This window comes from Silvimonas iriomotensis (assembly GCF_014645535.1).
GTDB classification, from domain to species: Bacteria; Pseudomonadota; Gammaproteobacteria; order Burkholderiales; family Chitinibacteraceae; genus Silvimonas; species Silvimonas iriomotensis.
Map to the genome: position 1 here is coordinate 56,478 of NZ_BMLX01000004.1, position 57,671 is coordinate 114,148.

At 61.5% G+C, this 57,671-nt stretch carries 47 protein-coding genes (2 of these 47 cut by a window edge); 41 read left to right on the forward strand and 6 right to left on the reverse strand.

The genetic code is table 11. The features are described 5' to 3' along the window. From ychF to IEX57_RS14810, 3 genes are all read left to right on the forward strand, one after another. On the forward strand, positions 1 to 961 hold the 3' portion of the coding sequence (gene ychF / locus IEX57_RS14800) for a redox-regulated ATPase YchF (protein ID WP_188705131.1). 131 nt of this gene lie to the left of the window's left edge; only the last 961 of its 1,092 coding nucleotides appear in the window; its start codon lies beyond the left edge, outside the window; its stop codon occupies positions 959 to 961. A gap of 214 nt (positions 962 to 1,175) precedes the next feature. Further along, entirely contained in the window at positions 1,176 to 1,682 is a 507-nt protein-coding gene (locus tag IEX57_RS14805) for a tyrosine-type recombinase/integrase (RefSeq protein ID WP_229709038.1), read from the forward strand. A gap of 5 nt (positions 1,683 to 1,687) precedes the next feature. Beyond that, a complete protein-coding gene (locus IEX57_RS14810; protein WP_229709039.1) occupies positions 1,688 to 2,287 on the forward strand; it encodes an AAA family ATPase in 600 nt (199 codons plus the stop codon). 437 nt (positions 2,288 to 2,724) lie between these two features. Here the strand turns inward: IEX57_RS14810 and IEX57_RS14815 are convergent, their stop codons facing one another. Further along, positions 2,725 to 2,898: a hypothetical protein gene (locus tag IEX57_RS14815; protein ID WP_188705132.1), complete on the reverse strand. Its 174-nt coding sequence runs from the start codon at positions 2,896 to 2,898 to the stop codon at positions 2,725 to 2,727. On the opposite strand from IEX57_RS14815, the gene IEX57_RS14820 reads away from it, so the two are divergent. The 10 genes from IEX57_RS14820 (at position 2,897) to IEX57_RS14865 (ending at position 13,635) form a co-directional block, all read left to right on the forward strand. After that, the gene (locus tag IEX57_RS14820; RefSeq protein ID WP_188705133.1) at positions 2,897 to 4,207 is read left to right on the forward strand and encodes a DUF3300 domain-containing protein; all 1,311 of its coding nucleotides are present in this window, start codon (positions 2,897 to 2,899) and stop codon (positions 4,205 to 4,207) included. The genes IEX57_RS14815 and IEX57_RS14820 overlap by 2 nt on opposite strands. 34 nt (positions 4,208 to 4,241) lie before the next feature. After that, positions 4,242 to 5,114, forward strand: a complete 873-nt coding sequence (locus IEX57_RS14825; protein WP_229709040.1) for a DUF2950 domain-containing protein — start codon at positions 4,242 to 4,244, stop codon at positions 5,112 to 5,114. 384 nt (positions 5,115 to 5,498) lie between these two features. Then, complete coding sequence (locus IEX57_RS14830) at positions 5,499 to 6,248, forward strand: glycosyltransferase family 2 protein (RefSeq protein WP_188705135.1); 750 nt, start codon at positions 5,499 to 5,501, stop codon at positions 6,246 to 6,248. Further along, positions 6,245 to 7,306 (forward strand): glycosyltransferase family 4 protein, encoded by a 1,062-nt coding sequence (locus IEX57_RS14835; protein WP_188705136.1) that lies wholly within the window; start codon positions 6,245 to 6,247, stop codon positions 7,304 to 7,306. Before IEX57_RS14830 ends, IEX57_RS14835 begins: the two co-directional genes overlap by 4 nt. Positions 7,307 to 7,327: 21 nt before the next feature. Next, positions 7,328 to 8,515, forward strand: a complete 1,188-nt coding sequence (locus tag IEX57_RS14840) for a glycosyltransferase (RefSeq protein ID WP_188705137.1) — start codon at positions 7,328 to 7,330, stop codon at positions 8,513 to 8,515. A gap of 65 nt (positions 8,516 to 8,580) precedes the next feature. Beyond that, the gene (locus IEX57_RS14845; protein ID WP_188705138.1) at positions 8,581 to 9,864 is read left to right on the forward strand and encodes an O-antigen ligase family protein; all 1,284 of its coding nucleotides are present in this window, start codon (positions 8,581 to 8,583) and stop codon (positions 9,862 to 9,864) included. A 95-nt stretch (positions 9,865 to 9,959) separates the two neighbouring features. Further along, positions 9,960 to 11,255: a DUF445 domain-containing protein gene (locus IEX57_RS14850; RefSeq protein ID WP_188705139.1), complete on the forward strand. Its 1,296-nt coding sequence runs from the start codon at positions 9,960 to 9,962 to the stop codon at positions 11,253 to 11,255. Positions 11,256 to 11,363: 108 nt separating this feature from the next. Next, positions 11,364 to 11,822 carry a DUF4442 domain-containing protein gene (locus IEX57_RS14855; protein WP_188705140.1) on the forward strand — a complete coding sequence of 153 codons (459 nt, stop codon included), beginning with the start codon at positions 11,364 to 11,366 and terminating at the stop codon, positions 11,820 to 11,822. An 89-nt stretch (positions 11,823 to 11,911) separates the two neighbouring features. Then, positions 11,912 to 13,150 (forward strand): DNA (cytosine-5-)-methyltransferase, encoded by a 1,239-nt coding sequence (dcm, locus tag IEX57_RS14860; protein ID WP_188705141.1) that lies wholly within the window; start codon positions 11,912 to 11,914, stop codon positions 13,148 to 13,150. A 5-nt stretch (positions 13,151 to 13,155) separates the two neighbouring features. After that, the gene (locus IEX57_RS14865) at positions 13,156 to 13,635 is read left to right on the forward strand and encodes a very short patch repair endonuclease (protein ID WP_188705142.1); all 480 of its coding nucleotides are present in this window, start codon (positions 13,156 to 13,158) and stop codon (positions 13,633 to 13,635) included. Between the two features lie 33 nt (positions 13,636 to 13,668). Here the strand turns inward: IEX57_RS14865 and IEX57_RS14870 are convergent, their stop codons facing one another. Continuing rightward, positions 13,669 to 14,244, reverse strand: a complete 576-nt coding sequence (locus tag IEX57_RS14870) for a flavin reductase family protein (RefSeq protein WP_188705143.1) — start codon at positions 14,242 to 14,244, stop codon at positions 13,669 to 13,671. 33 nt (positions 14,245 to 14,277) lie between these two features. After that, entirely contained in the window at positions 14,278 to 15,537 is a 1,260-nt protein-coding gene (locus IEX57_RS14875) for a TIGR03862 family flavoprotein (RefSeq protein WP_188705144.1), read from the reverse strand. 116 nt (positions 15,538 to 15,653) lie between these two features. Here IEX57_RS14875 and IEX57_RS14880 point away from each other — a divergent pair, with 116 nt between their 5' ends. Together IEX57_RS14880 and IEX57_RS14885 are read left to right on the forward strand one after the other, a co-directional pair. Then, positions 15,654 to 16,190, forward strand: coding sequence for a YaeQ family protein (locus tag IEX57_RS14880; protein WP_188705145.1), 537 nt, complete (start codon positions 15,654 to 15,656; stop codon positions 16,188 to 16,190). Positions 16,191 to 16,967: 777 nt separating this feature from the next. Continuing rightward, positions 16,968 to 18,545: an ABC transporter substrate-binding protein gene (locus IEX57_RS14885; RefSeq protein ID WP_188705146.1), complete on the forward strand. Its 1,578-nt coding sequence runs from the start codon at positions 16,968 to 16,970 to the stop codon at positions 18,543 to 18,545. Positions 18,546 to 18,621: 76 nt separating this feature from the next. Here IEX57_RS14885 and IEX57_RS14890 read toward each other — a convergent pair whose 3' ends face one another. Next, the gene (locus IEX57_RS14890) at positions 18,622 to 19,476 is read right to left on the reverse strand and encodes a LysR substrate-binding domain-containing protein (protein ID WP_188705147.1); all 855 of its coding nucleotides are present in this window, start codon (positions 19,474 to 19,476) and stop codon (positions 18,622 to 18,624) included. A gap of 108 nt (positions 19,477 to 19,584) precedes the next feature. On the opposite strand from IEX57_RS14890, the gene IEX57_RS14895 reads away from it, so the two are divergent. The 3 genes from IEX57_RS14895 to IEX57_RS14905 all read left to right on the forward strand — a co-directional run bounded on the left by IEX57_RS14895 (position 19,585) and on the right by IEX57_RS14905 (position 22,726). Continuing rightward, complete coding sequence (locus tag IEX57_RS14895) at positions 19,585 to 20,880, forward strand: MFS transporter (RefSeq protein WP_188705148.1); 1,296 nt, start codon at positions 19,585 to 19,587, stop codon at positions 20,878 to 20,880. Between the two features lie 130 nt (positions 20,881 to 21,010). After that, positions 21,011 to 22,327: an aspartate aminotransferase type Ic gene (locus tag IEX57_RS14900; protein ID WP_188705149.1), complete on the forward strand. Its 1,317-nt coding sequence runs from the start codon at positions 21,011 to 21,013 to the stop codon at positions 22,325 to 22,327. A 51-nt stretch (positions 22,328 to 22,378) separates the two neighbouring features. Next, on the forward strand, positions 22,379 to 22,726 hold the full coding sequence (locus tag IEX57_RS14905) for a GFA family protein (RefSeq protein ID WP_188705150.1): 348 nt from the start codon (positions 22,379 to 22,381) through the stop codon (positions 22,724 to 22,726). 385 nt (positions 22,727 to 23,111) lie between these two features. Here the strand turns inward: IEX57_RS14905 and IEX57_RS14910 are convergent, their stop codons facing one another. After that, complete coding sequence (locus tag IEX57_RS14910) at positions 23,112 to 24,317, reverse strand: MFS transporter (protein ID WP_188705151.1); 1,206 nt, start codon at positions 24,315 to 24,317, stop codon at positions 23,112 to 23,114. A 106-nt stretch (positions 24,318 to 24,423) separates the two neighbouring features. Between IEX57_RS14910 and IEX57_RS14915 the strand changes: the two genes are divergently transcribed. From IEX57_RS14915 to urtE, 9 genes are all read left to right on the forward strand, one after another. Next, positions 24,424 to 25,335 (forward strand): LysR family transcriptional regulator, encoded by a 912-nt coding sequence (locus tag IEX57_RS14915; RefSeq protein ID WP_188705152.1) that lies wholly within the window; start codon positions 24,424 to 24,426, stop codon positions 25,333 to 25,335. A gap of 1,433 nt (positions 25,336 to 26,768) precedes the next feature. Further along, positions 26,769 to 28,595: an allophanate hydrolase gene (gene atzF / locus IEX57_RS14920; protein WP_188705153.1), complete on the forward strand. Its 1,827-nt coding sequence runs from the start codon at positions 26,769 to 26,771 to the stop codon at positions 28,593 to 28,595. 11 nt (positions 28,596 to 28,606) lie between these two features. After that, entirely contained in the window at positions 28,607 to 32,242 is a 3,636-nt protein-coding gene (gene uca, locus IEX57_RS14925) for an urea carboxylase (RefSeq protein ID WP_188705154.1), read from the forward strand. Beyond that, positions 32,239 to 32,979, forward strand: a complete 741-nt coding sequence (locus tag IEX57_RS14930; protein WP_188705155.1) for a GntR family transcriptional regulator — start codon at positions 32,239 to 32,241, stop codon at positions 32,977 to 32,979. The genes uca and IEX57_RS14930 overlap by 4 nt, the downstream gene beginning before the upstream one ends. Positions 32,980 to 33,410: 431 nt before the next feature. Continuing rightward, positions 33,411 to 34,676, forward strand: a complete 1,266-nt coding sequence (gene urtA / locus IEX57_RS14935) for an urea ABC transporter substrate-binding protein (RefSeq protein WP_188705156.1) — start codon at positions 33,411 to 33,413, stop codon at positions 34,674 to 34,676. A 182-nt stretch (positions 34,677 to 34,858) separates the two neighbouring features. Continuing rightward, positions 34,859 to 36,451 (forward strand): urea ABC transporter permease subunit UrtB, encoded by a 1,593-nt coding sequence (urtB, locus tag IEX57_RS14940; protein WP_229709041.1) that lies wholly within the window; start codon positions 34,859 to 34,861, stop codon positions 36,449 to 36,451. Between the two features lie 399 nt (positions 36,452 to 36,850). Beyond that, complete coding sequence (urtC, locus tag IEX57_RS14945) at positions 36,851 to 38,065, forward strand: urea ABC transporter permease subunit UrtC (RefSeq protein WP_188705157.1); 1,215 nt, start codon at positions 36,851 to 36,853, stop codon at positions 38,063 to 38,065. Further along, entirely contained in the window at positions 38,062 to 38,904 is an 843-nt protein-coding gene (gene urtD, locus IEX57_RS14950) for an urea ABC transporter ATP-binding protein UrtD (protein ID WP_188705158.1), read from the forward strand. The genes urtC and urtD overlap by 4 nt, the downstream gene beginning before the upstream one ends. A gap of 20 nt (positions 38,905 to 38,924) precedes the next feature. Beyond that, positions 38,925 to 39,617 carry an urea ABC transporter ATP-binding subunit UrtE gene (gene urtE / locus IEX57_RS14955; protein ID WP_188705159.1) on the forward strand — a complete coding sequence of 231 codons (693 nt, stop codon included), beginning with the start codon at positions 38,925 to 38,927 and terminating at the stop codon, positions 39,615 to 39,617. Between the two features lie 751 nt (positions 39,618 to 40,368). Here urtE and IEX57_RS14960 read toward each other — a convergent pair. Then, the gene (locus IEX57_RS14960; protein WP_188705160.1) at positions 40,369 to 41,091 is read right to left on the reverse strand and encodes a 16S rRNA (uracil(1498)-N(3))-methyltransferase; all 723 of its coding nucleotides are present in this window, start codon (positions 41,089 to 41,091) and stop codon (positions 40,369 to 40,371) included. 181 nt (positions 41,092 to 41,272) lie between these two features. Between IEX57_RS14960 and ilvA the strand changes: the two genes are divergently transcribed. The 14 genes from ilvA to metX all read left to right on the forward strand — a co-directional run. Next, positions 41,273 to 42,793 (forward strand): threonine ammonia-lyase, biosynthetic, encoded by a 1,521-nt coding sequence (gene ilvA, locus IEX57_RS14965; protein WP_188705161.1) that lies wholly within the window; start codon positions 41,273 to 41,275, stop codon positions 42,791 to 42,793. A 109-nt stretch (positions 42,794 to 42,902) separates the two neighbouring features. Further along, positions 42,903 to 44,150 (forward strand): multifunctional CCA addition/repair protein, encoded by a 1,248-nt coding sequence (locus IEX57_RS14970; RefSeq protein ID WP_188705162.1) that lies wholly within the window; start codon positions 42,903 to 42,905, stop codon positions 44,148 to 44,150. Positions 44,151 to 44,233: 83 nt separating this feature from the next. Beyond that, positions 44,234 to 45,568, forward strand: a complete 1,335-nt coding sequence (gene mnmE / locus IEX57_RS14975; RefSeq protein WP_229709042.1) for a tRNA uridine-5-carboxymethylaminomethyl(34) synthesis GTPase MnmE — start codon at positions 44,234 to 44,236, stop codon at positions 45,566 to 45,568. Between the two features lie 174 nt (positions 45,569 to 45,742). Further along, a complete protein-coding gene (locus IEX57_RS14980) occupies positions 45,743 to 46,948 on the forward strand; it encodes an NAD(P)/FAD-dependent oxidoreductase (protein ID WP_188705164.1) in 1,206 nt (401 codons plus the stop codon). Positions 46,949 to 47,263: 315 nt separating this feature from the next. Beyond that, on the forward strand, positions 47,264 to 48,568 hold the full coding sequence (locus IEX57_RS14985) for an Hsp70 family protein (RefSeq protein ID WP_188705165.1): 1,305 nt from the start codon (positions 47,264 to 47,266) through the stop codon (positions 48,566 to 48,568). 145 nt (positions 48,569 to 48,713) lie between these two features. Next, complete coding sequence (locus tag IEX57_RS14990) at positions 48,714 to 49,313, forward strand: glutathione S-transferase family protein (RefSeq protein ID WP_188705166.1); 600 nt, start codon at positions 48,714 to 48,716, stop codon at positions 49,311 to 49,313. Between the two features lie 859 nt (positions 49,314 to 50,172). Next, positions 50,173 to 50,943, forward strand: a complete 771-nt coding sequence (locus IEX57_RS14995) for a sulfite exporter TauE/SafE family protein (protein WP_188705167.1) — start codon at positions 50,173 to 50,175, stop codon at positions 50,941 to 50,943. Continuing rightward, positions 50,940 to 51,404, forward strand: coding sequence for an EVE domain-containing protein (locus IEX57_RS15000; protein ID WP_188705168.1), 465 nt, complete (start codon positions 50,940 to 50,942; stop codon positions 51,402 to 51,404). The genes IEX57_RS14995 and IEX57_RS15000 overlap by 4 nt, the downstream gene beginning before the upstream one ends. Before the next feature lie 263 nt (positions 51,405 to 51,667). Continuing rightward, a complete protein-coding gene (nudC, locus tag IEX57_RS15005) occupies positions 51,668 to 52,537 on the forward strand; it encodes an NAD(+) diphosphatase (protein WP_229709043.1) in 870 nt (289 codons plus the stop codon). Positions 52,538 to 52,739: 202 nt separating this feature from the next. Next, on the forward strand, positions 52,740 to 53,654 hold the full coding sequence (locus IEX57_RS15010) for a DMT family transporter (RefSeq protein WP_188705169.1): 915 nt from the start codon (positions 52,740 to 52,742) through the stop codon (positions 53,652 to 53,654). A gap of 12 nt (positions 53,655 to 53,666) precedes the next feature. Further along, complete coding sequence (locus IEX57_RS15015) at positions 53,667 to 54,821, forward strand: MalY/PatB family protein (protein ID WP_188705170.1); 1,155 nt, start codon at positions 53,667 to 53,669, stop codon at positions 54,819 to 54,821. Positions 54,822 to 54,896: 75 nt separating this feature from the next. Then, a complete protein-coding gene (locus IEX57_RS21350; protein ID WP_188705171.1) occupies positions 54,897 to 55,475 on the forward strand; it encodes a sugar O-acetyltransferase in 579 nt (192 codons plus the stop codon). 320 nt (positions 55,476 to 55,795) lie between these two features. Further along, positions 55,796 to 57,568 (forward strand): lipid A export permease/ATP-binding protein MsbA, encoded by a 1,773-nt coding sequence (msbA, locus tag IEX57_RS15025; protein WP_188705172.1) that lies wholly within the window; start codon positions 55,796 to 55,798, stop codon positions 57,566 to 57,568. A 52-nt stretch (positions 57,569 to 57,620) separates the two neighbouring features. Continuing rightward, positions 57,621 to 57,671 carry the beginning of a homoserine O-succinyltransferase MetX gene (gene metX, locus IEX57_RS15030; protein WP_188705173.1) on the forward strand. Its footprint extends 1,089 nt past the window's final position, so the window shows 51 of its 1,140 coding nt (coding positions 1-51); the start codon lies at positions 57,621 to 57,623; its stop codon lies beyond the right edge, outside the window.

Sequence of the window (57,671 nt, forward strand, 5' to 3'; positions counted from 1 at the left end):
GGAAGTGCCCGATGCCCGCCTGCAGCAACTGGCCGACATCATCAACCCGCAAAAGATCGTGCCTGCGATTGTCGAGTTTGTGGATATCGCCGGCCTTGTGGCGGGTGCCAGCAAGGGCGAAGGTCTGGGTAACCAGTTCCTGGCCAATATCCGTGAAACCGACGCCATCGTGAACGTGGTGCGCTGTTTCAATGACGACAACATCGTGCACGTGGCCGGCAAGGTCGACCCGATCGACGATATCGCTGTCATCGGTACTGAACTGGCGCTGGCCGACCTGGCCACCGTTGAAAAGTCCATCCAGCGTGATGGCAAGAAAGCCAAGAGTGGCGACAAGGAAGCGCAAAAGCTGGTCGCCGTACTGGAAAAACTGGTGCCCGTACTCAACGAAGGCCGCCCGGCCCGCGCCGCCGGCCTGTCTGAAGAAGACAAGCTGGCGATCAAGCCGCTGTGTCTGCTGACCATCAAGCCGGCCATGTATGTGGCCAACGTGGCTGAAGATGGCTTCACCAACAACCCGCTGCTGGACAAGGTCACCGAGTTTGCCAAGGCCGAAGGCGCGCCGGTCGTGGCCGTCTGCGCCGCGATCGAGTCTGAAATTGCCGAACTGCCGGATGAAGACAAGACCGAATTCCTGGCTGAACTGGGCTTGCAAGAGCCGGGCCTGAACCGCCTGATCCGCGCCGGTTTTGATCTGCTGGGCCTGCAAACCTACTTCACCGCTGGCGTGAAGGAAGTCCGTGCCTGGACCATCCACAAGGGCGACACCGCCCCGCAAGCCGCTGGCGTGATCCACACTGACTTCGAACGCGGCTTCATCCGCGCGCAAACCATCGGCTTTGACGACTTCATCAGCTACAAGGGTGAACAAGGCGCCAAGGAAGCCGGCAAGATGCGCGCTGAAGGCAAGGAATACATCGTCAAGGATGGCGACGTGATGAACTTCCTGTTCAACGTCTGATGAGCAGACCATCTTTCCTGGAACATCAGGAAAAACTCTGAAATCAGAAAAACATCAACAAAGCCGCGCACTTACGCGGCTTTGTCGTTTCTGGGCGTTGCTAGAAATCGCGCGAGCAGCCACCTTCTGATTGAGTACAAAGGTGAGTACGCATCTTTGCGTGTCGCGCGACAAGTGAGTACAGTGAGTGCATCGTCTTCATCGAGCACCCACCATGCTGACCGACACCCACTGTCGCAATGCCAAACCTAAGCCCAAGCTCTACCGACTCACTGACCACCGCGGACTGTGTCTGGAGGTCAAGCCCAGCGGCGTGAAGGCTTGGCGCTACCGGTTCACGCTGGAGGGCAAGGCCAGCATGTTCGCCCTGGGCGAGTACCCTGCCGTCAGCCTGGCCGAGGCACGAGACCGGTGCGAGGCAGCACGCCAACTCGTCAAGCAAGGCATCAACCCCGCCCAGCAGCGGCAGATCGACCGCATCAAGCAAGCCAGCGACGCCGAGATCACCTTCGAGAAGGTGGCGCGCGAGTGGCTGCAGACCAAAGACTGGGAAGACATCACCAAGAACAGGCGCCTGGACATGCTGGAGCGCGTGGTCTTTGGCGAGATCGGCCAGATGCCCATCCGAGCGGTCACACCAGCCCATGTGCTGGGCATCCTGCAGCACACGGTCAAGCGCGGCGCCCCTACCGTGGCTGCCGAAGCCTTCCCTTCCGTGTGATCGACATGGCCAGCACACAGTCCAGCTCGCCGCTGGCCGGGTCGGAATCGTTCTGGTCGAACTCGGAGCCTGGGGTGGTGTTCGAGCTACTGGCCTACCAGCCACTGGCCAATCCGGTGATCGTGCTGGACGAGCTCGATAAGACCGACCAGCAACGTCAGTACGACCCACTCGCGGCGCTCTACACCCTGCTGGAGCCTCGCAGCGCACGCGACTTCATCGACCTCTCGATCCGAGACTTCGCCATCGACGCCAGCCACGTGAACTGGATCGCCACGGCCAACAGCATCGAGAGCATCCCTGCACCGCTGCTGTCGCGCATGACGGTGCTGCACGTGCAAGCCCCCACGCCAGAGCAGGTGGCTCATATCGCTCGACAAATGTATGGCCGCATGCGGGCCGAGAGCCCGTGGGGGGCAGGTTTTACGCCGAGGCTGGACGACCGGGTGGTGGACAAGCTGAAGAACTTGCCGCCCAGGACCTTGGGGCTAGCTTTGAAGCGTGCATTGGGGCGGGCGGCGAGGGAGGAGCGGGAGCACATCCGCGTCGGCGACGTGCCAGACCAAGTCTCCTCAACCAGAAAGCCCATGGGGTTCTTGGCGTAGCGGCCCAAGAGTTGAACGCTCCGTACGCCTGTGAGCGTTTCAGCGTACCCTCTGCCGCCGAGTGCAAACTCGCGAGCATGAATCCACAAAGTGCTGGCATCGTTCAAGCCATGCGCGAACGCGCAGTTGATCAGGTCAACGCGCAGCTCGTGCCCGCAGACTGCCCCGGCGTACTCAGCCGCCGCAGGATTGAGTACAAATCGGAGTACATTTTTTGCGGCAAATAAACGAACCAAAGATAAATCAATTGCTTGCCAATGTTCTTCCGCTTTAACGTCTGATATTCAAGCACCCGGCGCACTGCGCCGCTTGCCCGCAAAGCCCCTGGATGTCATGTCCCGGGGCTTTTTGCTGGCCGCGATCAACGCACTGCGCGTGGCGTGGTGGTCTTGCTGGCCTGCTGGATAAAAAAGGTCTGATCTTTGTCGGTTGCCGGACTAATCTGACTCAGGACGTTCGTCGGCGGTGAAGCCGGCGACGGCGATGACCCACCAGTCCAGCCGGCACGGATGCATTGCCACATCCGGCCTGGGAGGCTTAGCAATGATGGCGATGTTCAAAATGTTATGCCGGGGAGCGGCGCGTGCCTGGCTGCTGCCGGTGTTGTTCATGCTGGTCAGCGTAGCGGGCCACGCGGCCGATGATCAGCCGCTGTCCAATGCCCAGCTTGACCAGCTGGTCGCACCGATTGCCTTGTACCCCGATTCCTTGCTCTCGCAATTGCTGATGGCAACCACCTACCCGGACGAATTTGCCAAAGCCTATGAATGGTCCAAGGCGCATCCGGACGCCAAGGGCGATGCTGCGGTCAAGCAGGTCGAAAGCCAGAACTGGGACCCGTCCGTGGCGTCCATGGTGGCCTTTCCTGAAGTATTGATCACGCTGGGCGGCCAGCCCAAGTGGGTCAAGGACATGGGGGATGCGTTCCTCGGCCAGACCTCGGGCGTGATGGATGCCGTGCAGCGCTTGCGGGCCCAGGCGCAAAAGGCCGGTAACCTCAAATCCAATGAACAAGTCACCGTCACCAGCCAGCCGGCCTCGACCAGCAGCAGCCAGCAGGTGATTGTGGTGGAGCCCGCCAAACCGGATGTGGTGTACGTCCCCGCGTACAACCCGACCGTGGTGTACGGCGCCTGGGCCTACCCGACCTATCCGCCGTATTACTATCCGCCACCGCCCGGATACTGGTTCTCTACCGCCGTCATGACCGGGATTGCCTGGGGCGTGGGGATTGCCGTGGGTAACGCGCTGTGGGGGGGCTGCAACTGGGGCTCAAGCAACGTCAATATCAACGTCAACAAGTACAACAACATCAATACGAACCGCAAGATCGAAGGCGGCGGCGACCGGAGTTCATGGAAACACGATCCGGGGCATCGCACGTCTGATTATCGGGGCGGCTCGGCCGAGCGTAACCGTCGCCAGCAAGACTTCAACACCAATCAGCGCGAACAGTTCCGTGGCCGCGACAATGCCGGTACCCGTGATGTGGGCAATCGCGACAACGGCGGTCGCAACAATGGCAACCGTGAGGTGGCCAACCGCGATAACGCGCGTGAAAACAGCCGCCGTCAGGCCGCGCAAACCATGGAGAACCGTGGCATTGGCAGTCCTGATCATCGTGGCGGTGGCTCGGCGGGCCAGATGGACCGCAACCGCGGTGGTGGTCAGGGTGGTGGCTTTGATAACAGCAACCGCGCACGCGGCGATACCGGTGCACGCCAGCAACCCTCGCGGGATAACGCGCTGACCGGGGTGAACGACCGGCAATCCGGCCGTGACTCGGCCCGCGGCCGTGAAAGCATGTCGTCGCAGCGCAGCCAGGGCACCAGCCGTGCGGCCAGCAGCAATCGCAGTGGTGGCGGCGCAGCGCGCAGCACCCACCAGCGCCCCGCACGCAGTGGCGGCCGTGGTCGTTGATTAACGAGGGCAGATCATGCAGGCAAACGTATTTATGAAAATGATGCTGGCGCTCGTCACCTTGTGCGCGTCGATTACCGTTGCAGCGGCCAACGGGCCGCGCAGTTTTGCGACGCCGGATGCCGCCGCAGACGCGCTGGTCGACAGCATTGCCACCCACGATGACGATGCACTCAAAACCATCCTGGGCAGCAATTACCGCGACTTTATCCCGTCCGGGGGCGTGGCGCCGGAAGACATCACCCGGTTCCTTGCCGCATGGGCGCAAGCGCACGAGATCGTGAAGGTGGATGACCGCACCGCCTTGCTGTCTGCCGGTACTGCGGGCTGGACCTTGCCGGTACCGATTGTGGCCGGCAAGGACGGCTGGGCCTTCGATACGCAGGCGGGCGCGCAAGAAATGCGCCACCGCTATATCGGTCGCAATGAACTCGCGGCGATCCAGTCGGTGCTGGCCTATGCCGATGCCCAGCAGGATTACTGGCAATGGTCGCAGGCACAGGGCACGCCGTCGTATGCCTCGCGCTTGTTGTCCAGCCCGGGCAAGAAAGACGGGCTGTACTGGGCCACTGCGCCGGGTGAAGACCCCAGCCCGCTGGGTTCCCGGTTTGCCGAGGCCCGTCCCGGCGAGCCCTATCATGGCTATGTCTACCGCATCCTGACCACGCAAGGCGATGCGGCGCCGGGCGGTGCCAAAAAGTACCTCAAGGATGGCCGTATGGAAGGGGGTTATGCCTTGATTGCCTGGCCGGCCAGTTACGGCAAAACCGGCATCATGAGCTTCATGATCAATCAGGATGGCGTGGTGTACCAGGCCAACCTGGGCCCGGCGACGGACCGCATTGCCAAGGGGATTCGCAGTTTTAATCCGGTAGAGGGCTGGACCCAGGCCGATACCACGCCCTGAGCCATTCATACGTCATGCACCGCTTTGATGCGCCGTACGCAAATGACACACCGGTGCCCCATAAAAAGCCCCGCCGAACGGGGCTTTTTATATTCCTGGCCCGCCGGCATTGGTGGCAAGGCCAGACCTGTTAGAATCTGCGTCCAGATATTTGCCGCAACCTGGTATTTTCAGGAATAGAAAGCTCAACCATGTACAACCGCTTGCCTTGCGCGGGTCAACAGACCGCGCAGCCGTATCGCGGCCCGCTGTGTTTTGACGTTCCGGGCCCGCAACGGTATGACTTTTTGCCCAAGCAGGCGTTAAGTGACTCACTTTCTTTGATCGTTGCTACCGGGGCATTGTTTCCCCCCGGCCGCCTTCACCGTCACTGAGCTTTGATCCATGCGTCTTTCGGTCATCCTGATCACCAAGAATGAGGCCGCCAACCTGCGGGCTTGCCTGGCATCCGTCGCGTTTGCGGATCAGATCGTCGTTGTCGACTCTGGCAGTACCGATGGCACCGTCGCCCTGGCGCACGAGCTGGGCGCCACCGTACTGGAAACCGACTGGCCCGGCTTTGGCCGCCAGAAAAACCGCGCGCTGGACCTGGCCGATGGCGACTGGGTATTGTCGATCGATGCCGACGAACGCGTGACACCAGCGCTGGCGGCAGAAATCCAGCAGATCCTGGCCGCCCCGCAGTTTGACGCCTATGAAATCCCCCGGTTATCCAGCTATTGCGGCCGTTTTATCCGCCACAGCGGCTGGTGGCCCGACCCCGTCCTGCGTCTGTTCAAGCGTGGCGTGGCCCGCTTTACCGATGTCCCGGTGCACGAACGCGTGGACTTTGCGGGCGCCAAAGGCCGGCTGCAGGCCTGGTTCGAGCACTACACCTATCCCGATCTGGATAGCGCGCTCATCAAGATGAACCGCTATTCCACCGACGCTGCGCAAGCCATGCATGCACGCGGCAAAAAAAGCTCGCTGCCCGGCGCGCTGGCACGCGGCTTCTGGACCTTTATCCGTATTTATCTGCTGCGCCGCGGCTTTCTGGACGGGCGGGAAGGGTTCTTGCTCGCCGTGACCGCAGGCGTGGGCAACTTTTACCGGTACGCCAAACTGGCGCAACTGAATCGGCAAACCCGCGCATGAAAATTCTGGAGCTGGATTTCGAAGCAGGCTGGCGCGGTGGCGAACGGCAAACCTTTTTGTCGATGCAGCAGTTTCGCGCGTCCGGGCACGAGGTGCATATCCTGTGCCGGCGTGGCGGCAAGATGGCCGAACGCGCCAGTGCCGAGGGCTTTGTCGTGCATGCCTGCACCAACGTCGCTGGCGTGCTGGCGTTTCTGGCACTGCATGGCGGGCAATACGACGTGTTGCACCCGCAAACCGGCCATATGCTGAGCTGGGCCGTACTTACGCGCTGGTTCCACCGGCGCCCCGTTGTGTATTCGCGACGGGTGGCCTTTGCGCTGAATGGCACTTTCACCCGTTACAAGTACCATCACGCCGACCAGGTAGTGGCGATCAGCCAGGCCTGCGCCGACAGCGTGCGGGCGCTGGGTGTGCATGACATCCTGATCATTCCTTCGGCCGTGCTGCCGGTACGGCCGGATACCGCGCGGATCGAAGCGCTGGCAGCGCAACTGGGCGTGGCCGGCCGGCGCGTGGTGGCGACAACCTCGGCGCTGACGTCAGATAAAGACCCATTGATGCTGGTTGATGCGGTCGCGGCCTTGCATGCGCGACGTAACGATTTTGTATTCGTACATTTCGGTGCCGGCAATATGGCCGAAGTTGCGAAGGAACGCGTCATCGAACAAGGACTCGAACACGTTTTCCTGTTGGCAGGCTACCAGCAGAACGTCGAGTCCCTGTTTGGCCTGTTTGATGTGTTTGTAATGAGCTCGCGCGAAGAGGGCCTGGGCAGCAGCGTGCTTGATGCCTTCAGTGCGCGGGTCCCGGTGGCATCGACTGATGCCGGTGGTTTGAAAGAGTTACTGGCCGAGGGCCGCGGCCTGCTCAGCCCGGTGGGCGACAGTGCTGCCCTGGCGGCGAACATCGACACGTTGCTTGATGCCTCGTCCCGGGTGGTGGGGATGGTTGAACGCGCGCATGAATACGTCGAGCGCGTGCATAGTGTTGAAGCGATGGCGAACGGTTATTTGCGTCTTTTTGAGAGCTTGGTACAGCGGGCACGGCCGCGCTGAACCCGACATACAAACAAATATATGGTCAAACGACGCATCCTTTTTCATCAGACGCACTTCTTGCGGGGCGGGATAGAAACCTCGCTGATTTCGCTGTTGCGGGCGCTGGATCGCCAGCAGTTTGAAATCGGGTTGACGATTACTTACCCGACCGAAGCCCTTGAGACACTTTACCGGGCCCAGATTCCCGCCGATGTCGCCGTGCATGTACTGGCGCCAGAGGGCTGGTTGTCGTATTTCCGCCAGAAAAAAACCCAGGGCAAGCTTGGGCTGCCGGGCAAGATTTATGAAGAAGGCCTGTTGCCGCTGGTGCGCCGGGCCATTGTCAGCCGGCGTTTTCGCAAGATTGCCGCCGGTTACGATGCCGTGGTCGATTACGACATGTCGCTGTCGCGGCTGACCGGCCGGCTGGCCCTGCCCATGCTGGGTTATTCGCACTTCAGCGTGGCGCATCTGCCCAGCCAGAACCCGCGCAAACTGCGCAAACTGCGCAAGCAGACCAGTGAGCACTACGATCGCGTGGTGTTGCTGAACGACACCATGCTGGCGGATATCCAGGCGCTGATCCCGGACCAGGCGGACAAGTTTGTGCGTCTGTACAACTCCATTGATCTGGCGCGCATTCGGGAACAAGGCCAGGCCGGACCGGCGCCGCTGGCCGAGCCTTATATGGTGTCGGTGGGCCGTTTGCAGGAATCGCAGAAAGATTTCACCTCGCTGCTGCGGGCCTACGCGCTGCTGGTCAAAGACGGCATTACCGAGAAACTTGCCATTGTGGGCGAGGGTAAATCCCGCCTGGAACTACAAGCACTGGCCGCCGAACTGGGTATTGCCGATCGCGTGGTCTTTGCCGGATTTCAGACCAATCCGTATGTCTGGATGCAGCACGCCCGGCTTATGGTGTTCAGTTCGAAAATGGAAGGCTTGCCCAACGTCTTGCTGGAAGCCATGGCGCTGGGTCAACTGGTGATCAGTACGGATTGCCCGGTCGGCCCGCGGGAAATCCTGGCCGAGGGCAAAGCCGGCCTGCTGGTGCCGGTGGGGGACGTGGCGGGCCTGGCCCATGCCATGAAGCAAGGTTTGCAGGATGAACCAACCCGCACGGCGCTACTTGATTACGCCGCACAACATATCGAACAAATGGGTTTTGGCCCGACTGCCGCAGCGTTTGCCAGCTGCGTAGATAACCTCATCAAAGCGCATCCATGAAAGATTATGCACAAACTGCGGTCTTGACCGATGCTTACAGCGTCGAGGTCGGCAAGGAGCCGGACATGCCCCGCAAGGAAACCGTGAAACCGCAGCGGTTGATGTCTCCGCCAGGGCAGATGGCTTCCGGTTTTGCCAGTGTTCTGGTGTTTGCATTTCCGTTGCTGATGCTGGCAGTGCCGCGCGGCGCCGGCGTTTTCCTGATTGGCATCGTGTTGCTGCTGATCATGAGTGCAGGCAGCCTGGCTGAACTGCACCGGCAGTATCGCCACGTGCTGCTGCCGGTCTGGCTGAGTGTGGGCGCCATCCTGGCGGTGCAACTGGTCTCCAGATACACCTTCGGGCTGCCGTGGGACGTGCTGGATAACCCCTCACGCGTGCTGGCGATTCCGCTGGTCTGTCTGGTGGTGCTGCGTTATCGGCCCAACCCCATGTTGCTGTGGAAAGGCATTCCGCCAGGCTTGTTGCTGGCGCTGCTGATCGTGGCGTACCAGTTTTTCATCGACAAGGACAGCCGGCCAGGCGCGTGGACCTTCATCATTGCGTTCGCCAATATGGTGGCCACACTGGGCGTCGTCGGGTTTTTCCGGCCTGGCCAGACGCACCGCGATCATGTTGCTGCCTGGCTGTGTCCGGCGCTGGCCATGCTGGTGCTGATCATGAACGGCTCACGCGGGGCCTGGCTGGCGCTGGTGCTGACGGTGGTGGGCTCGATCTACTTCCGTTATCAAAAATTCAACCTCAAGGTGGCGGTGATCTCGCTGTGCTCGCTCGCGCTGATCGGCACTGCGGCGTGGACCTTGCCCAACAGCCCGTTCAAGGAGCGTCTGGAGCAGGCGCGCCACGACATTGCGGAATTTCACAAAGGCAATACCGATACCTCGCTGGGTGAGCGCCTGGTGATTTTCCAGCTGGCAACCAGCGCAGTACGCCAGCACCCGCTGACGGGCGTGGGCTCGGGCCAGTTCGGATCGCTGACGGATGCGCTGCCCGGTTGCCCGGCGGATGAAAAAGAGATCTGTACGCTCAAGCACGCCCACAACGATTTGCTGGATGCCGCGGCAACGACCGGCCTGCCCGGGTTGGCGGCGTTTCTCAGTTTGTTGCTGGTACCGGGTTTCATTTTCTGGCGCGCCTGGATGAGAACCTGTGGCCGTGACGAAATCGCGCCTTATCTTGGCAAGGCCGGGTTTGGCGCGGTGGTGGCTTCGCTGATCTGCGGGTTCAGCCAGGTCACCATGGCGCATCAGGCCAATATTGCGTTCTATGCCAGCCTGATCGGTCTGATGCTGGGCTTGCTTGCCGTGCGCATGCGGGCCTTCACGCAAAATACACAAGATCAGCCTTGATACGCAGATACGGGCCGGGTAAAGCGCGCCGCTTCGGGCTATAGTGGCCAGGACAGAACAAATCTGCCGGGTCCGCGCCCGGCCCTGACTGACGCATGCTTCCTGGCCCTTCTTCCGTCGAATCCATTCTTCAGGCCGACCCGGCCAAAGCCGCGCGCTTGCGGCGTGCCCGCACCTTTGCGACCTCGCTGCTGATCGTGGTCACCGTGCTGTATCTGATCACCTTGCGGCTGGAACATCTGCACCGGGCGTTTGGCTATGTGGCCGCGTTTTCAGAAGCCGCCATGATCGGCGCCCTGGCCGACTGGTTTGCCGTCGTGGCGCTGTTTCGCTACCCGATGGGCGTGCCAATCCCGCATACCGCGATCATTCCGCGCAACAAGAACCGCATTGCCGATAACCTGGGCACGTTTATCGAGACGCACTTTTTGCAGCCAGAACAATTACTGGCGCGCATTGACGCGTTTGATCCGGCCCGGCGCCTGTCCATCTGGCTGGCCCGGCCGGGCGCCAAGCGAGAGTTGACCGAGCAGGCGGCGCATTTTCTGCACTTTGTGCTGGGCACACTGGATGACCGGCGCTTTGCCCATATCGCGCGTGACCTGGTGCTCAAGGCCATAGGCAACGCCGACTTTGCCGGCAGTGCCGCCACGCTGATCCAGGTCCTGCGGGAAGACGGCCGCCACCAGCAAGTGCTCGATGGCGTGCTGCGGGTGTTGCTGGGCAAGCTGGAAGACCCGAAAACCCAGTCGTGGCTGTCTGGCTTGCTGGCCAAAGAATTTGACGTGCTGCGCTGGGTGGCGCTGGATGAGGCCGGCGGCCGTTACCTGGCGCGCAAGCTGGTGACCGCCGCAGTGCTGGAACTGGATCACGCGCTGGTGCAGCCCGATCACATGCTGCGGCAAGCGTTTGACGATCAGTTGCGCCAGCTGGCCAAGGATCTGGCCGAGGACCCGGCCCTGCGCGGCAAAGTGGATGCCTGGCGCGATATGCTGACCGCCTCGCCCATGTTGCATGACAAGCTCGATGACCTGTGGCGCACGCTGCTCGATAGCCTGCAGCGTGATCTGACCAGCGAAAACTCGCAGATTCGCAGCCGCGTGGGCGCCGCCATCAAGCAACTGGGTCTGCGCCTGCATGAAGACCAGGCCTTTGCTGAATGGCTCAACCAGCAAATCCGCGATTTTGCCGCGCGCTCGCTGGTGCGCTACCGCAGCGAGATCGGCCGTTTCATTGCTGACCAGCTCAAAGCCTGGGACAACCGCGTGCTGGTGGCGCGGCTGGAACTCAACGTGGGCGTTGATCTGCAATTCATTCGGGTGAACGGCACACTGGTCGGCGGGGCGGTGGGCCTGCTGATTTACAGCGTCCGCCATGCCGTTGGTTTTTAGGCGACGGTTTTCGTTTCAAACACGCCCATGCAGGGCTTTGCGCATTGACCACCGGGCCGTCGCGCAGGCAGTCTTGCCCACTTCGCTTCCCCACGGTTTTTGCTGCACATGAAGATCATGTTCTGGCGCTGGTTGATCAACATCTGGCCGCCGCTCCTGTTTGCCGGTATCCGCGTCAAGCACGTGGCACCGGATTTCAAACGCATTGTTATCCAGCTGCGCTCGTACAAGATCAACCTCAACATCATGCGCTCGCACTTTGGCGGCAGCCTGTATGCCATGACCGACCCCTGGTACATGGCCATGCTGATGCAGATTCTGGGGCCGGATTACTACGTGTGGGATCGCCGCGCAGAGATCGACTTTCTCAGCCCCGGTTATGGCACGGTCACGGCCATCTTCACGCTGGATGATGACCAGATTGCGGCCATCCGCGCTGCCACCGACAACGGCGACAAACACCTGGCCGAGTTCAAGGTGGAAATCCGTGATCAGGCCGACAAGCTCATCGCCACGGTCGACAAAACGGTTTACGTGCGCAAAAAGCCGCACAAACGCCAGGGCTGACGCGGCGCGCAGTGGTGAACGGGACAATTAGCCCGCATAATGCAACAAAAATTCCCAGTGACTCTCCACGCCACCGCGCACCCGACTTTATGAACGCTCCGGCCGACCTTGTCCGCTCCCTGCTTGAAGCTACCCTGAACAGTTATTCCCGTGCCGAACTGGCCCGGTATCTTGACGTCAACCCGGCCACCATTGCGCGCTGGATCAACGGCCAGTCTGAACCGCGTGCCTATGTGGCGCAGGCCCTGCAACAACTGCTGCAGCCGCAAGCGCCCATCCGCACCACGCCGGCCGACTTCACGTTTATTGATCTTTTTGCCGGCATCGGCGGCATCCGTCGCGCCTTTGAAGATGAAGGTGGCCACTGTGTGTTCACCAGCGAGTGGGACACCTACGCGCAAAAGACCTATCACGCCAATAACCCGGATGGTCAGCGCATTGCCGGCGACATCACCAAAGTGGCCGAAGCCGATATCCCGGCGCATGACGTGTTGCTGGCCGGTTTCCCTTGCCAGCCGTTCTCGATTGCCGGCGTGTCCAAAAAGAACGCGCTGGGCCGCGCGCATGGTTTTGCCGACGCCACCCAGGGCACGCTGTTTTTTGATGTCGCCCGCATCATTGCTGCGCACCGTCCGCGCGCGTTTGTGCTGGAGAACGTGAAGAACCTGCACTCGCACGATCAAGGCCGCACCTTTGCCGTGATCTTGCATACCCTGCGCGAAGAACTGGGTTATGAGGTGCATTACCGCGTGATTGATGGTCAGCACTGGGTGCCGCAACACCGTGAGCGGGTGGTGATTGTCGGTTTCCGGGAGCCAACAGAGTTCAACTGGGATTTGCTGCAACTGCCCGACAGCAAAGTGCCCACCCGCATGGCGCAAGTGCTGCACCGTACCGATGGCAGCGAGCCGCAACTGGCGCATGACGGCGACAAGTTTTTTGATCACGCCAAAGGCGAGGTCAACCCCAAGTACATCCTCACCGACAAACTCTGGGCTTATCTGCAGAACTACGCCGAAAAGCACCGCGCCAAAGGCAACGGTTTTGGCTTCGGGCTGGTTGATGCCAACAGCGTCTCGCGCACCTTGTCGGCCCGGTATTACAAGGATGGCAGCGAGATTCTGGTCAGCCGGGGCGCGGGCAAGAACCCGCGCCGGCTCACCCCGCGTGAATGTGCGCGGTTGATGGGGTATCCGGATGACTTTCGCATTCCGGTATCCGACACCCGCGCCTACAAGCAGTTTGGCAATTCGGTGGTGGTGCCGGTGTTCCGCGAAGTGGCGCGCGCGATCAAGCCGTGGATCGTGCCGGAGCCTTCACAAGGCTGACCGCCATGACCGACGTCGTCGATGCCGCCACCCGCAGCCGCATGATGTCGGGCATTCGTGGCAAGAACACGTCGCCAGAAATCACCCTGCGCAAAGCCTTGTTTGCGCAGGGTTTCCGTTACCGTATCCATGCCCCTCATCTGCCGGGCAAGCCTGATCTGGTATTGCCGCGCTACAAGGCGGTGATTCTGGTGCATGGCTGCTTCTGGCACGGCCACGATTGCCGCTATTTCAAAGTGCCGCAGACGCGCACCGGGTTCTGGATGGGCAAGATCAACGCCAACCGCGCGCGGGACCAGCGCGAATATGCCGCGCTCAAGGCGCTGGGGTGGCGGGTGCTGGTGGTGTGGGAATGCGCCGTGCGGGCGGCCAGGAAAGAAGAGGCCTTCCGGCTGGTGGATTTCGTGGCGGAATGGTTGGTGACTGATGCTGCGGATGCCGAAATCAGCGAGGCCGGTGTGAAGGCGTTGATTGCCGCACCGTAGTGCATCCGGTGTGGCAATCAGCCTGGAGCGCGTTTATTTCTTCGCCACCTCAAACGCCTCACCGGTTGCAAAGAATGTCCCGCCGGCGATGTAGTGGATCGAGCGGTTCAGCGGTTCGTCATCAAACTGCCAGTGGCCGTCCTGGAATACGCGCGGGTCGGCATGGGCGGCGACGACTTCGCCAATGAACATATCGTAGGTCTGCTGGTTGTGCGGTTCCGGGATCACCTTGCATTCCAGCCACGCCAGGCAGCCTTCTACCAGTGGCGCGCCCACTTTGCTGGCGGGAAAGTGTTTCAGCCCGGTGGTGCTGAACTTGTCGCCGTCACGGCCAGAGCTGGAGCCCGCTGCCAGCGTGGCCTGGGCCAGTGCGCGGCTGGGCACATTCAGGACGAACTCGCCGGAGGCTTCGATCAACTCACGCGTGAGCGTGGATTTGTCGATGATCACCAGCATTTTGGGCGGGGCGAAGTCCAGCGGCATGGCCCAGGCGGCGGCCATGACGTTCTGGCGGCCAGCGTGGGCGCTGCTGACCAGCACCGTCGGGCCGTGGTTGAGCAAGCGGTAGGATTTGGCGAGATCGACTTCGATAGGGGCGTGATCAGACATGAGTGGGCACCGGCAAGAGACAAACAATGCCTCTCAGGTGCGGCCAGCGCCCAGCCAATGCAAGACCCCCGCGCCCGCCGCGCGGCCGCTGGCAAAGCAGGCGGTCAACAGGTAGCCGCCGGTGGGCGCTTCCCAGTCCAGCATTTCGCCGGCGCAGAACACGCCGGGCAGGGCGCGCAGCATCAGATTGTGGTCCAGCGCGTCAAACCGCACGCCACCGGCGCTGCTGATGGCTTCATCCAGCGGGCGTGGGGCGATCAACTTGAGCGGCAGGGCCTTGATGGTGCGCGCCAGCCGCGTGGGGTCGGCCATTTCTTCCTTGCTGAGCACCTCACGTAGCAAACCGGCTTTGACCCCGGTCAGCCCCAGTTTGCTTTGCAAATGACTGGCCAGCGACCGCGAACCGCGCGGGATGGCTACTTCTGTCTGCACGCGCTCCAGGCTGCGGCCCGGCAACAGATCAACATAGATGGTGGCGCTGCCTTGCGCGGCAATGCGATCACGGATGGCGGCAGAGAACGCGTAGATCAGGCTGCCTTCCACGCCGGTCGCAGTGACGACAAACTCGCCCGGTTTGACAGTGGTGGCACCGCGCGCATCGGTATACGACACCGCAACAGATTTGAGCGGCGCGCCAGCGTGTTTCTCGGCAAAAAAGGTGCTCCACGGCAAATCAAAACCGCAGTTGCTGGGCTGCAGCGCTGCCACGTGCACGCCTTTTTCTGCCAGTAACGGCACCCAGGCACCGTCTGAACCCAGGCGGGACCAGCTGCCGCCGCCCATGGCCAGCACCACGGCATCGGCGTTGAGGGTGATCTCGCCCGCAGGCGTGGCAAAGCGCAGGCTGCCGGCTTCATCGCCCCAGCCCAGCCAGCGGTGACGGACTTCAACCGTGACGCCGGCGTCTTTCAGCCGGTGCAGCCAGGCGCGCAAGAGCGGCGCAGCTTTCATTTCTTTGGGAAACACCCGGCCAGAGGTGCCGACAAAGGTCTCGATACCCAGGTCATGAATCCAGTTGCGCAGTTGATCTGGCGTAAAGGCATTGATCAACGGCGCCAGGGTTTCCGCACGTGCGCCGTAACGGCCCAGAAACGGGCCGATGGCTTCTGAATGCGTGATGTTCATGCCGCCCACGCCGGCCAGCAAAAACTTGCGTCCGACAGAAGGCATGGCATCGAACACGGTCACTTTGGCGCCGCCCGCGGCCAGCACTTCTGCCGCCATCAGGCCGGCCGGACCCCCGCCAATAATGGCAACAACGGGCGAAGACGGAGAAGAAGGACGGGCAGGCATGGCGGTTCCAGGCAAAAGCTGTGAGACAAAACGTCATTGTACAGGTCGCAGCCGGTGGAGCGCGGGCGGGTGTTTGGGTACACTGCCGCGTCTTTCACTACTGCGGGCATGCCGACGTGGCGCTCAAATCCACCATTTTCAAGGCCGAACTCTCCATTGCAGACATGGATCGCGGTTATTACGCCACGCACGCGCTGACCATTGCCCAGCACCCGTCCGAAACCGACGAACGCATGATGCTGCGCCTGGTGGCTTTTGCCCGCCATGCCAGCGAGACGCTGGAATTTGGCCGCGGCATCAGTGATGAGGAAGACCCGTCTTTGTGGCAGCGCTCGCTGACCGAAGAGATCGAACTGTGGATTGATCTGGGCCTGCCTGATGAAAAGCGCATCAAGCGCGCGGCGCAGCGGGCCAATGAGGCCTGGATTTATGCCTATGGCGGCAGTGCTGCCGATATCTGGTACGGCAAGAACCAGGCGGAAATCCGGCGCTTTGACAATCTGCATGTGGTGTCGGTGAGCCCGGAGATCATGTCTGGTCTGGCGGGGCTGGTGGAGCGGACCATGCAGCTGCAGTGCACGATTCAGGATGGGGAGATGTGGCTCTCGGGTGACAAGGGGAGTTTGCAGGTGGTGGTGAAGGAAATGGGGTAAGGGTTTTTTTGGGTGGGGCGGGGTGGGGTGGGTTTGGCGCCTGGTGACAGTCCACCATTGCTGTGTGTGTGTTAGCGCCTGACGGCGCGGTGTTTTGATACCGGCGGTGGCCGGAGCACGTTACTTTTCTTTGCTTCGCCAAAGAAAAGTAACCAAAAGAAAGGCGACCCCGGCGACTGCGCCCTTCGGGTTCCCTGTGCTTCTCGCAAGGCGCGGCTGGCTCGCGAGTTCGGCCTTTGGCCTACCGCTTCGCCTTGATCGCCGCGCCTTGCTGCGATGCTCGGCGCAGTCAAGGGGGCCCAACGTCAAAAGCAACCCCAACCCCAACCCCAACCCCAACCCCGAAAGTCAACAGCAACCCTGGAAACCGTCTGCTTGCCAGAATGAGCGGTTCCCCTCTCCACATCGTCATTCCTGCGAAGGCAGGAATCCAGTACGCCCGCCGCAGGCGGGCTTTGCCTGGCAAACCAGTTTCAGTGCTTCGGCACACCTGTTTGCGCCTGGATTCCGGCCAAGGGGGCCGCCGAGGTCAGGAATGACGAGGCTGTGGTGTGCGTAAAAGAGCAGTTGCATCTGGCAGACCGGCACTTACACTCTGCACACCTCACACCTCACACCTCACACCTCACACCTCACACCTCGTACCAAATTCCCTAACCCGCAAACCAACCGTTCTTTGGCATCACGCCCCCTCTGCAGTTAAGCTGACAGCGTTGCCACCAGCGGCGTATCTTGCCGTTGCGTAAAAAACCAGAATACCCGCAGGAGAAAAAAACCATGGTTCTGAGGATGCTCGCCGTTGTCGCCGTCGCTGTGCCGGCGCTGGCTTTGGCCAAACCGTTGTCGGTGTGTACCGATGCCAATCCGGATGGCTTTGATGTGGTGCAGTACAACGCCCTTGTCACGACCAATGCCTCGGCGGATGTGTTGTTCAGCCGGCTGGTGGAGTACGACGCGCAGGCGGGCAAGGTGGTGCCGGCGGTGGCGCAGTCCTGGACGGCCAGTGATGATGGTCTGACCTGGACATTCAAACTGCGCAGCGATGTCCAGTTTGGCGCGACGGACTGGTTCAAGCCTACGCGGCCGTTGAATGCTGATGACGTGGTGTTTACCTTCGAGCGCGTGTTCAACACGCAGCATCCCTGGTACAAAACCTCGCCCAGTGGTTATCCCAGCGTGCAGTCGCTGCAGTTGAACAAGCTGGTCAAGGCGGTCAAGAAGGTGGATGACCACACCGTGCAGTTTGAACTCAATTATCCGGATGCCACGTTCCTGCCGACGCTGACCATGGGCTGGGCGTCGATTTATTCGGCGGAGTACGCCAACAAGCTGGGCGTGGCCAAAGCGGGTGACCTCAACACCAAACCGGTCGGCAGCGGGCCGTTTGTGCTCAAGTCGTTCCAGAAAGACGCGGTGATCCGTTACGACGCCAATCCCAACTGGTTTGGCGGCAAGCCCAAGGCGGAAAAGCTGATTTTTGCGATCACGCCAGATGCCACGGTGCGGTTGCAGCGCCTCAAGGCCGGCGAGTGCCAGATTGCGCTGGCGCCCAAGCCGCTGGATATCCAGTCTGCCAAGGCCGACAAGAACCTCAAGGTGGTTGATAACGCGGCATTCATGACGGCGTTTGTGGCTATCAACACGCAGCACAAACCGCTCGATAACGCCCTGGTGCGTCAGGCCATCAATTACGCGTTTGATGCCAAAACCTATCTGAAGACGGTGTTTGATGGCACGGCGCAAGACGCCAGCCGGCCGTTCCCGCCCAATACCTGGAGCTTTGACAAAGACCTGGGGGATTACAGCTACGATCCGGCCAAAGCCAAAGAGCTGTTGAAAAAGGCCGGTTTTCCCAACGGTTTTGAAACCACGATCTGGACGCGCCCGACCGGCAGCGTGCTGAACCCCAACCCCAAGGCCGGCGCAGAGTTGTTGCAGTCTGATCTGGCCAAGGTGGGTATCAAGGCCACTATCAAGACCATTGAATGGGGCGAGTTGATCAAGCGCGGCAAGGCGGGCGAGCATGATCTCCTGTTCATGGGCTGGGCGGGGGATAACGGTGATCCGGATAACTTCTTCACGCCGCAATTCAGTTGCGCCGCCGTGCAGTCGGGCACCAACTTTGCCCGCTATTGCGACTCGCAACTGGACAAGCTGATTGCCGATGGCAAAAAGGTGAGCGATATCAACCAGCGCACCAAGCTTTACCGCAACGCGCAGAAAGTGATTTTTGACCAGGCGCTGTGGGTGCCGCTGGCGTACCCGACAGCCTACGCGCTGACGCGTGCCAATGTGTCCGGGTACAAGGTCAGCCCGTTTGGCCGTCAGGACTTTGCCGGTGTTACGGTGAACTGATCCGGTTCATGCGCGCAAAAAGGCCAACCGCTGCGGTTGGCCTTTTTTCTGGTATCCGGGCGGCCAGGCGGGTTGATCAGAATGCCCGCAGCGCTGCGCTCATCACCCGCAAGGCGCTGCGCGAACGTTCATCGTGCACGCTGCGATACAGCACCACATTGGTCGGTTGCAGCGCGGGCAAGCCCAGTCGCTCCCGTACCGGCACCAGTCCGGGCGGGGCGGCCCGCCGACCCATGGCACCCACGGCCAGACCGGCCAGCACGGCGGCGCTCAGCGCGCTGACGCCGTCGCCCACAAACACTTCCAGCCAGCTGATCCCGGCGCCGTCTAGCGCTTCGATCACATTGGTGCGCAGGCCGCACGGCGGGGCCAGCATGGCCAGGCGCAGGGGCTCGTTGGCTGTCCAGCAGGTGTCGGGCAGGGCAAACCAGTCCATGTCGTCTTCAAACAGGATCTCGCCATCCTGGCGCTCAAACTGGCGATCAGTGTGATGCAACACGTAGGCCGCATCCAGTTGTCCGGCGTCGTAACTGGCCAGCACCTCGGCCGAGGTTGCCACGCGTACTTCAATCACCAGCGCCGGGTCATGGGCCGCCACGCGCGCCAGCAAGCCGGGCAGCGATGCGCCGGCAATATGGCCGCTGAAGCCCACCCGCAAACGGCGCGGCGGGGCGTGCAGTACAGACCATGCCCGGTCGTGCGCGGCCAGCAGTTCGCGCGCGGCGGTCAAAAAGGCCTGGCCTTCCATCGATAACCGTACCTGGCGCGGCGTGCGTTCCAGCAGGCGCCGATCCAGATGGGTCTCCAGTCGCTTCAGTTTCAGGCTGACGGCCGATTGCGTGGTGTCCAGCGCCTCGGCGGCGCGGGTAAAGCTTTGCATGTCGGCCACCAGCACAAAGGCCTGCACGGCATCCAGATCCAGCGTATTCATGGCGGATTCACTATTTCAAATCATCATCACTGAAATATTCAACCATATCTGTTTGTTATGGCAAGCCGGTGCGACGATGGGTACCGTCCATTCAGCCTGGAGCGCGCCATGTCGACGCATCTTGATATCCACCATTTGCCGGCCAATCACCGCTGGAAAATCCTCGGCCTGGGGTTTGCTGCCAACGCGGCGTTCTCGGCCACTTTTGCCGGTATCCCGGCGACGTCGGTCTTGCTGCGCGCCGATTACCACCTTGATACCCACCAGTTGGGCCTGGTGCTGGGCATGATGGGCCTCGGGGTGGCGGTCAGCGAGTTACCCTGGGGCATGCTGACGGATCGCTGGGGTGATCGCCGCGTGTTGTTGCTGGGTCTGTTCAGCATTGCGGCCTGGCTGCTGTTCATGATGCTGCGGGTGTCGCCCGCGCCGGGCTACGTACCAACCATGGCTGCGCTGATGCCGGGTTTGTTGCTGGTGGGTTTGCTGGGCGGCAGCGTGAACGGTTCCAGCGGTCGCGCCATCATGGCCTGGTTTACCGACAAGGAACGCGGCCTGGCCATGAGCATTCGCCAGACTGCCGTGCCGTTTGGTGGGGCGCTGGGCGCCCTGGTGTTGCCGCCGCTGGCCCGCTGGGGCGGCTTTGGCATGGTGTACGGCGCACTGGCGTTGTTCTGCCTGCTCAATGGCGTACTGGCCTGGCGCTGGCTGCATGAACCGCCGCACCATGAAGCAACCACAAAGCGCACCGGCACCACCGCGAACGTGCCGCCACTGCAAGATCCGGTTTTGCTGCGCATGACGCTGGGCATTGGTCTGCTGTGCGTGCCGCAAGTCGCCGTGCTGACCTTTACCCCGGTGTTCCTGCACGACTTTGGCCACTTTGGCACGCTGGTGGCCTCTGTGGCGCTGATTACCGTGCAACTGGGCGGCGGCGCGCTGCGGGTCTGGAGCGGCTACTGGACTGACCGCCATCACAATCGGCAGCGTTACATTGCAGCCTGCGCCTCGATCAGCGTGTTGTTGTTTGCCCTGCTGGCCTTGCTGGTACTGGCGCAGATGCTGGTTGCGCCGCTGGCCAGCGTATTGCGGCTGGCTGTAGTGGTGGCGCTGGTCGCCGCTGGGCTGGGCGTATCGGCATGGCATGGTGTGGCGTATACCGAACTGGCTACCCAGGCGGGCGCCCAGCGGGCTGGCACCGCGCTGGGCATGGGCAACGCGGCGGTGTTTGTGGCGTTCTTCATCACGCCGATGGTCATCCCGGTCCTGAACGGTTTCTCTGGCTGGCCCGCCGTCTGGTTGATGGGCAGCCTGGGGGCATTGCTGGCGCTGTTTGCCTTTCGCCAGGGCAACGCGGCGGTGGTCCGTAACGCGGCCTTGCAGGTGCAACGACGCGGCGCCCGCTAAGCCCGCCGGGGCAGGCTGGCCTGCGACGGGAAAAATTCCGCCGTAATCGACAGTCTGCCCTAGCCGTATCCGCGCAGATGGCGCAAGATGTCGGGCTGTTCGACACAGACACCCGATTAGCGAGGATGCAATGCAAGAAGTAAACAGCGCACTGCCGGCAGGCGAACTGGCAAGCCTGAGCAACGACGACCTGCAACGCTTTTATACCGCCGCGAACGAACGCTATACCGCGTTCCGCGCCCGTGGCCTCAAGCTCGACTCCACCCGCGGCAAACCGTCCGCAGACCAGCTTGATCTGTCCAACGGCCTCCTGGCCGCCGTGGATGAATCCGAAGCCCGTGGCGGTGGCGATCTGCGCAACTACGGCGGCGGCGTCAACGGCCTGCCGCAAGCGCGTGAACTGTTTGCCCCCATGCTGGGCGCACCGGCCGCGCAAGTGGTCGTGGCAGAGAACTCCTCGCTGGCGCTGATGCACGACACCATCGTGTACGCGCTGCTCAAGGGCGTACCGGGCGGCAAGGCCGGCTGGTCGACCGAGCCGGTGACCTTCCTGTGCCCGGCCCCGGGTTACGATCGCCACTTTGCGATCTGTGCCCAGTACGGCATCAAGATGATTGCCGTGCCGATGACCGGTACTGGCCCGGATATGGATATCGTCGAAAAGCTGGTTGCTGAAGACGCGTCCATCAAGGGCATGTGGTGCGTGCCCAAGTACGCCAACCCGACTGGCGATATCTACTCGGACGAAGTGGTTGTGCGCCTGGCGAAGATGAAAACCGCCGCCGCCGATTTCCGCATTTTCTGGGATAACGCCTACGCCGTTCACCACCTGACCGACAAGAAGCACGAGATCGCCAACATTCTGGAAGCCTGCGCGGCAGCCGGTAACGCTGATCGCGCCTTCGTGTTTGCCTCCACCTCCAAGATCACCCTGGCGGGCGCAGGTCTGGCGCTGTTTGCATCGTCCCCGGCCAACGTGGCCTGGATGACCAAAAACATGGGCTTTCGCTCGATTGGTCCGGACAAGATCAACCAGCTGCGCCACGTGAAGTTCCTGAAAGACTTCGCCGGCCTGGAAGCGCTGATGGAAAAACATCGCGCCCTGATCGTGCCAAAGATGAACGCCGTGCTGGACGTGCTCAAGCAAGAACTGGCTGGCCGTGGCGTTGCCACCTGGACCAACCCGGATGGCGGTTACTTCATCAGCTTTGACGTGCGCGAAGGCTGCGCCAAGCGCGTGGTGCAACTGGCAGAAGAAGCCGGTGTCGCCATGGTGCCGGCCGGCAATACCTTCCCCAACGGCAATGATCCGAAAGACAGCAACATCCGTATCGCCCCGACCTTCCCGGCGCTGGATGGTGTGAAACTGGCGGCCGAGGGCATTGCCTTGGCCACGCTGGTCGGCGTTGCCGAAAACGAGTTGAAAAAACGCGGCCTGGCTGCGTAATCAAATAAACGGGCGCTGATCACAGCGCCCGTTTTTCTTTGGAGGCAGGCCATGCAATATCGCGGCGGTTGTCATTGCGGTCAGGTGGCGTTTGAGGTGGAAGGCACGATCGAAGGCGCAGTCACGTGTAATTGTTCGATCTGCCAGCGCAAGGGCATGATGATGTGGTTTGTGCCCAGAGCCAGTTTTCGTCTCATCACGCCGGAAGAAAACAGCCGCGTGTATACCTTCAACAAGCATCGCATCAAGCACCGGTTCTGTCCGCAATGCGGCATCCAGGTGTATGCCGAGAGCACTGACAAGCAGGGCAATCCGATTGCGGCGGTGAATGTGCGTTGTATTGAGGGGATTGATCTGGCGGCGATCCCGGTGAAGGAGTTTGATGGGCGGAGTATGTGAGGCTGTTGCGGTGAGCCACCGTAGCGGTTGTAACAGCGTGTGTTAGCGCCTGACGGCGCGGTGTTTTGATACCGGGGGTGCCCGGACCACGTTACTTTCTTTGCTTCGCCAAAGAAAGTAACCAAAGAAAGGCGACCCCAGCGACTGCGCTCGCTGCGCGAGTTCCCTGCGCTTCTCGCAAGGCGCGGCTGGCTACGGGAACTCGCTTCGCTCAGACACCCCTCCGCCGAAACCCCGCGCCTTGCTGCGATGCTCGGCGCAGTCAAAGGGGCCCAACGTCAAAAGCAACGGCAACCCCAGCCCCAACCCCAACCCCGCAAGCCGTCTGTTTGCAAGAATGGTTGGCCCCCAACGTCGCCGTTCCCGCCAAAGGGCCAAACCGTTCTCAGCCGCGTGCCTGAGCGACTGCCGCGGGCATACCCCCAACCTGGCGCCACAATACCCACGCCAGCAAACCGCACAGACTCAACAGCGCGCCTACGGCCGACACTCCGTTCCAGCCCCAGTGTGCATAGGCGGTGGCAGACAGCAGGGAACCCGTCGAGCCGCCAATGAAGTAGCTCGTCATGTACCCGGCGGTGACGCGGTTGCGGGCATGCGGGAACAGTTTGTAGATCACGTTCTGGTTGGTCACATGCACGCCCTGCACGGCCAGGTCCAGGACCAGAATGCCGATCAGCAAGGCGACGATGGATTCTTTGGCCAGCGCAATTGGCACCCAGGACAACAACAACAGAATCAGTCCGGCCCAGGTGGTGGTATCGGTCTTGCCTTTGTCGGCCAGCCGGCCGGCCAGGTTGGCGGCCAGTGCACCCGCTGCGCCAACCAGCCCGAACAGGCCTATTGCGCCATCAGAGAAGTGGTACGGATCGCTGGCCAGCAAGAACGCCATGGACGTCCACAACACGCTGAAAATGGCGAATGAGAACGCGCCCAGCAATGCCCGCAGGCGCAAGACGGGTTCGTGGGCAAACAGCGTGAATACCGAGGCCAGCAGTTTGTGATACGGCAAACCGGCGTGCTCGTGGTGATGCGGCAGCACGCGGGCCAGCGCGATGGCGGTGATGATCATCACCCCTGCGGCCACCCAGTACACCGTGCGCCAGTCGCCCAGGCTGGATAAACCGCCTGCCACCGTACGCGCCAGCAAGATGCCCAGCAACAGGCCACTCATCAACGTCCCGACCACCTTGCCGCGCTGTTCTGGCGCGGCCAGCGTGGCGCCCAGCGGTACCAGCACTTGCGAGACCACCGCAAACAAGGCGGCAATCGCGGTACCCAGCAATACCAGCGCCAGGCTCGGGGCAGAGGCGGTGATCAGCAAGCCCACGGCGCAGAGCAAGGTCATGCCGACGATCATGCTGCGGCGTTCCAGCAGGTCGCCCAGCGGCACCAGCAGCAACAGGCCGACGGCGTAGCTCAACTGCGCCACGGTAATGATGACGCCCGCGCCGGCTGCGGTCAGGCCAAATTCGCTGGCCAGGGTGTGCAGCAAGGGCTGGGCGTAATAGTTGCTGGCAACCACCAGCCCGGTCGAGAAAGACATCAGCGCCACTTGTGCGCCGCTCAGACGATGTGCAGAGCCGTCCATGAGTATCTCCGTGTGATCTGTTTGTGCTGCGCAGTATCTGACGACGTCATGCATCACACAAATGTATACTTTTCATCACATTGATCTTGTTTTGAGATGATTGAGCATGAACTTGCGCCAGATTGAATTCGCCGTCGCCGTGGCGGAGGAACAAAGCTTCACCCGCGCTGCCGAGCGCTGCCATACCGTGCAATCCGCGCTGAGCCACCAGATCGCCAAACTGGAAGACGAACTGGGCGCCAGGCTGTTTGAGCGCAGCAGCCGTAACGTGCGGCTGACGACCGCTGGCCAGGCGTTCTTGCCGGTAGCGCGGCAAATGCTGGGCGCCGAGTCGCGCATCCGCGACGAAGTCGCCGCCGCCGCCGGCACCGTGCGCGGCACGCTCACCGTGGGCACGATCTCCACCTTCAACCACGCTGATCTGGTTGACGTGCTGGCGCGCTTTCATGAGCGCTACCCGCATGTGGACATCCGCTTTTACCAGGGCATGAGCGAGAACCTGCTGGTGGACGTGCGCGCCGAGCGCACCGATGTGGCGCTGGTCGGCCTGTGGCCCGGCGAGCCGGTAGAGGGGGTCAGCAAGCAGAACATTGCCGATGAAGAACTGATCGCCATCATCCCGCAAGCGCACCCGCTGGCGCAGCGCGACCAGATCTCGCTGCTGGACCTGGTCGGCTCCCGGCTGGTGGATTTCTACGCCAACAGCGGCGCGCGGCGGCAGACCGAACAAGCTTTTGCCCGCGCCGGGATCGAGCACCGGGTGAGTTTTGAGGTAAGCCATATCGACTTGCTGGAGCGCATTGTCCGGCGCGGCCTCGCCATCGGCCTTGTGCCACGGTTTGAGGGGTATACCTGCGACCGGCTGAAAATGGTGCCGGTGTCAGATGGCCCGCAGCGGCGGGTGTGGGCGGTGTGGAATCTGGACCCGACGCCGGCGGCGGTGGCGTTTTTGCGGATGGTGCATGAGGCGTTGATTGAGAATGGGCATGGGTTGCCGGAGCCGCGGGTGATGCCTTGAATGGCTGGTTTTGACTGACCTGGCTGGAGACCCTTTGACTTAGAACTTTGAACTGCTGTTAGCGCCTTGCGGCGCGGTGTTTTGGGTGTCGGGGGTTGCCCGACAGCAAGTGGTTTTCTTTTGGGGCGCTAAGGGTGTTGTGGGGTTGGTTTGGGGTGGATTTGGAGCGTTAGCGATGATCCACCTTGGCTGTCTTTAAAACCTTGAACTGCTGTTAGCGCCTGCGGCGCGGTGTTTTGATACCGGGGGTGCCCGGAGCACGGTACTTTTCTTTGGGTCGCCAAAGAAAAGTACCCAAAAGAAAGGCGACCCCTGCGACGGCGCCCTTCGGGTTCCCTGTGCTTCTCGCGAAGTCCGGCTGGCTCCAGGGAACTCGGGCTTTGCCCTCAAACACCCTTACGCCGAAACCCCGGACTTCGCTGCGATGCTCGGCGCAGTCAAGGGGCCCAAGGTCAAAAGCAACAGCAACCCCTAAAGCCAACGGCAACGGCAACGGCAACCAGTACCAACACCAACACAAGGTCATCCGGGTGCAGGTTTTGTAGGGTGGATTCGGAGCGGGGCGACAATCCACCATCGCAACGGTGGATTGCTTCGCAAATCCACCCTACGCCACTGTTTGCAAGAATGATTGGCTGGTCTACCACTTCGTCATTCCGGACCTCGGCGGCCCCCTTGGCCGGATTCCAGCTGCAATGCATGCAAGTGCCACGGAATCAGCACAAGACAACAGTGGTAGGCCACCGAAAGCAGCCCGTTGGGCTGCGGACTGGATTCCGGCCTTCGCCGGAATGACGAGCCAGTGGGGTGCGTGGTTGGATTTACCGTTACCACTGCCCCGCCATTGCTATTGCCACTGCCACTGCTGTTGCAGTTGCTTTCGTTGTTGATTTTCCAGTTCTAGGTGTAGTTGCAGTTGGTTTGGATTTTGTCGTTGCAGTTGGCTTTTGGGGTTGCAGTTGTCTTTGACTTTCCTCCCCCATTAAAGCCAAGCGCCGATGGAGCGGAGGGAGACCTTAGGCTCCCGACCGACTGAGGGAAGCCCGGAGGGCCGCCAGGCTGGGGTCGCCTTTCTTTGGTTACTTTCTTTGGCGAAGCAAAGAAAGTAACGTGCTCCGGCCACCGCCGGTATCAAACGCCTTTAAAAGCCGCGCCGCAAGGCGCTACCACCTCAGCCGTCTCCACTAATACCACTGCCATTGGCTAATCATCTCCCCCCCGAAAAACCTTTTATGCACCTTGCATTATCACGGTGCAAAAACAACACCCCCTGTAAACATCTGGTGCATCCCACCCTCCTCACATCACCACAAATCCCCCCACCAACCTCCACAAATTCACCACTAAACCAATAAAAATCAACGCATTAAAACCACTGGCACGCCCCTTGCTGTTCCTGTTGCAGTGCGATGTATACAAGACGGGATACAAACATGGGTGCAAAGATCGTTCCGCAAGCAGGCTGGACCTTACCGGAGTGGCGTAGTGCTTACATCAACGGCATGCAAGCACAAGATGCCGTTGAGCACGTGCTGGCGCAGTTGCCAGCTGATGACAACGCGTGGATTTCCCGTGCCACGCCCCAACAGATCACAAAGCAACTGACAGCGCTCAATGCGCGGCTGGATGCCGCCGGTGGCGATCTTTCCCGTTTGCCTTTGTTTGGCGTGCCATTTGCCGCCAAAGACAATATCGATGCCGCCGGCTGGGAGACCACGGCCGCCTGCCCGGCGTTTGCGTATGAACCGGCAGCCAGCGCCACCGTCGTGCAGCGCATGCTGGATGCCGGCGCGATCCTGATCGGCAAGACCAATCTGGATCAGTTCGCCACCGGCCTTAACGGCACGCGTTCGCCGTATGGCCCGGTGCCCAATACCTTTGATGAACGCTATGTCAGCGGCGGTTCCAGCTCTGGGTCGTCGTCGGTGGTGGCGCGCGGGCTGGTGCCGTTTGCGTTTGGTACAGATACCGCGGGCTCTGGCCGCATTCCGGCGGGGTTCAACAATATTGTCGGGCTCAAGCCGACCAAGGGCTGGCTGAGCAACGCGGGCGTGGTGCCGGCTTGCCGCACGCTTGATTGCGTTTCGGTGTTTGCGCTGACGGTCGATGACGCCCAACTCATCGCGCATCTGGCCGGCGGGTTTGATGCGGCTGATCCGTACTCGCGTGAGCCGCAAGCCACCTCGCCATTGATGCGCGCCCGGCCGCGTTTTTGCATGCCGGATCAACTGCAGTGGTTTGGCGATCATGAATCGGCGCGTCTGTTCAGCATTGCGCTGGCACAGTTGAAAGAGGCAGGCGTTGACGTAGAACCGGTGGATTTTGCGCCGTTCCTGGAGCTGGCAGAACTGCTGTACCAGGGCGCGTTTGTGGCCGAGCGCGTGTTTGCGGCAGAACATTTGCTGGCGACCAAAGCCTACGAGATCAACCCGGTGGTGCGCGGCATCATGCAAGGCGCGGCGCAGTACAGCGCGGTGGATACTTTCCGCGCCGAATACCGCCGGGCGGAACTTTCCCGCATCATCAACCAGACCCTTGCCGGGTTTGATGCCCTCGTCGTGCCGACCTCGCCCAGCATCTACTCTATTGAAGACATGCTGGATGACCCGATCACGCTCAATTCGCGTTTCGGCACCTACACCAACTTTGCCAATTTCTCTGACCTGTGCGCGTTGTCTTTGCCCGCCGGGTTCCGTAACGATGGTCTGCCGTTTGGCATCACCCTGCTGGCCCCGGCCTGGCATGACGACAAACTGGCCGCGTTTGGCCGCCGCTGGCAACAAAGCCGTCCGCTGCCACTGGGTGCCACCGGCCGCAGCCTGCCGGCCTTGCCCGCCGTAGCGCCCGCTGCGTCGGCAGATCACCACGTACGCGTGGCAGTGGTCGGCGCGCATCTGACTGGCATGCCGCTCAATGTCCAGCTGCAAGAGCGCAATGCCATCCTGGTCGAACGCACCCACACCGCGCCGAAATACCGCCTTTACGCGCTGGCCAATACCACGCCGCCCAAACCGGGCCTGGTGAAGGTCGATAGCGGCGCGGCCATCGAGATCGAACTGTGGGACGTACCGCTGTCCGCCTTCGGCAGCTTTGTTGCGCTCATCCCCGCGCCGCTGGGCATTGGCACGCTGGAAACCGCAGATGGCCGCAGCGTGAAAGGTTTTATTTGCGAGCCGTGGGCGATTGCTGACGCCACGGATATCACCCATTTCGGCGGCTGGCGCGCGTATATCGCCAGCCTGCAAACCGCCAAAGCTTGAGGATTCGCGCCATGTTCAAGACTGTACTCATTGCCAATCGCGGGGAGATCGCCTGCCGGGCGATCCGCACCCTCAAGCGCCTTGGCGTAAAAAGCGTGGCTGTGTATTCAGATGCCGATCGCAACAGCGCCCACGTGACCGAAGCCGATGTCGCCATTGCCTTGGGTGGTGACAAACCGGCTGACAGCTATCTGTGCATCGACAAGATCATCGCCGCCTGCAAAGAAACCGGCGCAGAGGCCGTGTTCCCCGGCTACGGCTTCTTGTCTGAAAGCGCAGAGTTCGGCGCGGCCTGCGTTGAGAACAACATCGTGTTTGTTGGCCCGACCGCTTTGCAGATGGAAGAGTTCGGCCTCAAGCACCGCGCCCGCGAACTGGCTGCCGCCGCAGGCGTGCCGACCACGCCGGGCAGCGGGCTGCTGGATTCGGCCGACCACGCGCTGGCGGAAGCAGAGAAGATTGGCTATCCGGTCATGCTCAAAAGCACGGCCGGTGGCGGCGGGATTGGTCTGACGCGCTGTGATGACGCGCAGCAACTGGCCGCCGCGTTTGAACGGGTGCAACGGCTGGGCGAGCAGTTTTTCCGCGATGGCGGTTCGTTTATCGAACGGTTTGTCGATCAGGCGCGCCACATCGAAGTGCAGATTTTTGGCGATGGCAACGGCAAGGTGTTTGCCCTGGGCGAGCGTGATTGCTCCATCCAGCGCCGTAACCAGAAAGTGATTGAAGAAACCCCGGCACCCAATCTGCCGGCCGCTACGCGCGCCGCGCTGCTGGCCTCGGCCAGACGGCTGGGCGAGTCGGTGAACTACCGCTCTGCCGGCACGGTGGAATACGTCTACGACAGCAAGCGTGACGAGTTCTATTTCCTGGAAGTGAACACCCGCCTGCAGGTGGAACACCCGGTCACCGAATCCGTCACCGGGCTGGATCTGGTTGAATGCATGTTGCGCGTGGCTGCAGGCGATGCGCTGGATGAAGCCGCCATGGCGCGTGCGCCGCAAGGTGCCGCCATTGAAGTGCGCCTGTACGCCGAAGACCCGGTCAAGCAGTTCCAGCCCTCGCCGGGCGTGCTGACCGAGGTGAGCTACCCCGACAGCGCCATCGTGCCGCTGCGGGTGGATGGCTGGGTCAGCACCGGCACGGACGTGCCTTCGTTTTACGACCCGCTGCTGGCCAAGCTGATTGTGCGTGGCGAGAACCGCGCCGAGGCGCTGGCCAATCTGCAAACTGCGCTCAACCACACCGCCTTGCATGGCATTGCCACCAACCTGGACTACCTGCGCCAGATCATCGCCAGCGCCGCATTCGAGGCCGGCCAGGTCTCCACGCGTTTCCTGGATACCTTTGCGTATCAACCGTCGGTGGTCGAAGTGCTGGAACCGGGCACTTACACCAGCGTGCAGGATTACCCCGGCCGCGTGGGTTACTGGGATATCGGTGTGCCGCCGTCCGGGCCGATGGACGATTACGCGTTTCGCCTGGCCAACCGCATTGTCGGTAACGATGTGGCGGCCGCTGGCCTGGAATGCACGCTGCAAGGCCCGACGCTCAAGTTCCATACCGATGCCGTCATCGCTCTGACCGGTGCCACCTGCCCGATCACGCTGGATGGCCAGGACGTCGCCATGAACGCGCCGTTGACGGTCAAAACCGGCCAGATTCTGGCCGTGGGCCGTGCTGCCAGCGGTTGCCGCACCTATATCGCCATCCGTAACGGTATTGATGTGCCGGTGTACCTGGGCAGCCGTTCAGCCTTTGCGCTGGGCCAGTTTGGCGGCCACGCCGGCCGCACGCTGCGCGCCGCCGACATGCTGCCGGTCAGCCAGATTGATCTGCCGGCCTGCACCACGCCTGCACCTGCGGCCGAACCCGCCGCCGCGCCGGCACAACTGGTGCCGCAATACGGCACGCATTGGGAAATCGGCGTGCTGTACGGCCCGCATGGGGCGCCGGATTTTTTCCAGACCGAGGCCATCGACACCTTCTTTGCCAGCGATTGGGAAGTCCACTACAACTCCAACCGCCTGGGCGTACGCCTGATCGGCCCCAAGCCGACCTGGGCGCGTAGCGATGGTGGCGAGGCCGGCTTGCATCCGTCCAACGTGCACGATTGCGAATACGCCATTGGCAGTATCAACTTCACTGGCGATTCGCCGGTGATCCTGACGCGTGACGGCCCCAGCCTGGGCGGTTTTGTCTGCCCGGCCACCATTGCCAAGGCCGAGTTGTGGAAGGTCGGCCAGGTCAAACCGGGCGACAAGATCCGCTTCAAGTGCATCAGCTACAAAGAGGCCGTGGCGCTGGAACGCGCGCAAGACGCGCAACTGGCCGCGCTGGCCTTTGTGCCGGTTGAGGACATCGCCGCGCCGGAACTGCCCGCTACCTCATCCCCGGCCATTCTGGCTGAACTGCCGGAAAACGGCGTGCGCCCGGCCGTGACCTACCGCCAGGCGGGCGACACCTACATCCTGATGGAGTACGGCCCCAATGTGCTCGACCTGAAACTGCGGCTGCGCATCTATCTGATGATGCAAAAGCTCAAGCAGTTGCAAGTGCCGGGCATTCTGGAACTCTCGCCGGGCGTGCGTTCGCTGCAAATCCGCTTTAACGGTTACGAGATCAGCCAGCAACGGCTGCTGGCCACCTTGCTGGCTGCCGATGCCGAACTGCCGGATGTTTCCACGCTCAAGCTGCCGACCCGCGTGGTCTACATGCCGCTGGCGTTTGAGGACTCCGCCACGCTGGGCGCCGTACAGCGTTATCAGGAAACCGTGCGCCACCAGGCGCCATGGCTGCCCAACAACGTCGATTTCATCCAGCGCATCAATGGTCTGGCAAGCCGCGAACAAGTGCGCGACATCATTTTTGATGCCAGCTACATGGTCATGGGTCTGGGCGACGTGTACCTGGGCGCGCCGTGCGCGGTGCCGGTGGACCCGCGTCACCGGCTGTTGACCAGCAAATACAACCCGGCGCGCACCTTCACCGCCGAAGGCACCGTGGGCATTGGCGGCGTGTACATGTGCATTTACGGCATGGACTCCCCCGGCGGCTATCAACTGGTCGGCCGCACGCTGCCGATCTGGAACAAGTTCCTCAAGAACGCTGTGTTTGCACCGGGCGAGCCGTGGCTGCTGCGCTTTTTTGACCAGGTACGGTTCTACCCGGTGACCGAGGCCGAGCTGGACGGGCTGCGCGAAGACTTCCGCCATGGTCGCACCGGCGTGCGCATTGAAGAAGAAGTGTTCGACTTCGCCGCCTATGAGGCTTTCCTGGCCGACAACAGCGCCAGCATTGCCGACTTCCAGGCGCGCCAGAAAGTGGCCTTTGAAGCCGAAGTGGCCCTGTGGCAAGCCGATGACAGCGCGCACCACCACGCCGCCGTAGAGGAAGAAGACACCGAAGACGCAGTGGACGATGGCCACCACGTCATCAGCGCCGACCTGTGCGGCAGCATCTGGAAAGTGCTGGTGGAAGTGGGCCAGAAAGTGGACGCCGGCTCGCCCCTGATTGTGGTCGAAGCCATGAAGATGGAACTGGCCGTGCACGCGCCGGTATCGGGCACCGTGCGCTCCATCCGCGCCATGCCGGGCAAAGCCGTCACACCGGGCGAACGCTTGCTGGTGCTGGAGCCGCACGCATGAAACCCGAACCGGTCGCCTCGCTGCCGAACGAAGACGCCGCGCCTGGCAAACGGCGCGGTTCCCGTGACAACCTGGCCAACGGCATCTACGCCAGCATCAAGGCGGACATCATGGAGTTCCGCCTGTTGCCCGGTGACCGCTTTACCGAAAGCGAAGTGGCCGAACGCCTGAACGTCAGCCGCACCCCGGTGCGTGAGGCGCTGTACCGCCTGCAGAACGAGCACTTTGTCGAGGTGCAGTTTCGCAATGGCTGGCAGGTGCGACCGTTTGATTTTGCCTATTTCGAAGACCTGTACGACGTGCGCGTGATCCTGGAACTCGCCGCCGCCCGCCGCCTGTGTGAGCACGTAGACCTGGATGCCTCACCGGAACTGGCCGACCTCAAAGCCCTGTGGCTGGTGCCGGTGGGCGAGCGCCTGACTGACGGCAAGATCGTCTCCGGTTTTGACGAGTTGTTCCATTCCACCCTGGTGGCCGCCACCGGCAACCGGGAAATGGCGCGGATCCACCGCGACGTCACGGAAAAAATCCGCCCGATCCGCCGGCTGGATTTCACCAAGCCGTACCGGGTGGACACCACCTACCACGAACACGGCGCCATCCTGCGCGCGATCTTGCAACGCCGCGGGGATGAGGCGCAGCGGATGCTCAAGGCGCATATCGATGAGAGCAAATCTGAAGTCAGAAAAATCACACTGCATATGTTGCATGCTGCACGGCAGAAACTGACAGGTTGAACCGAAATTGCTCGCAAACAGACGGTTTGCGGGGTTGGGGTTGCAGTTGGGCCCCATAAGGAGTGCCGAGCATCGCAGGGAAGTCCGGGGTTTCGGCGTAAGGGTGTTTGAGCCCAAAGGGCGAGTTCCCTGGAGCCAGCCGGACTTCACGAGAAGCGCAGGGGACCCGCGAAGCGGGCGCTCCGCCGGGGTCGCCTTTCTTTTGGTTACTTTTCTTTGGCGAAGCAAAGAAAAGTAACGTGGTCCGGGCACCCCCGGTATGTAAAACATCGCGCCGCAAGGCGCTAACAAAACAGCAGCACCAAAAAAAGCAGACCAGTACGACAACTGATTAACAGCATTACCAGAAAGCAAGAAAAGCAAGAAGCAGGAAGGAAACAACCCGTTCTCACACTTTCGTCACTCGTTATCAGTTATCAGGAGATGCAGTCATGAACCGTCGTACCGCACTGAAACTTGTCACTGTTTGTACCCTCGCTGCCGCCAGCGGTTTGTCGGGTGGCGCTTTTGCCGCCGACACCATCAAGGTCGGCATCCTGCATTCGCTGTCGGGCACGATGGCGATTTCTGAATCGGCGCTGGAACAGACCGCGCTGATGACCATTGCAGAAATCAACGCCCAGGGCGGCGTCATGGGCAAGCAACTGGAACCGGTGGTGGTTGATCCGGCCTCCAACTGGCCGCTGTTTGCCGAGAAAGCCCGTCAGTTGCTCTCCAAAGACAAAGTCGCCGTAGTGTTCGGCTGCTGGACTTCCGTATCGCGCAAGTCGGTGCTGCCGGTGTTCCGTGAACTGAACGGCCTGCTGTTCTACCCGGTGCAGTACGAAGGCGAAGAGCTGGAAAAGAATGTGTTCTACACCGGCGCCGCGCCTAACCAGCAAGCCATTCCGGCGGTGGATTACCTGTTGTCCAAGGACGGCGGGGAAGCCAAGCGCTTTGTGCTGCTGGGTACCGATTACGTGTACCCACGCACCACCAACAAGATCCTGCGCGCTTACCTGCATACCAAGGGTATTCAGGACGCCGACATCATGGAGGAGTACACCCCGTTTGGTTACTCCGACTATCAAACCATCATTGCCAAGATCAAGGATTTCTCCAGCCAGGGCAAGAAGACGGCGGTGGTCTCTACCATCAATGGCGACTCTAACGTGCCGTTCTACAAGGAACTGGGCAACGCGGGCCTGAAGGCGACCGACGTGCCGGTAGTGGCGTTCAGCGTGGGTGAAGAAGAACTGCGTGGCGTGGATACCAAGCCGCTGGTGGGCGAACTGGCCGCATGGAACTACTTCATGTCGGTGAAGAACCCGGAAAACACCAAGTTCACCAAGATGTACCGCGACTGGGCCAAGAAGCAAAAGCTGCCTAATGCCGATACCGCCGTGACCAACGACCCGATGGAAGCCACTTACGTCGGTATCCACATGTGGAAGCAGGCCGTTGAGAAGGCGCACTCCACCGATGTGGACAAGGTGATCGCCGCCATGGGTGGCCAGACCTTCAAGGCACCGAGCGGCTTTACGCTGGAAATGGACCCGAAAAACCATCACCTGCACAAGCCGGTGATGATCGGTGAAGTGAAGGCCAACGGTCAGTTCAACGTGGTGTGGAAGACCAAAGAGCCGGTGAAGGCCCAGCCGTGGAGCCCGTTCATTGCCGGTAACGACAAGAAGAAAGACGAGCCGGAAGCAAATTGATCTGGCTGTGAGGTGAGAAGCGTGAGGCGTGAGAGGTAAAACCGCGTGCCCTCGCCCTCGCGCCCCCACGACTGACTCGTCATTCCTGCGCAGGCAGGAATGACGAACTGGTGGTTTGCCTGAGACACAACGCAGTTTGCCTGGCCTGAACACACCGCAACACCGAACACGGGGATACCCCAATGAACACATGGATGCGCCATTTGCTGGCGCTGCTGCTGGGCTGTTTGCTTAGTCTGTCTGCCCACGCTGCGCTCGATGCCAAAGTCATCCGCCAGTTGGTCGATGATGACTCCGACCAGAAACTGGCCGCGATTGCCGCGCTGGTGCAGGTGGGCACGCCGGAAGCTGCGCGCGTGTTGCAAGCGCTGAGCGATGACGCCCTGTACGCCACTGACCAGCGCGTCTGGCTTAAAGCCGACGACAAAGTCTATGACGCTACCACCGGCGCCGAGATCAACCCCGCGCCCGACGACGTGGATACCGTGTCGATCAACAACCGCGTCCGCGGCGCGCTGGATTCTGCGTTAAGTGGCTTCAAGTTGACCGCCGCTGATCCGGCCGCGCGCCTGGCTGCCGCCCAGTCGTTGCAGGGCGATGTCAGCGCCAGCATGATCCCGGCCCTGACTGCGGCGCTCAAACAAGAGACCGACAGCAAGGTCAAGCCGGTGCTGGAACAACTGCTGGCGCAAGCCAACCTGAAAAACCCGGATGTCAAAGCCCGGCTGGCGGCGGTGGAAGACCTCAGCCACAGCAACTCGCCCAATGCGCGCGGCTTGCTGCTGACCCGCATTGATCCGGCCAACGAACCCGACGCCAAAGTACGCGCCGCTGCGCAGTCTTCCATTGCCGCCATTGATTCGCGCCTGGCCTGGATCAGCGCGCTGGGCAGCGTATTCTCTGGCCTCTCGCTGGGCAGCATCTTGCTGCTGGCCGCGCTGGGCCTGGCGATCACCTACGGCGTGATGGGCGTGATCAACATGGCCCACGGCGAACTGTTGATGGTGGGCGCGTATTCGGCTTACGTCGTCCAGGGCGTTTTCCACGCGCATTTTCCGGGCGCGCAAGACTGGTATCTCGTCGCCGCTGTGCCCGTGGCCTTCTGCGCCGCCGCCGCGGTGGGGATGATCATGGAACGCACCGTCATCCGCTGGCTGTACGGCCGCCCGCTGGAAACCCTGCTGGCCACCTGGGGCATCTCGCTCGTGCTGATCCAGGCCGCCCGCGCCTTGTTTGGCGCGCAGAACGTGGAAGTCTCCAACCCGTCCTGGATGTCGGGCGGGCTGGAAATCCTGCCTAGCCTGACCTTGCCGTGGAACCGCGTGGTCATCATCGGCTTTGCCTTGTCGGTGCTGGTGCTGATGTGGGCAATCATGCAAAAGACCCGCCTTGGCTTGTTTGTGCGTGCCGTCACCCAGAACCGCGCCATGGCCGGCTGCGTGGGTGTGCCGACACGACGCATCGATACGCTGGCGTTTGGCCTTGGTGCTGGCATTGCCGGGCTGGGCGGGCTGGCGCTGAGCCAGATCGCCAATGTCGGGCCTGATATGGGGCAGGGCTATATCGTGGATTCGTTCCTGGTGGTGGTACTTGGGGGTGTGGGCCAACTGGCCGGCGCCGTCTGGGCCGCGCTGGGGCTGGGGATTGTCACCAAGCTGTTGGAAGGCTGGGCGGGGGCGGTGATCGCCAAGATTATTGTGCTGGCGATCATCATTGTGTTTATCCAGCGGCGGCCGCAGGGGTTGTTTGCGGTGAAGGGGCGGGTGGTGGATTGAGTGTTAGCGCCTGATGGCGCGGGCTGAAAGGCGTTTTGATACCGGGGGTGCCCGGAGCACCCCACTTTTCTTTGGGTCGCCAAAGAAAAGTGGGCAAAAGAAAGGCGACCCCCGGACTTTTGCCCTCCGGGCTTCCCTCAATCAGTCGGGAGCCTGAGGTCTCCCTCCCTCAATCGGAAAAGTCCTTGAAAGGGGGAGACGGTCAAAAGCAACAGCAACAGCAACAGCAACAGCAACAGCAACAGCAACAGCATTAGAGGGCTTGCACTCCACCTCGTCATTCCCGCGAAGGCGGGAATCCAGCAGAGCCAGTCGCAAAGATGATGCAGGTGGCGACTTCGCGCCGCCCACAAACGCAATACCTGGCAGCTTTTGAAATACCAACAGGAAACGACCGATATGCGTACTTCCTACACCGAACGCACCGCCCGCTTGCTTGGCCCCAAAGGCTGGACTGCGCTGGGCGTGTTCCTGGCCATCATGCTGGTCGCCATGCCGGTGCTGCACTTGCTGGTGCCGCCAGGCAGCCCGCTGCATGTATCCAATTACGTCATCACGCTGACGGGCAAGATTCTTTGCTACGCCATGGTGGCGGTGGCCATGGATCTGATCTGGGGTTATGCCGGCATTTTGTCGCTGGGGCATGGCCTGTTTTTTGCGCTGGGTGGTTACGCCTTTGGCATGTACCTGATGCGCCAGATCGGGCTGGATGGCAATTACCACAGCCCGCTGCCGGACTTCATGGTGTTCCTGGACTGGAAAACGCTGCCCTGGTACTGGCAAGGTACGGATCACTTCATCTGGGCGGCGATCCTCACGCTAGCGGTGCCGACGGTGATTGCCTTTGTGTTTGGCTTCTTTGCTTTCCAGTCGCGCATCAAGGGGGTGTATTTCTCCATCATCACCCAGGCGCTGACCTACGCCGCCATGCTGCTGTTCTTCCGTAACGAGACCGGTTTTGGCGGCAACAACGGGTTTACCGATTTCAAACGCATCATGGGTTATTCCGTCACCGCGCCGGAAACCCGCGTGGTGCTGCTGGGCCTGACCGCGCTGGCGCTGGCCGGTACGCTGGTGCTGGGGCGCTGGCTGGTGACATCCCGCTTTGGCCGGGTGCTGGCCGCAACGCGTGATGCGGAGTCACGCGTCATGTTCATCGGCTACAACCCGCTCTGGTACAAGCTTTTCATCTGGACTTTGTCTGCCATGCTGTGCGGGATTGCCGGCGCGCTGTACGTACCGCAGGTGGGCATCATCAACCCGTCGGAAATGTCGCCGGCGGCCTCCATTGAAATTGCCATCTGGGTTGCCGTTGGCGGTCGGGGCACGCTGATTGGCGCGGTGATCGGGGCGATTGCGGTGAGCCTGGCCAAGAGCTGGTTCACGGTGTCGTTCCCGCAGTACTGGCTGTTTTTCCTGGGTTTCCTGTTCATCCTGGTCACGCTGTTTTTGCCGGAAGGCCTGGTGGGCTTGTACCGCCGCCTGCGTGGCAACAAGGCCGAGGCCGTGGCGCAGGAGCCTGCCTTTACGCCTGATCCGGAAACCGTCAGCAGCGCCGCGCCCAAGGCGGGCCTGCCCACACCGCAACCGCACCTGACCGGAGAAAGCGCATGATCACCGTCGCAAGTGGCGAAGAACTGCAAACCCGCCCGCAGTGGGCCGACCCCAGCGCCGGCCAGGCGCGCGCCGTGCAACCGGGCGAGGTCGATACCGCCCACGGCGTGATTCTTTATCTGGATGACATCACGGTCAGCTTTGACGGCTTCAAGGCGTTGAACAAGCTCAGCCTGCATATCGACGTGGGCGAATTGCGCTGCATTATCGGCCCCAACGGCGCGGGCAAGACCACCATGATGGACGTCATCACCGGCAAGACCCGGCCCGATAGCGGCAAGGCGTTTTTTGGCCAGACGCTGGACCTGACCCGCCTGAAAGAACCGGAAATCGCCCACGCCGGCATTGGCCGCAAGTTCCAGAAACCCACGGTATTCGAGAACCACACGGTGTTCGAAAACCTGGAACTGGCCATGAAGACCGACAAGCGCGTGTTCAAAAGCCTGTTTTTCAAACTCGACAGCGAAGCGCACGGCCGCATTGACGCGGTGATGAAGCAGATCCGCCTTGATGCCCACGCCAATCGCCTGGCCGGTTTGTTATCGCACGGCCAGAAACAGTGGCTGGAGATCGGCATGCTGCTGATGCAGGAACCCCGGCTGCTGTTGCTGGATGAACCCGTCGCCGGCATGACCGACGATGAAACCATGCGCACCGCCGAGTTGTTCCTCTCGCTGGCCGGCCAGCATTCGCTGGTGGTGGTCGAACACGATATGGCGTTTGTGGAAAAACTGGGCGGCAAAGTCACCGTACTGCATGAAGGCAGCGTGCTGGCCGAAGGCGATCTGGCCACCGTGCAGGCCGACCCGCGCGTGATCGAAGTCTATCTGGGCCGCTAAGACAACAAGGACAAGCCACCATGCTGCAAGTTGAAAACCTGAACCAGTATTACGGCGGCAGCCACATTCTGCGCGGCCTGTCTTTCACCGCAGAACCCGGCCAGGTAACCACGCTGCTGGGCCGCAACGGCGTTGGCAAAACTACGCTGCTCAAAACGCTGATGGGACTGGTGCCGGCCAAAACCGGGTCTATCCATTTCGGGGGCGCGGACATCACCAAAATGGCCTCGTACGACCGCGTCAAAGCCGGCATCGGCTACGTGCCGCAAGGCCGCGAGATTTTCAGCCGCCTCTCGGTGGAAGAAAACTTGCGCATGGGTCTGGCCACCCGCCCCGCCAGCACGGCCATCCCGCCCCGTATTTTTGACATGTTCCCGGTGCTGAAACAGATGATGCGCCGGCGCGGCGGGGATTTGTCTGGTGGTCAGCAGCAACAACTGGCCATCGGCCGGGCGCTGGCCATGGGGCCGAAGTTGTTGATTCTGGATGAACCGACCGAGGGCATTCAGCCGTCAATCATCAAGGATATCGAACGCGCCATCCGTGCGCTGGCAGAGACCGGGGAGATGGCGATTCTGGTGGTCGAACAGTATTACGATTTTGCCCGTTCGCTGGCGGATCAATATCTGGTGATGGAGCGGGGGGAGATTATCCGCGCGGGGAAGGGGGCGGAGATGGATGCAGATGGGGTGAGGGAGTTGTTGTCGGTGTGATTTTTGTCGCTGGGAAAACCTGAACGGCTTGTTAGCGCCTTGCGGCGCGGTTGTTTTGATACCGGCGGTGGCCGGAGCACGGTACTTTTCTTTGGATCGCCAAAGAAAAGTACCCAAAAGAAAGGCGACCCCTGCGACGGCGCCCTTCGGGTTCCCTGTGCTTCTCGCGAAGTCCGGCTGGCTACGGGAACTCGCTTCGCTCAAACACCCCTCCGCCGAAACCCCGGACTTCGCTGCGATGCTCGGCGCAGTCAAGGGGCCCAACGTCAAAGGCAACTGCAACTGCAACTGCAACCCCGAAAATCAACGGCAATGGCAAAACCCTGCGGCAATAGCCAATCCAACACGACGCGCATTCCGCCACTACTACTGACACCGGGCCTTCGCCAATGCTGTTGCTGTGGCTGTTGGCGTTGCTTTTTGGGGTTTTGTCGTTGCAGTTGCAGTTGGCTTTTGGGGTTGCAGTTGCCTTTGACTTTCCTCCCCCATTAAAGCCAAGCGCCGAAGGAGCGGAGGGAGACCCCAGGCTCCCGACCGACTGAGGGCAGCCCGGAGGGCCGCCGGGCTGGGGTCGCCTTTCTTTGCCTACTTTCTTTGGCGAAGCAAAGAAAGTAGGGTGGGCCCGGCACCCCGGGTATCAAAAGGCCTTTAAACCCGCGCCGAAGGCGCTAACAGGTTTCAAGGCCTTTTGGTTTTGGCTAGAAAAGGCCAGCTACGCCGGGCCTGACAGGACGGCCGCCAATGAGCCCGGCTATATGTCCCCAAATACCGCCTGCAACACCGCCAGCACCGCCGGCCCGGCGGTCTCCGTGCGCAAAATCCGGGGCCCCAGCACCACGCCTTCAAACCCCGCCGCCCGCGCCGCGGTTTCTTCCGCGGCAGACAACCCGCCCTCCGGCCCCACCAGCAACACCACACAAGTCTGTGGTGCGGGCAAAGCGGCCAGGCGCGTCGCTGCACCTGGGGCCAGCAACAAGCGGGTGGCGTCTTTGGGCGCTGCGGCCAGCGCTTCGTCCAGCGTGGTCACGGGCAAAATCTGGGGGATACGCGTGCGTCCGCTCTGTTCGCAGGCGGCTTGCGCCACACCTTGCCAGTGCGCCAGACGCTTTTGTGCGCGCTCGCCAGACAAACGCTGCTGGCTGTAGGCGCCGTGTACCGGCCAGATGTCGGTCACGCCCAGTTCGGTGGCTTTCTGGATGGTGTAATCCATGCGCTCGGCCGCAGAGACGGCCTGGATTAGTACGGTGCGCAGCGGCGATTCGCGGTCTTGCGGGGCGTAGGCGGTCACGATCACGGCGACGTCGCGCTTGCCCATCAAGGTGATGCGCGCTTCATATTCGCCGCCCTGGCCGTTGAACAGCGTGATCGATTCGCCTGGCTGCATGCGCACCACCTGGACATGCCGGGCCGGGCCTTCGGGCAGGTTGAAGGCGTGGTCTACGGCGAGGTCATGATCGACAAAAAAGCGCGGCATGCGGCAAATCCAGGCGGGCGGTAAAACATCTATTCTGGCAGATCGTGCAGCGTCATCGCCAGATGGCAGCTGTTCTGCATATTTTGTAGTCAGATTGCTTCATGACTCAAATATAAGCTTGTGGCTACAATGCAAGACCCGGTCTTTTGCCGGGCCTTATCACTCACTGCCGGATAACACCATGTCTGAAGCCACGAACGACTATCTGGAACGAATCCTCACCGCGCGCGTTTATGACGCCGCCATTGAAACACCGCTGGAAGCCGCGCCGAACATTTCGCGCCGAATTGGCAACCACGTGTTCATCAAGCGTGAAGATATGCAGCCGGTGTTTTCGTTCAAGATTCGTGGCGCGTACAACCGCATGGCGCAACTGACGCCGGCCGAGCTGGAACGTGGCGTGGTTACGGCTTCGGCCGGTAATCACGCCCAGGGCGTGGCGTATTCGGCGCAGATTCTCAAGTGCCGCGCGACGATCTTCATGCCGACGACCACGCCCAACATCAAGGTCGATTCGGTCACCCGTCGTGGCGCTGAAGCCGTGCTGGTGGGCGATTCGTTCAGCGATTGCTATCAAAGCGCGGTGAACCTGGCGCAGGAAACCGGCGCGGCGTTCATTCATCCGTACGATCACCCGGACGTCATTGCCGGGCAGGGCACGATCGGCATGGAACTGCTGCGCCAGCACTCCGGCAAGCTTGATGCCATTTTCATTCCGGTGGGCGGCGGTGGCCTGATCGCCGGTGTCGCAGCGTATATCAAGCGCCTGCGGCCTGAGGTGAAGATCATCGGCGTGGAACCGACCGATGCCAATGCCATGTACCTCTCGCTCAAACTGGGTGAGCGCGTGTTGTTGCCGCAAGTGGGCATCTTTGCCGATGGCGTCGCCGTCAAACAAGTGGGCGAAGAGACTTTCCGCCTGTGCCAGGAACTGGTCGACGAAGTGATTCTGGTCGATACCGACGCCATGTGCGCGGCGATCAAGGACATGTTTGAAGAAACGCGCTCGATCCTGGAGCCGTCCGGCGCGCTGGCCATTGCCGGCATGAAAGCCTGGGTGGCGCGGGAAAAGGTGCAGGACAAAACGCTGGTCGCCATCACCTCTGGCGCCAACATGAACTTTGATCGCCTGCGTTACGTGGCCGAGCAAGCCGAGCTGGGTGAAGAGCGTGAGGCGATCATCGCCGTTACCCTGCCAGAGCGGCCGGGTGCATTCCGTGCGCTGTGCAGTGCCATCGGCGCCCGTAACATCACCGAGTTCAACTACCGTTTCGGAGACAAGGATCAGGCCCACGTGTTTGTGGGCCTGCAGATTCAGAACCGCGCCGAGGTGACGGATCTGATCGAGAAGCTGGCCGCCGAAAAACTGGCTGCAGTAGACCTGACCGACAACGAACTGGCCAAGCTGCACATTCGCCACCTGGTTGGCGGCCACGCCCCGCACGTGGATAACGAACGCGTGCTGCGCTTCGAATTTCCGGAGCGTCCGGGTGCGCTCCTGAACTTCTTGAGCAGCATGGTCGATACCTGGAATATCTCGTTGTTCCACTACCGCAACCACGGCGCCGACTACGGCCGCACGCTGGTTGGTATTCAGGTGCCGCCGCAAGATGACGCTGCGTTTGCAGATTTCCTGGAAAAGCTGGGTTACCCGCACTGGCTGGAAACCGACAACAAGGCGTATCAGCTGTTCCTGGGTTAACAGCACCCAGAGGCCAGTACCAGAAGCGGGGACACCAATCCCCGCTTTTTCATGGGTGGCCGGTTACAATCAAGGCAACAACCGTACACAACGCAAAGCAGGATCAGTCATGAAGATTTACCGCGTGGGCGGCGCAGTGCGCGACGAAATGCTGGGTTTGCCGGTCAAGGATGTGGACTGGGTCGTGGTCGGCGCCACGCCGGACGACATGGTCGCGCAGGGCTACAAGCCGGTCGGCAAGGATTTTCCGGTGTTCCTGCACCCGCAAACGCACGAGGAATACGCGCTGGCGCGTACCGAACGCAAATCCGGCCATGGCTATAAAGGGTTTCAGGTGTACGCCGCGCCGGATGTCACGCTGGAAGAAGACCTCTTGCGCCGTGATCTGACCATCAACGCCATGGCACAAGGCGAAGACGGCCAGATTGTCGATCCGTTCAACGGCGCCGATGACGTCAAGGCCGGCGTGTTGCGGCACGTCTCGATTGCGTTTGTGGAAGACCCGGTGCGCGTGCTGCGCCTGGCGCGGTTTGCTGCGCGTTTTGATTTTGCCGTCGCCCCGGAAACCATGGACCTGATGCGCGAAATGGTCAGATCGGGCGAGGTGGATCACCTGGTGCCCGAGCGCGTATGGCAAGAGATCGCCAAGGGGCTGATGGAAGACACGCCCTCGCGCATGTTCACCGTGCTGCGCGAGTGCGGCGCGCTGGCGCGGGTCATGCCGGAAATCGACGCCCTGTTTGGCGTGCCGCAGCCAGAAAAACACCACCCGGAGATCGATACCGGCGTGCATGTGATGATGGTGATCGACTACGCCGCCCGCCAGCAATTGCCGCTGGCCACGCGCTTTGCCGCGCTGTGCCACGACCTGGGCAAGGCGCGCACGCCGGAAGAAATGCTGCCGTCGCACCACGGTCATGAAGGCAAAGGCGTGCCGCTGGTCGAGCAATTCTGTGAACGCATCCGCGCGCCGGCTGAATGTCGTGACCTGGCCATCATGGTGTGCCGTGACCACACCAATGTGCACCGCGCGCGTGAATTGCGTGCTGGCACCGTGCTGGAACTGTTCGGCCGCTGCGACGGCCTGCGCAAACCAGACCGGTTCTCTGCCATGCTGGACGCCTGCGCCGCCGATGCGCGTGGCCGGCTGGGGCTGGAAAACACGCCCTATCCGCAAGCCGAATACCTGCGCGCACTGTTGGCGGCAGCCCGCGCCGTGGATGCCGGTGCCATTGCCGGCGCCACTGAAGACAAGGCGCAGATTCCGCAACGCGTGGCCGCTGCGCGTACCGACGCCATTGTCGAGGCCATGCGGGTCTTGCGTGAACAAGCACAGTTTCGTCACGAAACCCATTGATATTGAAACTGAAACACGGGTGCGATCCAGTACAGGCATGATGTGCTGACCGCCCCTAACCGCGCAGTGCGCAGCGAGTGAACGTGCTCTACCACCCCGATACCATTGCCGCCATTGCCACCGCCCCCGGACGCGGCGGCGTGGGCGTGATCCGCGTGTCCGGCCAGGACCTGTCTGCCCTTGTGGCCGGGCTGATCGGGCGCGAACTCACACCGCGCCACGCGCACTTTGCCAAATTCAAGGATGAAGACGGCAGCGTGATCGACGAAGGCTTGGCGTTGTATTTTCCTGGCCCCAACTCGTTTACCGGCGAGAACGTGCTAGAGCTACAAGGCCACGGCGGCCCGGTGGTCATGCGCATGCTGCTGGCGCGTTGCGTGGCGCTGGGTGCGCGCCATGCCGAGCCAGGCGAGTTCACCAAGCGCGCGTTCCTGAACAGCAAACTTGATCTGGCCCAGGCCGAAGCCGTGGCCGACTTGATCGACGCCCAGTCTGAAGCCGCCGCGCGTTCTGCGCTCAAATCGCTCGATGGCGCTTTCAGCCGCGAGATCAACACGCTGGTTGAAGAACTGATCAACCTGCGCATGCTGGTTGAGGCCACCATTGATTTCCCGGAAGAAGACATTGATTTTCTGGAAGCTGCCAACGCGCGCGGCCGCCTGAACGACTTGCAAGCGCAACTGGCGCGCGTGCTGGCCACGGCCAGCCAGGGCCGCTTGCTGCGCGAAGGCATGCACGTGGTGCTGATTGGTCAGCCCAACGTGGGTAAATCCAGCTTGATGAACGCGCTGGCGGGCGAGGAAGTGGCCATTGTCACCGACATTGCCGGCACCACCCGCGACACCGTGCGCGAGCTGATCCAGCTCGATGGCGTACCGCTGCACATCATTGATACCGCCGGCCTGCGCGAGACCGAAGACACGGTGGAACAGATCGGCATTGAGCGCACCTGGCGCGCGGTAGAAAAAGCCGATCTGGCGCTGCTGCTGATCGACTCGCGCGAGGGTGTGACCCCGCATGACGAGGCCATTCTGGACCGCCTGCCGCCCGCCTTGCCGGTGCTGCGCGTATTCAACAAGATCGACCTGACCGGCGAAGTGGCCGGCGCCGTGGGCGAGACCGAGGTGCATGTTTCTGCGCAATCAGGGCAGGGGCTGGACCCGTTGCGCACCCGTCTGTTGCACATGGCCGGCTGGCACGGCGCCAACGAAGGCGTGTTCATCGCCCGTGAACGCCATCTGGATGCCATCCGCCGCGGCGCGGAACATCTCGTTAACGCGGGACATGCGTTTCATGCGCTGGAATTGTTTGCCGAGGAATTGCGCCTGGCGCAGGTGACGCTGAACGAGATCACCGGCGAGTTCTCATCTGACGATTTGCTGGGCGTGATTTTCAGCCGCTTTTGCATCGGCAAATAAGCGCCATCCTTGCGGTGCGGCGAATGTGAAAAAGCAGCTTTCGGGCTGCTTTTTTCATGTCTGTTGATCTGCGTTGTCACAACTTGCGCAGCTGTGGCGTCTAGTTCCTGACCCCACGAATCAGCACGGTTGCATGGTTCGTGCCAGACGTTACTGTACCCAAGGAGTTGCAAGATGAAACAACGGATTCTCATTATTGGTGCTGGTTTTGCCGGCATGTGGAGCGCGCTGTCTGCCGTGCGCCTGCTGGATATGCATGACCGCACCAACGTGGAAATCGCACTGATCGCCCCGCTGGCGGAGCTGCACGTGCGCCCGCGGCTGTATGAACAAAACCCGGAGGCCATGAAAGCGCCGCTGCAAGCGCTGTTCGATGCGGTCGGCGTGCGGTTTATCCAGGGCATGGTGGGCCGGATTGACGTTGAAGGTCATCAGGTTGAAGTGACCAATGCGGCGGGTGAAACCACACTGCAAGGCTACGACCGGCTTGTGCTGGCCGCTGGCAGCCGCTTGTTCCGCCCGCAGATTGCCGGCCTGGCTGAGCATGCCTTCAACGTCGACCAGCTGGCCGAGGCGGTGCGGCTGGATGAGCACATCAAGGCGCTGGCGCAACAGCCGTCCTCGCTGGCGCGCAACACGGTGGTGGTGGCCGGCGGTGGCTTTACCGGTATCGAAACCGCAGCAGAAATGCCCGCCCGCCTGCGTGAGGCGCTGGGCGAGGACACGCCGATACGCGTGATCATGGTTGAGCTCAATGCCGATATCGGCCCCGACCTTGGCCCCGGCCCGCGTCCGGTGATTGAAGAAGCGCTGGGTTCGCTGGGTGTCACCTGGCGTTTGAGCACCGCCGTCGCCGCAGTGGATGACCATGGCGTCACGCTGGATAACGGCGAGCGCATTGAAGCTGCTACCGTGATCTGGACCGCCGGCGCCCGCGCCAGCGCACTGACGGCGCAAATCCCGGCCGAGCGCGATGCCTTTGGCCGCCTCGTGGTCGATGACAACCTCAAGGTGCCGGGCGTGGCCGACGTGTACGCCACCGGCGATTGTGCCCACGCGGCGACCGATGACATCGGCAACCACGCCATGATGTCCTGCCAGCACGCCATGGCGCTGGGGCGTTCGGCCGGCAACAATGCGGTAGCAGACCTTCTGGGTGTGACCCCGGCCGCCTACCGCCAGCCCAAGTACGTGACGTGTCTGGATCTGGGTCCGTGGGGCGCGGTGTACACCGAGGGCTGGGATCGTCAGGTGGTCTTGCGCGGGGCCGAAGCCAAATCGCTCAAGCAGCAGATCAACAGTATCTGGATCTACCCGCCGGAAGCCGATCGCGCCGCCGCGCTGGCACTGGCTGACCCGGCCCGCCCGGTCGTGGCGTGATCGGGCTGGGTTCAACGCGGCCTGATCAAAACAGGCAGTGAGCCGCGAACAGGGGGCCAGGCACGCAAGCATTACGCTGCCATTGGCCCCTTGTTTGTGACATCAGCCGACGGACTGCCACGAAACTGCCAAATGATTCAGGCAAAATAACGTGTTTTCCGGCGTTGTGTTATTGCTGCACCGCGCCGGCTTAACCCTGGTTGCACGGTCACCCATGTCTTTGTGTATTCGCAAAACGCCGCAAGGCTGGCATGATGAGGTGTCCGGGCGGGGCTCAACCCCTTGCCGCAACCTTGTACCAAGTCAGGACACGCTTTGAATCATCCCGCTGTTTCGCAGTTAGCCCATCCCGCTGCCACTGAAGCCGCCCGCGCTTGCGGCATCGACTTTGGCACCTCCAACTCTACTGTCGGCTGGGTCCGCCCCGGCGCGCCGCTCCTGCTGGCGCTAGAAGACGGTAAAACCACCCTGCCTTCCATGCTGTTCTTCAATATCGAAGAAGAAACGGTCAGCTATGGCCGCGCAGCGCTGGGTGAGTATCTGGAAGGGTATGAAGGCCGGCTGATGCGTTCGCTCAAGAGCATTCTGGGCACCGGGCTGATGGATTTGCAGACCGAAGTGCAAGGCCGCTCGCTCTCGTTCAAGCACATCCTGGGGCATTTCATTGCCGAACTGAAACACCGCGCTGAAGCCTCTGCCGGGCGCGGTTTTGACAGCGCGGTGCTGGGCCGCCCGGTGCATTTTGTCGATGACAACCCCGCCGCTGACCAACTGGCGCAAGACGTGCTGGCCGAGATCGCCCGTGCACACGGCCTCAAGCATGTCGAATTCCAGTACGAACCGATTGCCGCCGCGTTTGACTATGAAAGCACGCTGTCGCGCGAAGAACTCACGCTGATTGTCGATATCGGCGGTGGTACGTCTGACTTCTCTTTGCTGCGCCTCTCGCCAGAGCGCGCGCGCAAGATTGACCGGTTCGACGACATCCTCGCCAACGGCGGTGTGCACATCGGCGGGACGGATTTTGACAAGGCGCTGAGCCTGTCGAGCATCATGCCGCTGCTGGGTTATCGCAGCCGCCTGAAGAACAACTCGGAAGTGCCGTCCAGTTATTACTTCAACCTGGCCACCTGGCACACCATCAACTTTGTCTACACGCGCAAGATCTGGACCGAACTGCAGGATGTGTTCCGCGATTCCGGAACCGAGACCCGCGCCGTGCTTGATCGCCTGCTGAACCTGATCCAGCGCCGCACCGGCCACTGGCTGGCCATGCGCGCCGAAGAAACCAAGATCGCCCTGTCGGATACGCCCAGCCACCGTCTGGCGCTGGAACGCATTGAAGACGGCCTGTACCACGATATCTCCCGCCAGGATTTCGAAGGCGCCATTGACGGCCAGATCACCCGCATTGAAGACACCGTGCAGCAGATCCTGAGCCAGGCCGGTTTGCGGGCGGACCAGATCGACACCGTGTTCTTCACTGGCGGTTCCAGCGGCGTGCCGCTGTTGCGCCAGCGCGTAGGTGCTTTGTTGCCGGCTGCGCGCCATGTGGAAGGCGATCTGTTCGGCAGCATTGGTGCCGGTCTGGCCATCGACGCCCGCCGCAAATTTGGCTGACCGCAAGGACAAAACCCGGTGCGGGCTGCGTAGGGCGCACCGCCCGCCCCCAAGGCGCGTTTGCGTGCCTTGCGCGCACCGGCTTTCTCCGTCACCGCGATCGTGCTGACAAAACGACCAAACGATAAAAACTCAGGAGCACTGCATGTACACGGTTCATGGCGTTGCCCAGTCCGGCAACTGTTACAAGGTCAAACTCGCCCTCAGCCAGCTGGATAAACCGTTCACCTGGAACGAGGTGGACATGATGAATGGCGCCACGCACAGCGCGGCATTCCTGGCCATGAACCCTGCCGGACAAGTGCCGGTGTTGCAGATCTCTGCCGCTTCTTTCCTGCCTGAATCCAACGCCATCCTGTATTACCTGGCCCAGGGCTCTGACCTGTTCCCGCAAGACCGGCTGGAACAGGCGCAGGTGATGCAGTGGCTTTTCTTTGAACAATACAAACACGAGCCCAACCTCGCCGTCGCCCGCTTTATTGTGCTGTTCGCCGGCCGCCCGGCTGAGCGGGAAGCCCAGTTGCAGCAGAAGATCAAAGCCAGTGCCGAAGTGCTGGCGGTGATGGAACAGCACCTCTCGACCCGGCGTTTCTTTGTGGGTGAGCGGTATTCCATTGCGGATATCGCGTTGTATGCCTATACGCACAAGGCGCATGAAGGGTTGATTGATCTGGCGCCGTTTCCGGCGGTGCGGGGCTGGCTGGAGCGGGTGGCTAGTCAGCCGGGTTATGTGGAAATGGGGTGAGGAGGGGGGGTGAGTTGCCTGGCAGGCTCGTTATTGCGGGCTTGAGGGGGAATTCAGCTGCGATGTTGGCGATGGGGGTGGCTTTTAGCGGTGCTTCATAGACTCGTCATTCCGGCTTTAAGCTGGAATCCAGCTGCGATGATGACGGTTGTGACGGTTTCAACGTTGTTCCACAGGCTCGTCATTCCGGCCTTGAGCCGGAATCCAGCTGCGATGGGTGCCGGGGCTGCTGAAACCTGGGTCTTTTGTTAGCGCCTGGCGGCGCGGGTGTTTTACATGTCGGGGGTTGCCCGACAGCAAGTGCCTTTCTTTTGGGTCGCCAAAAGAAAGGCACCAAAGAAAAGGCGACCCCTGCGACGGCGCCCACTACGTGGGTTCCCTGTGCTTCTCGCAAGGCGCGGCTGGCTCGCGAGTTCGGCCTTTGGCCTACCGCTTCGCCTTGGTCGCCGCGCCTTGCTGCGATGCTCGGCGCAGTCAAAGGGGCCCAACGTCAAAAGCAACCCCAACCCCAACCCCGAAAATCAACTGCAACTGCAACTGCAACTGCAACTGCAACCAGCCCATCCGGGGGCAGGTTTTGTAGGGTGGATTCGGAGCGGAGCGACAATCCACCATCACTGCCGTGGATTGCTTCGCGAATCCACCCTACGCCGCTGTTTGCAAGCATTGGTTGCAATACTGATTGGCGCGCCCCACCACGTCGTCATTCCGGACCTCGGCGGCCCTCTTGGCCGGAATCCAGCAAAGCGGTTGGCACCTTATCAATGGTGAATGGGCTCTCCGTTCGGGTTGCGCACAATATTCACGCAACACGCCTGATGGCAATCTGTCGGCCTGACTCTCACGCGCTGCATTCACCATGATCGACCCCAGCACCATCGCCTTGTTGATTCCGCTTTCTTTTGTCGCCGGCATGATTGATGCCGCTGTGGGCGGGGGTGGCCTGATTCAGGTGCCGGGGTTGTTTGCGATCTTGCCGAATGTGGCGCCAGCGACGCTGATGGGTACCAACAAGTTTGCCAGCATCATGGGTACGGCTTCGGCAACGTGGCGGTATGCGCGGCAGGTGAAGCTGGACTGGCATATTCTGCTGCCCTGTGCGGTGGCGGCGTTTCTGGGTTCTTATGGGGGCGCCAGCATGATCCAGTTGCTGGATAAACACTGGGTGCGGCCGCTGGTGATTATCTTGCTGGCCGTCATGCTGGTGTACACGTGGATCAAACCGGATTTCGGTACAGAAGATGCCGGCCGGCCGCTGACCCGGCGTGATCTGTATGTGGGGTTGGTGATCGGCGCGTGTATCGGGTTTTATGATGGCTTTTTCGGGCCGGGTACGGGGTCGTTCCTGATCTTTTTGTTTGTGCGCTTTTTCCACTTTGATTTTCTGCGCGCTTCGGCCTCGGCCAAGGTGGTGAACCTGGCTACCAACCTGGCGGCGCTGGTTTCTTTCATCCCGGTCGGCGCGGTGATCTATGGTTATGCCATACCCATGGCCGCCGCCAACGTGGCGGGCGCGCAGGTGGGCAGCCGCATGGCGCTCAAGGGCGGCAATACGTGGATACGCCGTCTGTTTCTGACCCTGGCCATTGTGCTGCTGGCCAAACTGATCTGGGATACCTTGCACGCATGAGCACTCGTCCTGTTCACTACTGGCTGATGAAGTCAGAACCCGATGAAGCCGGGATTGATCACCTGGCGCGTGATGGCAAGCTGGGCTGGTTTGGCGTGCGCAATTATCAGGCGCGCAATTTCATGCGGGATCAGATGCAGGTGGGCGACGTGGTGCTGTTCTATCACTCCAGTTGCCCGGAGCCTGGTATTGCGGGGATTGCCGAAGTCAGCAGCGCGGCCTACCCGGACCCGACCCAGTTTGAGCCGGACTCCAAGTACTTTGATCCGAAATCCAGCCGCGAAAACCCGCGCTGGATGCAGGTGGACGTGAAGTTTGTGAAGAAAACCCGGCTGATGGGCTTGCCGGAAATGCGCGCCATGCCAGAACTGGCCGAGATGCAGGTGCTGCAGCGGGGCAACCGGTTGTCGATTACGCCGGTAAGCCGCGCCGAGTGGGACGCCATTAGCCACAAACTGTGATGGCAACGGCATGTTTGCCACGGCAAACATCGGCCGCGCAAAAGAAAAAAGGCACCTGCATCAAGCAGGTGCCCTAAAGCTCGTGCCTGTTAAGGCGACAGAGCGTTGTCAACCGCACACGAGCAGCTCTCGCCGCCCGCACGGTAATAACGGGGTGTTTTTCCGGCTGGTTGACACATTTCGCAAAAAATTTTCAAAAATGTACGCAGAACGGGTCAGGCCCCAAGACGGTGCAGATGCTTGCCTGCTGCAAGCACCGTGTCATGAACTTTTGTCGTGACTGCGCGTATGATGAATCCATGCCGCTCTCCAGCTTTGTTCCCGCTTTTGCCTCTCGTTGCGCCGATGATCAGGCGCGTTGCTACGCCTTTGTGGGTGAAGAGTTGCTGCTGGATGACAGCCGCGGCCTGCCGCGCGCGCAAGTCCTGATCGAACAGCTTGGCTCGCCAGAGCTTGATTACCTGATTGGCCACCGCGCGGGCGAGCCCTGCCGCCTGCTGTTCTGGCCGCAGACCACTCAGGCGCCTTCCGGCTGGGTGAACCACAATCTGCGGGCCATTTACGGCCATATGGATGAGGCTGATTTCTGGATTGCCACGCGCGCCAAACAAATGGCGACCTGGGATCGGGAGCATCGGTTTTGCGGCGTTTGCGGCACAAAGACCGAGGTCGCGGCGCATGAACCGGCGCGGGTCTGTCCGGCTTGTGGCTATCGTCATTACCCGCGGGTATCGCCGGCCATCATGGTGCTGATCCGCGATGGCGACCGGCTGCTGCTGGCGCGCTCGCCCCACTTCAAACCGGGTATGTACAGCGCGCTGGCCGGGTTTGTCGAGGCCGGCGAATCGTGCGAGGACACCATCCACCGCGAGGTCATGGAAGAAGTCGGCCTGCGCGTGAAGAACCTGCAATGGTTCGACAGCCAGAGCTGGCCGTTTCCGCACTCGCTGATGCTGGCGTTCACCGCAGATTACGACGGCGGCGAGATCGTCTGCCAGCCTGATGAGATTGAAGACGCGCAATGGTTCACGCTTGATCGCCTGCCCGACTTGCCCATGCGCGCCAGCATTGCGCGGCGCCTGATTGAAGCCACCGTCGCGCGCATGCAGGCCGATGCGGCCATCGATCAGTGACAAGCCGGCAAAGTGCATGCTAAGGTCATTGGCATGAACCGTGTAGCTGCATTTCCCTTTTCTCTGTGGCACGCATCCTGGCATCTGAACGCCCGGGGGTGAGTGCCTTTTTGCCATCCCGGCGCGAGGTACCGGGACGGGATGGCAGCGCAGTCAACATCACCCCAGTCACGGTCTTCGCCCCACGGCCAAGGAACCGTGAATGTCTGAAACAACGCTGGCAACACCCCACGAACACGCAGATGGCCGCTTTCGCTTTGGCGTGATCCTGGCCCTGTGCGCCGCCACCGGTTTTGCCTCCAAAGCCATTTTTGTAAAGCTGGCCTACCGCTACCACGTTGACGCCATCACCTTGCTCACCTTGCGGCTGGCACTGGCCTTGCCCTTGTTCTGGCTGGTGAAACTGGTGCGGCGTGACGATGGCCCGGCCATGACCCGGCAAGACCGCTGGCATTTGATCGGCCTTGGGCTGGCGGGCTATTACCTCTCCAGCCTGTTTGATTTCCTGGGCCTCGTCACCGTCAGCGCCAGTCTGGAGCGGCTGATCCTGTTTCTGTACCCCACCTTTACCGTGCTGTTATCAGCCGTGTTTGCGCACCACGCCATCACCCGCCGCGTGGCCGGGGCGCTGGTGATCTCTTATACCGGCATGTTGCTGGTGCTGTGGCCGGAGTTGTCTGCCGCGCAAGGCACGTGGCTGGGGATTGGTCAGGTGTTCCTCAGCACCTTGTGCTACGCCGTGTTCCTGACTTTCAGTCCGCGCGTCATCGCCCGTGTGGGCGCCATGCGCTTTACGGAAAACGCGCTGACGGTCTCGGCTGCGGCCATGCTTACGCACTTTGTGCTGACGCGGCCCTTCTCGGCGCTGGTTTTGCCGTGGCCGGTGTGGGCTTATGCCGCAGTGATTGCGCTGGTGGCAACGGTATTCCCGATTTACGCGCTGGCCGCCGCCATGGCCCGCATTGGCGCGCCGCGCACCGCCATCATCGGCAGCATGGGGCCGATTCTGACCATTTTTCTGGGGGTGCTGATACTGAACGAGCACCTCACACCGCTACAATGGCTGGGCACGGTCGTCGTCATGGCCGGGGTCTGGCGCATCAGCCACAAGAAATGACAAGGATTGCGGATGTTTGATTTTGATACGGTCATCAACCGTCGCGACAGCGACAGTACCAAGTGGCGCAAGTATGACGAGGACGTCCTGCCCTTGTGGGTGGCGGATATGGATTTCGCCTCGCCGCCCGCCATTGCCAGTGCCCTGCAGGAACGCGTGGCGCACGGCGTGTTTGGCTATCCGGACCCGCAGGCCTCACTGGTACAAACTCTGGTCATGGCTATGCAGCGCGATTACAACTGGCAAATCCAGCCTGACTGGCTGGTGCCCTTGCCAGGCCTTGTGGTCGGCCTGAATGTGGCGTGCCGCGCCACTGGCAGCAATGATGATCCGGTGCTGACCGCCACCCCGGTTTATCCGCCCTTCATGAGCGCGCCGATCCTGTCGCAACGGCGGCTGGTACGCGTGCCCATGCTGGAAGCCGAAGGCAGCGACGGCACGCGCTGGGCCTGGGATATCGACCAGCTGGTGGGCAGCCTGGGGCCGGGCAACAACACGCTGATGCTGTGCCACCCGCACAACCCGGTCGGGCGCGTCTGGCGGACCGAAGAACTGTTGCAACTGGCGGCCGTGGCCCAGCGCCATGACATGGTCGTGGTCAGCGATGAAATCCACTGCGACCTGATTCTGGATGCCGGGCACAAACACGTGCCGTTTGCCGCGCTCAGCCCCGATGCCGCCCAGCGCAGCATTACGCTGATGGCGCCCTCCAAAACCTACAACGTGCCGGGGCTCGGGTGCTCGTTTGCCATCATTCCCAACCCGGCGCTGCGCAAGAAATTCACCGATGTCATGCGCGGGATCGTGCCGCACGTGAACATCTTCGGCTACGTGGCGTGTGAAGCCGCCTACCGCGATGGCGTACCCTGGCGCACGGCATTGCTGGATGTACTGCGCCGCAATCGTGATCTGGTCATGCAGCAACTGGATGGCTATCTGGGGCTGCGCGTCACCCGCCCGGAAGCCACGTATCTGGCGTGGGTGGACTGCCGCAACACCGGCATCGAAGACCCGGCCGCGTTCTTTGAAGCGGCGGGCGTGGGGTTGTCCAACGGGGTGGATTTTGGCCTGAAAGGCTTTGTGCGCCTGAACTTCGGTTGTGCGCTCAGCACCCTGCAAGACGCCCTGCACCGCATGCGTGAAGCGCTGGCCAACCGGACCAGTTAGCCGGCATTGCCGCGTTTGCGGCCACCGGCAAGCGCGCGCGGTAAGCTGCGGCCATCTGTGAGAAAGGGCGGGATCATGGCCAAAGAATCGGTGAAGTACCAGTTTGCAGACATCGGGCAAAACCAGGAGGCCCGCCAGGCCGTGCGCGAGAGCCAGCGCCGCTTCAACGACCCCGCCACCTCTGATGCCGAACGCGCCGCACTGCTGCCGCTGTTGTTCGGCCAGGCCGACGGCGCCACCGTGACCCCGCCGTTGTTTGTCGCCGCCGGGCACAACGTGCGGCTGGGCAAGAAAGTCTTCGTCAACCTGGGGCTGACCATCTCGGGCAGCGCCCCGGTCATCATCGGCGACTACACCCTGATCGCTCCTTGGGTACAAATCCACAGCACCACCCACCCGGTCGACCCGTGGGAGCGCCAGCAAGTTGCCTTCACCGCCAAACCGGTGACCATTGGCGAGAACGTCTGGATCGGCGCCGGCGCCATCATCTGCCCCGGTGTCACCATTGGCGACCACGCCGTTATTGGTGCTGGCGCCGTCGTGACACAAGACGTTCCCCGCTGCACCCTTGTGGCTGGCAACCCGGCCACAGTGGTCAGAGCGCTGGATGAACCGGATATGGCGACGATTTATCTGAAGCGGCAGGAAGAGTAAGGCCGGGCCACGCGGGATTGGTGGATGCGGGCAGTTTTGCTGGCATCGTCGGGTTTGCCGTTGTTTTTGTTTTTGATTTCTTCCCCCATCAAAACCACCACGCCGTCAGGCGCTAACAAGTATCCAGGGTTTACGGCGCCTGCCTGCACAGGCCACCTGCGGCAGTCGACTGGATTGCAGCCTGCGCCGGCATGACAAACTGATGTGCAACCCGGCATATTCACGCAGACATCGCGATCGCCGCGCCACCGGCGCGTTTTACCCCCCGCTAATCCCCGCGCCGTTTATAATCAGCGTTTTGCGCCAGACAAGCCGCCTGCATGAGCAACCGCACCACCAGCCGTAACCTCTATTTCCGCATCCTGCAACAGATCAAGCCCTACTGGGGCATGGTCGTGATGTCCATGGTGGGCCTTGCCGTTTCTGCCGGCGTTGATGCCGCACTGACGCGCTTGCTGCAACCACTGGTAGACCGCAACCTGCGCGCAGACTCGCTCGCCCGCCAGGACGCCTGGATCTTGCCTGCCGTCATTCTGGGCATGGCCGTGCTGCGGCTGGTCTCCAATTTCTCCAGCGATTACGCCAGCGCGTGGCTGTCCTCGCGTGTGATGCATGACCTGCGCGAACGCATGTTCGGCCGCTTCATGCAGTTGCCGGTCAAGTATTTCGACAAATCCTCCGTGGGCGTGCTGGTGTCGCGTGTGACGTATGACGTCAACCAGATCATGGATGCCGGCGTGCAAGTGCTCACGGTGCTGGTGCGTGATTCCATGCTGGCGGTGTTCCTGCTGGGCGTGATGATCTACACCGACTGGAAGCTCACGCTGTTGTGCGTGGTGCTGCTGCCCGGCGTAGCGTTGTCGATCCGTATTGTGGGCAAGCGCCAGCGCAAGCTCTCGCGCGCGACGCAGTCGTCCATGGGCGAGATGACCAGCATCCTGGATGAATCCATCTCTGGCCAGCGCATCGTCAAGGTGTTTGGCGGCGGCAAGTACGAGACCAACCGCTTTTTCACCGTGAACAACCGCGTGCGTTCGCTGGCGGTAAAACGTGCGGCGACGTCCAGTACCAACTCGGGCCTGATCATGTTCCTGATCGGGATCACGCTGGCCGCCATCATTTACTACGCCAGCCTGCGCGCGCAGGCCGGGGTGCTCACGGCGGGTTCGTTTGTGTCGTTCATGGTGGCCATGATGGCGCTGCAAACCCCCATCAAGAACATCACCAAGATCAACGAAAGCCTGCACCGTGGCCTGGCTGCGGCAGAGTCTGTGTTTGCGGTGCTGGATGAAGAAACCGAACACGATGAAGGCACGCAAACGCTGGAGCGCGCCCGTGGCGAATTGAAGGTGGAAGACCTGCAGTTCCGCTACAACGACGACGACCGTCCGGCGCTGGATCACGTGTCGCTGACGGTGGCGCCGGGTGAATCGGTGGCGCTGGTGGGGAGCTCCGGCAGTGGCAAGACCACGCTGGCCAATCTGCTGCCGCGTTTTTACGATCCCACGGGCGGCAGCATCAAGCTTGATGGCGTGAAGTTGTCTGATTACAAGCTGCTGGACCTGCGCCGGCAGTTCGCCATGGTCAGCCAGGATGTCGTGCTGTTCAACGACACCGTCGCGGCCAATATTGCCTACGGCGATGCCAACCCCTCGCGGGAGCGGGTGCTGGCGGCTGCAGAAGCGGCCTTTGCGCGGGATTTCGTCGAAGCCATGCCCGAAGGGTTTGATAGCATTCTGGGCGAAAACGGCGTGCGGCTGTCTGGCGGTCAGCGCCAGCGCCTGGCCATTGCCCGCGCCATCTACAAAGATGCGCCGATCCTGATTCTGGATGAAGCCACCAGCGCGCTGGATACCGAATCCGAACGCAAGGTGCAGGCTGCGCTGGAAAACCTGATGAAAAACCGCACCACCATTGTGATTGCGCACCGCTTGTCCACCATTGAAAACGTGGACCGCATCATTGTCATGCAGCACGGCAAGATCATCGAGTCTGGCCACCATAGCGAGCTGATCACCAAGGGTGGCCAGTACGCCCACATGCATGCGGCGCAGTTTGCCGGGGATGATTCGTCGTCCGCCGCCAAAGCCTGATCCGGCATACATCGCAACAAGAACAAACCTGAATTAGCCAACAGGACCGACCATGACCAACCCGTCAAGCGTAGGGATCGTCTCAGCCCAGAAGGCCGTGTTC

Bases quoted from the DNA above. Each gene is read 5' to 3' on its own strand.
- ilvA (WP_188705161.1), top strand. From the start codon at position 41,273: ATGTCTGAAGCCACGAACGACTATCTGGAACGAATCCTCACCGCGCGC.
- IEX57_RS14805 (WP_229709038.1), top strand. From the start codon at position 1,176: ATGCTGACCGACACCCACTGTCGCAATGCCAAACCTAAGCCCAAGCTC.
- urtB (WP_229709041.1), top strand. From the start codon at position 34,859: ATGAACACATGGATGCGCCATTTGCTGGCGCTGCTGCTGGGCTGTTTG.
- IEX57_RS14990 (WP_188705166.1), top strand. From the start codon at position 48,714: ATGTACACGGTTCATGGCGTTGCCCAGTCCGGCAACTGTTACAAGGTC.
- IEX57_RS14825 (WP_229709040.1), top strand. From the start codon at position 4,242: ATGAAAATGATGCTGGCGCTCGTCACCTTGTGCGCGTCGATTACCGTT.
- msbA (WP_188705172.1), top strand. From the start codon at position 55,796: ATGAGCAACCGCACCACCAGCCGTAACCTCTATTTCCGCATCCTGCAA.
- IEX57_RS14865 (WP_188705142.1), top strand. From the start codon at position 13,156: ATGACCGACGTCGTCGATGCCGCCACCCGCAGCCGCATGATGTCGGGC.
- IEX57_RS14915 (WP_188705152.1), top strand. From the start codon at position 24,424: ATGAACTTGCGCCAGATTGAATTCGCCGTCGCCGTGGCGGAGGAACAA.
- IEX57_RS14890 (WP_188705147.1), bottom strand. From the start codon at position 19,476: ATGAATACGCTGGATCTGGATGCCGTGCAGGCCTTTGTGCTGGTGGCC.
- IEX57_RS14910 (WP_188705151.1), bottom strand. From the start codon at position 24,317: ATGGACGGCTCTGCACATCGTCTGAGCGGCGCACAAGTGGCGCTGATG.
- IEX57_RS21350 (WP_188705171.1), top strand. From the start codon at position 54,897: ATGGCCAAAGAATCGGTGAAGTACCAGTTTGCAGACATCGGGCAAAAC.
- IEX57_RS14855 (WP_188705140.1), top strand. From the start codon at position 11,364: ATGAAGATCATGTTCTGGCGCTGGTTGATCAACATCTGGCCGCCGCTC.
- IEX57_RS14960 (WP_188705160.1), bottom strand. From the start codon at position 41,091: ATGCCGCGCTTTTTTGTCGATCATGACCTCGCCGTAGACCACGCCTTC.
- nudC (WP_229709043.1), top strand. From the start codon at position 51,668: ATGAACTTTTGTCGTGACTGCGCGTATGATGAATCCATGCCGCTCTCC.
- dcm (WP_188705141.1), top strand. From the start codon at position 11,912: ATGAACGCTCCGGCCGACCTTGTCCGCTCCCTGCTTGAAGCTACCCTG.
- urtC (WP_188705157.1), top strand. From the start codon at position 36,851: ATGCGTACTTCCTACACCGAACGCACCGCCCGCTTGCTTGGCCCCAAA.
- IEX57_RS14820 (WP_188705133.1), top strand. From the start codon at position 2,897: ATGCTGGTCAGCGTAGCGGGCCACGCGGCCGATGATCAGCCGCTGTCC.
- IEX57_RS14900 (WP_188705149.1), top strand. From the start codon at position 21,011: ATGCAAGAAGTAAACAGCGCACTGCCGGCAGGCGAACTGGCAAGCCTG.
- IEX57_RS14870 (WP_188705143.1), bottom strand. From the start codon at position 14,244: ATGTCTGATCACGCCCCTATCGAAGTCGATCTCGCCAAATCCTACCGC.
- IEX57_RS14970 (WP_188705162.1), top strand. From the start codon at position 42,903: ATGAAGATTTACCGCGTGGGCGGCGCAGTGCGCGACGAAATGCTGGGT.
- IEX57_RS14845 (WP_188705138.1), top strand. From the start codon at position 8,581: ATGCCCCGCAAGGAAACCGTGAAACCGCAGCGGTTGATGTCTCCGCCA.
- IEX57_RS14885 (WP_188705146.1), top strand. From the start codon at position 16,968: ATGGTTCTGAGGATGCTCGCCGTTGTCGCCGTCGCTGTGCCGGCGCTG.
- IEX57_RS14905 (WP_188705150.1), top strand. From the start codon at position 22,379: ATGCAATATCGCGGCGGTTGTCATTGCGGTCAGGTGGCGTTTGAGGTG.
- atzF (WP_188705153.1), top strand. From the start codon at position 26,769: ATGGGTGCAAAGATCGTTCCGCAAGCAGGCTGGACCTTACCGGAGTGG.
- IEX57_RS14850 (WP_188705139.1), top strand. From the start codon at position 9,960: ATGCTTCCTGGCCCTTCTTCCGTCGAATCCATTCTTCAGGCCGACCCG.
- IEX57_RS15010 (WP_188705169.1), top strand. From the start codon at position 52,740: ATGTCTGAAACAACGCTGGCAACACCCCACGAACACGCAGATGGCCGC.
- IEX57_RS14930 (WP_188705155.1), top strand. From the start codon at position 32,239: ATGAAACCCGAACCGGTCGCCTCGCTGCCGAACGAAGACGCCGCGCCT.
- IEX57_RS14835 (WP_188705136.1), top strand. From the start codon at position 6,245: ATGAAAATTCTGGAGCTGGATTTCGAAGCAGGCTGGCGCGGTGGCGAA.
- IEX57_RS14810 (WP_229709039.1), top strand. From the start codon at position 1,688: ATGGCCAGCACACAGTCCAGCTCGCCGCTGGCCGGGTCGGAATCGTTC.
- IEX57_RS14815 (WP_188705132.1), bottom strand. From the start codon at position 2,898: ATGAACAACACCGGCAGCAGCCAGGCACGCGCCGCTCCCCGGCATAAC.
- IEX57_RS14875 (WP_188705144.1), bottom strand. From the start codon at position 15,537: ATGCCTGCCCGTCCTTCTTCTCCGTCTTCGCCCGTTGTTGCCATTATT.
- IEX57_RS14830 (WP_188705135.1), top strand. From the start codon at position 5,499: ATGCGTCTTTCGGTCATCCTGATCACCAAGAATGAGGCCGCCAACCTG.
- uca (WP_188705154.1), top strand. From the start codon at position 28,607: ATGTTCAAGACTGTACTCATTGCCAATCGCGGGGAGATCGCCTGCCGG.
- IEX57_RS15015 (WP_188705170.1), top strand. From the start codon at position 53,667: ATGTTTGATTTTGATACGGTCATCAACCGTCGCGACAGCGACAGTACC.
- IEX57_RS15000 (WP_188705168.1), top strand. From the start codon at position 50,940: ATGAGCACTCGTCCTGTTCACTACTGGCTGATGAAGTCAGAACCCGAT.
- IEX57_RS14895 (WP_188705148.1), top strand. From the start codon at position 19,585: ATGTCGACGCATCTTGATATCCACCATTTGCCGGCCAATCACCGCTGG.
- IEX57_RS14980 (WP_188705164.1), top strand. From the start codon at position 45,743: ATGAAACAACGGATTCTCATTATTGGTGCTGGTTTTGCCGGCATGTGG.
- IEX57_RS14995 (WP_188705167.1), top strand. From the start codon at position 50,173: ATGATCGACCCCAGCACCATCGCCTTGTTGATTCCGCTTTCTTTTGTC.
- urtE (WP_188705159.1), top strand. From the start codon at position 38,925: ATGCTGCAAGTTGAAAACCTGAACCAGTATTACGGCGGCAGCCACATT.
- urtD (WP_188705158.1), top strand. From the start codon at position 38,062: ATGATCACCGTCGCAAGTGGCGAAGAACTGCAAACCCGCCCGCAGTGG.
- IEX57_RS14840 (WP_188705137.1), top strand. From the start codon at position 7,328: ATGGTCAAACGACGCATCCTTTTTCATCAGACGCACTTCTTGCGGGGC.
- urtA (WP_188705156.1), top strand. From the start codon at position 33,411: ATGAACCGTCGTACCGCACTGAAACTTGTCACTGTTTGTACCCTCGCT.